Raw genomic sequence first — 56,873 nt, 5'->3', positions numbered from 1 at the left:
GATCGTCTCGGGCAGGCTGTCGGGCACTTCCAGGGTGGCGAGTCGTACCCGGGCCATGCTCAATACATGGCGGCGGGTCTCGGCATCGGCGCCCTCGGCGTGCTCGATCTCCTGGTGCAGCTCGCGAATGGCCTGTAACAGGGCAGTGATCCGGGCATCGTCTTCCATGGCCTCGTTTCCTCAACGGTCGGTAGCAAGCCGCGGCGCCAGCGCCTCGGCGACTTGGTCGGCCACTGCGTCCCAGCTCTCGCCGAGGGCGCGCACCAGGGCCGGGTAGCCATCACCGGCCAGCGGCCGCTCGGCGTGGAAGCGGCCCTGGGCGAGCGGACTCCCCTCGGCCGATGCCAGGCGCCAGGACCCCGCGGCGATCGCCATTCCATCATAGCGTCCCTCGAAGCGTTCCACCTCGAGCCGCAGCCGCGGCGCCGGGGCGTCGTCGCCCCGGGCCAGTGCCACCTGGGTCTGGGGCAAGCGCTCGGCCAGGCGATCACGCAGCCCGCGGGCCAGGTGCGGTCCCGGGGCCTCGATCCAGCGGTGCTCGCGGGCCTGGTGGCGGCTGATGTCGTCCAGCTGCAGCACGATGCCCTCCTGATCGAGGTACTCCACCAGCTGTAAGGGAGCGATCAGCAGCCGGGTCTCGGCGGCAGCGACGGTTGCCGCCTCGGGGCCGGGCAGGGCATAGCGTTGGGTCGCGCTGCCGCCGCCGGCACAGCCGGCGAGCAGGGCGAGAAGCAACAGGGGCAGGATCAGGCGCATCATGGAACCTCCGTGTCAGGGGCGCGGGGCCCGGGGTTGGGGATCGCTGCCATCGCGATCGAAGAGCAGCGCCCGGGGATCCTCGTCGAGGGTGCGCAGCACCGGTTGCATGTCGCGCATCAGGCGTTCGAAACGCTCCAGGGTGCGAATCAGCTCCTGGTAGCCCTCGCCGCCGGGCGAGGCCCCCTCCAGGGTCTGCTGCAGGCTCTCCAGGGCGCGATTGACGTTACCCGGCAGGGCCTGGGTCTCGGGGCTGTCGAGCAGGCCGCCGACCCGTTCGGTGAGCTGACGCACCTCGCCCACCAGGGCCTCGGTGCCGGCCAGGTTGGTGGCCAGGCCGTCGAGGATGGGTTCCACTTCCAGGGCATTGAGCTTGTCGAGCAGGCTCGAGACCTTCTGCTCGATCTGCGCCAGGCCGCCGGAGGTGGTGGGGAAGACCCGCCGCGACTCGAAGGTTTCGGCCACGTAGGCTTCGCCGTCGCGCTGGAAGTTGATATCCACGAAGAGCGCGCCGGTGAGCAGGTTGCCGGCCTTGAGGCTGGCACGCAGGCCGAGGCCGAAGAGTCGCTCGAAGCGCTCCCGCCACGCCTCCAGGTCGAGCTCGCCCTCGCCGCCCAGGCGCTGGGGTTCGATGCGGATCAGCACCGGGATGGCGAAGCCCTGGCGACCGTCTGGCTGGGGGGCGCTGAAGCGCCAGGGCACGGCGGCCACGGTGCCGATACGCACGCCGCGAAACTCCACCGGTGCGCCCCGGGAGAGGCCGCGCACGGTGTCATCCACCAGGAGTACGTACTCCAGGTAGCGATTGAAGGTGCCCTGGCGGGCGCCCTCCTCGTCGGGGTAGAGGCTGAAGGTGGCATCGGGGCTGACCGGGTTGCCCGGAGGCAGGTCCTCCAGCACGCCGAAGGTGACGCCGCCACCGAGCAGGGCCTCGAAGGACTCGATGCTGACCCGGAAGCCCTCGGAGTCGAGGCGCAGGTCGACGCCGCTGGCGGACCAGAAACGGGTGCTGTCGGTGACCAGGGTGTCGTAGGGGCGCTCGATGAACAGGCGGTGGCGCATGCGTCGCGCCTCCGGGTCGAACTCGGCGCTCTCCACCCGGCCCACGGTGTAGCCCTGGTAGGTGACCGGGTCACCGAGGCGCAGGGAGTTGCCCAGTTGGCTGATCAAGGTGATGCGCAGGCCCTCGGCGTCGGCGGGGGAGGCCGGCGGCAGGTCGAGCACCCGGAAGTGGCGCTGGCTGGCGTCGCTGCTGCCGGGCTGGAGCTGCAGGTAGGCACCGGAGAGCACCGTGCCGAGGCCGCTGATGCCCTCGCGGCCGATGCGGGGCTTGACCACCCAGAAGCGGGTGTCCTCGACCAGCATGGGTTCGCTACCCGGCGAGAGCCGGGCGGTGATCTCGGCGTGGCTCAGGTCCTCGGAGAGGCTGACCCGTTCGACACGGCCGACATCCACGTTGCGGGTCTTGATCAGGGTGCCGGCCTCGATGCCTTCCGCATTGGGCATCTCCAGGGTGATCTGGGGGCCGCGACTGGTGTAGTTGTCGTAGATCAGCCAGGCACCGATCATCAGCGCCACCAGGGGCACGATCCAGATCGGCGAGATCCGCGCCTGGGCACTCACCCGGGCGCGGCTGTCATCCTGACGTGGGGTGTCGGTCATCGTGAGCTTCCTTGAGACGCAGGAGGGGTGGGCCGGGGGGACGGCGGGGTGTCCCAGATCAGTCGGGGGTCGAAGGTCATGGCGGCCAGCATGGTCAGCACTACCACGCCGGCGAAGGCCAGGGCGGCGGGCCCCGGGGTGATGGACATCAGGCTGCCGGCACGAATCAGGGCCACCAGGATGGCCACCACGAAGACGTCCACCATGGACCAGCGGCCGATGAATTCGGTGACCCGGTAGAGCTTGGTGCGCACCGAGGCATGCAGCTCGTCGCTGCGCCGGACCACCAGGCAGAGCCAGGCCAGGGCAACCATCTTGCCCACGGGGACGATGATGCTGGCGACGAAGATCACCGTGGCCACCGGCCAGGAGCCCATCTGCCACAGGTCCACGACCCCGCCGATGATGGTCGAGGGCTCGCTGTGGCCGAGGCTGGTGGTGGTCATGATCGGGTAGACGTTGGCCGGCACGTACATCACGCCGGCCGCCGCCAGCAGCGCCCAGGTACGCTGCAGGCTGTGCGGCAGGCGGGCCCGCAGGCGTTCGCCGCAGCGACGGCACTGGCCGCGGCCCTCGCCATCGAGGCGATTGATCAGGCCGCAGGTGGGGCACCCGGTCACGCCCTGGGGGGCGGCACGCGAAGCGACGAGGGTGCCCTCCGGGGCGCGGGGTTCACCGGCCAGGGTGAACCACATCCAGTCGCCGTCGATGGATTGGGTGGTCATGAGCAGCAGGATGGCGAAGGCGCAGAAGGCCCAGAAGGCGGCGCCCAGCTGAATCTCCGCCATGCCGGCGATCTTTATCAGGCTGACCAGGGCGCCGATGATGAAGACGTCCGCCATCATCCAGGGGTTGAGGTGGCTCAGGGAGCGGGCCAGGGCGCGGCTAGCGGGCCAGGGGGTGCCGCGCATCAGGCCGCTCTGCAACCAGATCACGCCGACCAGGTAGACCGCCGGCAGCACCACGATGGTCAGCAGCACCACGATGGCCACCAGCGGCTGGTGGAAACCGATCAGGGTGGTGGCGGTCTGGGTCAGTTCGATGCGATTGCCGATGCCGCCGACCTGGAAACTGACGAAGGGGAAGCTCACCCCCAGCCCCAGGGCCATCAGGGCGGCGATGGCCAGCGCCAGGCTGCGCTGGGCGGCCCGGTAGTGGCGGCGCACCAGGGTGTGCCCGCAACGCGGGCAGTCGGCCTTCTGGCCAGGGCGCAGTGGCGGCAGCGCCGAAACCCAGTCGCACTCGTGACAGGCGCGCAGCCGGCGTGGCGGCGCGACACCCGCCGGTGACGCCGCCTGGGGCGGGGCGTCGATCTCCCGAGGTGCGGGGGGCGATGGCAAGGCAAGCCTCCTGATAGTGCGAAAGCGGTCTGGCTGTCATTATGCAAGGTCGCGGGGGTTCTACAACCAACGCTTGTCCCATTGATCGAGGAGAGTGCGATGTTGCTCTGGCTGGGGGCCGTGGCCCTGGGGTTGGTGATACTGGTATGGAGTGCCGAGCGTTTCGTGGCCGGGGCCGCCGCCACCTCGCGGCACCTGGGGCTGCCGCCCCTGGTGATCGGCATGCTGGTGCTGGGCTTCGGCACCTCGGCGCCGGAGCTGGCGGTGTCTGCCCTGGCGGCGGGGCAGGGGAACCCCGGCCTGGCCCTGGGCAATGCCTACGGCTCCAATATCGCCAATATCGGCCTGATCCTCGGCCTGGTGGCGCTGATCGCTCCGCTGACGGTGCACTCCCGGGTGCTGCGCCGAGAGCTGCCGATCCTCGGCGCCGTGACCCTGCTGGCCCTGTGGCAGCTGCGCGACGGGGTGGTGGGGCGCCTCGACGCCGTGGTACTGCTGGGGCTGCTGGCGCTATTTATCGGTTACAGCCTGTGGCAGGGCCGCCAGGCCGATAGCCTCGGCGACGAGACCGAGGAGCTGCTCAGCGAGACCCCCATGGCGCTGCGCCCGGCGCTGGCCTGGACCCTGATCGGCCTGGTGCTGCTGGTGGGCAGTTCGCGCCTGCTGGTATGGGGGGCGGTGGAGATCGCCGAGAGCCTGGGTGTCAGCGACCTGATCATCGGCCTGACCGTGGTGGCGGTGGGCACCTCGCTGCCGGAGCTGGCGGCCTCCCTGAGCGCCCTGCGCCGCCGCGAGCATGACCTGGTGCTGGGCAATGTGGTGGGGTCCAACCTCTTCAATACCCTGGGGGTGGTGGGCCTGGCGGGAGTGATCGCGCCCATCGATGCCGGCGGCGAGGTGATGATGCGCGACTGGCCGGTGATGGCCGCCATGACCCTGCTGATGGCGCTGTTCGCCATCGGCTGGCGGGGGCGTGACGGGCGCATCAACCGCGTCGAAGGGGGAGCACTGCTGGCGATCTACGTGGCCTATCTCGGCTACCTGGCCTGGCTGCTGGGGGCGAGTTGAGCGGGGCTGCGTCAATCCACCACGGCCGAAATGGGCTCAACTGCGGCAACCCGACACACCCGAACGGGGCGGCTGCCATTTCCCCTGAGAACGCAGCGGCATAACATATTGGAATATCGATAAGGCCTGGGGGGGGCCCCCGTGGCTCTTATTTGTCACTATGCTCAATTAGCGTTGACATCCAGGGCATCGGGCCCGATGACGACTCAGGAGCATGGCTTGCCATCAGGGAGGCAATATGGAACTCGACCCGCTGCTGCTATCGCGAATACAGTTCGCGTTCGTGGTGTCCTTTCACGCGATATTTCCGGTCTTCACCATCGGCCTGGCGTCCTATATTGCCGTGCTGCACGGGCTCTTCTACAAGACCGCCAACCCCGCCTGGGATCGCCTGGCACTGTTCTGGACCAAGGTGTTCGCGGTGGTCTTCGGCATGGGGGTGGTGTCGGGCATCGTGATGTCCTTCCAGTTCGGCACCAACTGGAGCAACTTCTCCCTGGCCTCGGCCAACTTCCTGGGCCCCATGCTCAGCTATGAGGTCGTGACGGCCTTCTTCCTGGAGGCGGGTTTCCTCGGCGTGCTGCTGTTCGGGCGCGGCAAGGTGCCCCAGGGGGTACACCTGTTTGCCGCCATCATGGTGGCGGTGGGCACCTTTATCTCTGCCTTCTGGATCCTCTCGGCGAATAGCTGGATGCAGACCCCGGCGGGGGTCGAACTGATCGACGGGCGCTTCCATGTGCTGGCCTGGGGCGAGGCGATCTTCAACCCCTCCTTCCCCTACCGTTTCGCCCACATGGTGCTGGCCTCCTTCCTGACCGGCGGCTTCGTGGTGGCTGGGGTCAGTGCCTGGTACCTGCTGCAGAAGCGCGACGTGGAGGCCAACAAGAAGGCGCTCTCCATGTGCCTGTGGCTGCTGCTCGTCCTGGCCCCGGCCCAGGCGGTGGTCGGCGACTTCCATGGCCTCAACACCCTCGAGCACCAGCCCACCAAGGTGGCGGCCATGGAGGGCAACTGGGAAACCTCGAGCCATGTGCCCCTGTTGCTGTTCGCGATTCCCGATCAGGCCAACCAGACCAACCGCTTCGAGATCGGTATCCCCAGCCTGGCGAGCCTCATCCTCAAGCACGATCCCGCCGGCGTGGTGCCCGGCTTGACCGAGGTGGCGCCGGAGGAGCAGCCCCCGGTGTGGCTGGTGTTCTGGTCCTTCCGCATCATGGTGGCGATTGGCTTCCTGATGATTGCCGTGGCGGTGGCGGGCCTCTGGCTGCGTCGCGGTGGGCGCCTCTATGAGCATCGCGGCTACCTGCAACTGCTGCGGCTGATGAGCGTGACGCCCTTTATCGCCGTGCTGGCGGGCTGGTTCGTCACCGAAATTGGCCGGGCGCCCTGGGTGGTCTACGGCATGATGAGCCACGGCGAGGCGCTGACCCCGTCGCTGACCGGCGGCATGGCGCTCTTTACCCTGATCGGCTATGTGGCGGTCTATGCGGTGGTGTTCTGGGCCGGGGTCTACTACCTGACCCGGGTAGTGCGCCATGGCATGCAGGACGGCGAGGAGATCCAGGGCGAGGTGGAACGTCCCATGCGCCCGCTGTCGGCCAGCCATACCCCTTTCGACGATGACCCCAAGTCCGCGGCCTCCGGCCCCCATCAGTAAGGAGATGACACCATGGGTGGTATCGATCTGGCATTGATCTGGGCCGTGATTATCGGCTTCGGCGTGATCATGTACGTGCTGATGGACGGTTTCGACCTGGGCCTGGGGATTCTCTTCCCCTTTGCCCCGGACGAGGATGCCCGGGACGTGATGATGAACTCGGTGGCACCGGTCTGGGACGGCAACGAGACCTGGCTGGTGCTGGGCGGGGCCGGCCTGTTGGGGGCCTTCCCGCTGGTCTATTCGGTGTTCCTGCCAGCGCTCTATATCGGCGTTTTCCTGATGCTGGCGGGGCTGATCTTCCGCGGCGTGGCCTTCGAGTTTCGCTTCAAGTCCCGGGCCAACCGCCACTGGTGGAATCGCGCCTTCTGTTGGGGCTCGGCGGTGGCCGCCTTCGCCCAGGGCGCGGTGGTGGGCGCCTATATCCAGGGCTTCGCGGTGGAGGGCTTCGTCTATGTGGGCGGTCCCTTCGACTGGCTGACCCCCTTTACCGTGCTCACCGGCCTTGGCCTGATGGCCGGCTATGCGCTGCTCGGCGCCACCTGGCTGATCATGAAGTCGGAGGGGCACATCCAGGCCTGGGCCTACCGCATCACTCCGGCCCTGCTGGCGCTGGTGCTGGCGGTGTTCCTGATCATCAGCCTCTGGACGCCCTTCGTGAACCCGGATGTCTGGGAGCGCTGGTTCGGTCATATCCAGCTGATCTGGATCTTCCCGGCCCTGGCCCTGGCCTGTGCGGTGCTGCTCTTCCAGGCGGTGCGCCAGCGTCGCGAGGGGTTGCCCTTCGTGGCCACCGTGGGCCTGTATATCTTCACCTACCTGGGGCTGGTGGTCAGCAAGTGGCCGGTGATCGTGCCCCCGGATCACACCATCTGGGACGCCTCCTCGGCGCCGGAGTCCCAGCTCTTCCTGCTGATCGGGGTGCTCTTCGTGATCCCCATCGTGCTGACCTATACCGCCTGGACCTACTGGGTCTTCCGCGGCAAGGTCAAGGTGGGTGAGGGGTATCACTGAGCCCATGTCGGAGACCCTGACACCGCGCCGCTGGCTCTCCGGGCTGGCGGCGGGGGAGCGCCGGCGCCTGGGGCTGGCCACCCTGGCCGGCCTCGGCGTGGGGCTGGCGACGCTAGCACAGATGGCGCTGTTGGCCTGGGTGATCGCCGGCCTGCTGGTCGAGCAGCGCCCCCTGGAAGCATTGATTCCGGCCTTCCTGGTCCTGGCGGGACTGTTGCTGGCTCGTGCCCTGCTGCAGTGGGGGCAGGAGGCGCTTTCCCAGGCCGCCAGCCTGGCGATTCGCCGCCGTGCCCGCGGCGAGCTCCTCGATCACCTCACCGCCCTGGGCCCGGTCGGCCTGGCGGGGCGGCATAGCGCCGGCCTGGCCTCCCAGCTGGTGGAGCAGCTGGAGGCCCTGGACGGCTACTTCGCCCGCTTCCTTCCTCAGCTGCGCCTGGCGCTGCTGCTGCCTCTGGTCATCCTGGGGGTCGTGCTATCCCTCGACTGGCTGGCGGCGCTCTTTCTGCTGCTGGCCATGCCGCTGATTCCCCTCTTCATGGCCCTGGTGGGCATGGGGGCCGAGCGCCTCAATCGCGAGCAGTTCGCTGCCGTGACACGCCTGGCCGGGCATTTCCTCGACCGGGTGCGGGGGCTCGCCACCCTGCAGCTCTTCGACCGCACCCGGGCCGCCAGCGAGGAGGTCTTCGCCGCCGCCGACGAGTATCGCCGGCGCAGCATGAAAACCCTGCGCCTGGCGTTTCTCTCCTCGGCGGTGCTGGAGTTCTTCGCCTCGGTGGCCATTGCCGTGGTGGCCATCTATGTGGGCTTCGGCTTGCTGGGCTATATCGACTATGGCCCCTCGCCGCAGCTGACCCTGTTCAGTGGCCTGCTGATCCTGCTGCTGGCGCCGGAGTTCTTCCAGCCGCTGCGCAGTCTCGCCCAGCATTATCATGACCGGGCCGCGGCCCTCGGCGCCGCCGAATCCCTGGTGGCGCTGCTCGAAACGGCGCCTCCCCAGGGGGCGACCCCGGCGCCAGTTCGCGACCCGGCGCACCTGCTGGAGCTCGATGGCGTCACCCTGGGCTATCCCGGCCGGGGAGAGGTGGTGGGGCCCCTCGATCTTGACCTGCGGCATGGCGAGATCCTGGCCCTGGCCGGCCCCTCCGGGTCGGGCAAGTCGAGCCTGTTGCGGCTGATGGCAGGCTTTATGGGGCCGGCATCGGGCGAGCTGCGCCGAGAGGTCATGCCCTTGGCCTGGATGGATCAGCGACCGCTGATCCTCCAGGTCAGCCTCGCCGATAACCTGCGCCTGGCGGCCCCCGAGGCCACTGATCAGGCGATGTCCGAGGCGATGAATCGAGCCGGCCTCGGTGAGCTGCTCGCGCAGTTGCCGGAGGGCCTGGCGACCCCGGTGGGAGAGCGCGGCAGCGGGCTCTCCGGCGGCCAGGCCCAGCGCCTGGCCCTGGCCCGGGTCTTTCTCTCCTCGGCGCCCCTGGTGTTGCTGGACGAGCCTACCGCCAGCCTGGACGCCGACAGCGAGGCGGCGGTGATCCATGGCCTTCGAGCCCTGGCCGCCGAGGGACGCACCCTGGTGGTGGCGAGCCATCAGCCGGCCCTGCTGGCCCTGGCCGATCGGGTGATTCGCCTGGACGATGGCATGACGCCGGAGGAGGGGAGCGAAGGCCTGGAGGAGGGGAGCGATGGCTGAGCCTTCGCTACGCCGGACCCTGGCCCCCTGGTTGCGCCTGCTGGGTCGGCGCCGGCGCCGCCTGCAACTGGGGGCGCTGCTGCTGCTGGCCACGGTGGCCTCGGCCATCGGCCTGCTGGCACTGTCCGGCTGGTTTATCACCGCCACGGCCCTGACCGGCATGTTGCTGGCCGCCGGGGTGGCGGCCAGCCTGGATGTCTATGTGCCCGGTGGCGGAATCCGTTTCTTCGCCGTGGCACGCACGGTGGCCCGTTACCTGGAGCGGCTCTATAACCACGATAGCGTGCTGCGGCTGCTGGCCGACCTGCGTGCCCGACTGTTTTCGGTGCTGGCCGGCCTGGATGGCCAGACCCTGGCCCGCCGCCGGGCCAGCGAGTGGCTCAATCGCCTGACCGCCGATATCGATACCCTGGATGGGCTCTACCTGCGCCTGCTGGCCCCGCCGGTGGTGGCACTGCTGGCGATTCTCGGGGTGGCGGGTTTCCTGGCGCTCTTCGCTCCCATGATCGGCGCCTGGGTGGCGCTGCCGCTGTTGCTGACCTGGTGTTGGCTGGTGGTGGGCCAGGCGCGCTGGGGCCTGGCCCCCAGCCGACGCCGGGTGGCCAGCCTCGACCGGCTGCGCGGGCAGGCGGTGGAGACCCTGCAGGGGCTCCCCGAGTGGATCGCCTATGATAGCCTGGGGAGCCAGCGCGCGCGGCTGGCCGCCGAGGAATCGGCCCTCTACGCCGATCAGTGGCGGCTGGGGGTGCGCAGCGCCTTCGGCAATGCCCTGGTAGGGCTGGTGGTGGGCGGCACCGCCGTATTGGCGTTATGGCTGGCGGCGTCGGCTTACTACACCGGCCAGCTCTCGGGGCCGGTGATGGTAATGATGCCCCTGGCGCTACTGGCCATGGGCGAGGCCCTGGCGGCCCTGCCGGCGTCCTTTACCCAGTTCGGCGCCAGCCTGGCCGCCGCCGATCGCCTCAACGCCCTGGAGGCGGCGCCAAGGGCGCCCCTGGGGGGCATGGGGACACTGCCGGCGGGCGTGCCCGAATTGGCGCTCGAGGCCGTGACGCTGCACTATCCCGGGGCCCTGACCCCGGCACTGAGCCAGGTCTCGCTGCGGCTCGCGCCCGGCGAGCGCATCGCCCTGCTGGGTGCCTCCGGCGCCGGCAAGTCGAGCCTGGCGGCGCTGGTGGCGGGGCAGCTGACGGCCACCGCCGGAGAGGTGAGTGTGGCCGGGCGGTCGTTGGCCGAACTGATGCCCGCGGCCTGGCGTGAGGCCCTGGCCTGGCAGACCCAGCGCCTGGAGCTGTTCGATGACAGCCTGGCGGCCAACCTGCGCCTGGCCGCTCCCGAGGCCGACGAGACGGCGCTATGGCGGGTGCTGGCCCTGGTGGAGCTGGACGATTGGGCCGCGGGCTTGCCTCAGGGCCTGCAGACCCGCGTGGGCGAGAGCGGTGGCCTGCTCTCCGGCGGCCAGGCGCGGCGCCTGTCGCTGGCCCGGGTGCTGTTGCGCGAGCGAGCCCGGGTGGTGATCCTCGACGAGCCCTTCGCCGGGGTGGATGCGGCCATGGCGGCACGCATCGCCGCGCGGCTGGACGCCTGGCTCGACGGGCGCAGCCTGCTCTACCTGATCCATCAATGGCAGGACGCCGCGCCGCTGCCCGGCATCGAGCGCAGCTATCGCCTGGTGGAAGGGCGGCTGGAAAGCGTTTGATCTAAGGCCATCGAAGGTGGGTCGCTCAGGGGCGCTGGGGGCAGGCTGGAGCGGGGGTTTTTTGCCAGGGATGGCAAAAGTAGCGCCCAGGGATGGGTTCACAGCGCCCCGCGACGGCCTGCCACCAGGATAGCCCCGGGCCTCGACATAGGTAGGGCGAAGTCATCTCTAGCGTTTGATGCAGAAGCTTTGCGCAACTGGTCAAGATCTAGCAGGATAGGACAAAGCCCAACGAGGAGATGGCCATGCGAGACTTCCTGACCCGTCTGCCCAAGGCCGAGCTGCACCTGCATATCGAGGGCACCCTGGAGCCCGAGCTGATGTTCGAGCTGGCCGAGCGCAACCGGGTGCGCCTGCCCTATGCCGATGTGGAGGCGGTGCGCCGCGCCTACGATTTCGACGACCTGCAATCCTTCCTCGACCTCTATTACCAGGGCATGGGCGTGCTGCAGCGCCGCGAGGACTTCCACGAACTGGCCATGAACTACTTCCGCCGTGCCCACGCCGAGGGGGTGGTGCATGTGGACCTGCATTTCGATCCCCAGGCCCACCTGGCCCGGGGCCTGCCCCTGGCGGTGCCGGTGGAGGGCCTCTACCGGGCCATGCGCGATGCCGAGCGGGAACTGGGTCTCTCCAGCGGCCTGATCCTGGCCTTCCTGCGCGACCGGCCCGCCGCGGAGGCCATGGAAGTGCTGGAGGCGGCCTCTCCCTACTGGGAACTGATCGATGCGGTGGGCCTGGACAGCGCCGAGATGGGCCATCCGCCGAGCAAGTTCGCGGAGGTGTTCCGCCGCGCCAAGGAACTGGGCCTGCCGCGGGTGGCCCATGCCGGCGAGGAGGGGCCGCCGGCCTATATCCGCGAAGCCCTGGATCTGCTCGAGGTGTGCCGTATCGATCACGGGGTGCGGGCCATCGAGGACCCCGAGCTAATGCGTCGCCTGGCCGAGGAGCGCATTCCGCTGACCGTCTGCCCGCTCTCCAACCTGCGCCTCAAGGTGGTCAAGGAGCTCGGCGAGCTGCCCCTGCCGCAACTGCTCGAAGCGGGGCTCACCCTGACCCTGAATTCCGACGATCCCGCCTACTTCGGGGGGGGCGTGCTGGACAACTACCTGGCCTGCCAGCAGGCCTTCGGCTGGGACGAGGCGACCTTCCGAGGGCTGGCACGCAATGCCCTGGAGGCGGCCTTTATGCCCGAGGCACGGCGTCGCGAATTGCTGGCACGCCTCGAGGCCCTCTAGCCCTGCCGGGCAGGGCGTCACAAGAGCTCGGCGTGGACCCGTGCCTTGCCGGCGCGCTTGGCTCGGTACATGGCCGCGTCGACCCGCTGCAGCAATCGGCTGGCCGGCTCATCGGCTTCGGCCAGGATCACCCCCATGCTGGGACTGATCCTGAGTCGCTCACCCTGCCAGGCCACCGGGGGCCTCAGGGCCTCGAAGAGCTTGTCGGCGATCTGCTGGGCGCTCTCGGCGCTGGCTCCGGGAATCACCACCAGGAACTCGTCGCCGCCCAGGCGGGCAATGGTGTCGCCGTCGCGCAGGCTGCCACGCAGGCGCTCGGCGACGGCGACCAGGAGCGCATCCCCGGCCTGATGGCCATGGGTGTCGTTGATCGCCTTGAAGTCGTCCAGGTCGATCAGGATCAAGGCCGGGGGGCGGCCGTGGCGATCGGCCAGGGCGCCTTCCATGGCCTCGGCCAGTTGACGGCGGTTGGCCAGGCCGGTGAGCGGGTCCACCTCGGCGCGCTCACGCAGCGCCTCGAACTGGTCCTGGCGCTCCATGGCGAAGGCGGCGGTCTGGGCCAGGCTGGTCAGGAAGTTATCCTCGGCGGGGCCGGGGTGCACCGGCTCCGTGACCAGTACCCACAAATCCCCCAGCACCCGTCGCCGATCCTCGCTGAGCAGCGGGTAGCGCCACCAGGCGCGGTAGGTCGCCTGAATGGCGCAGCAGCCTGGTGCGATGGTGAAGGGGGGCGTGGTCTCGTCATAGAAGGCCGGGTGGCGCTGATTGGCCTGGGGCGCGGGGCAGTCGCCCGACAGCAGTGCCGGATGGGAGGTGAATTCGATATCCAGGGCACCGTCGTGGACATGGGTGATCAGGACCCCGGCCCCGGGCCGGTGATAGCCGATGGCGCCGCCGATGGAGGAGAGGATCTCCGGCAGGGCGTTCTCCAGGGTCACCTCGCGCAGGGTATGCGCCTTGGCGTCGCGCAGGGTCTCGTCGAGGCGCTCCAGGGTCTTGTCGGCGATCACGCAGAACAGGTAGGCCTCGTCGTCCAGCAGTAGGCGCTCCACGCTCACCTCGGCGACCCTCAGGGCGCCGTCGCCGGCCAGCAGTGGCCAGTGGCCACGTACCCGTAGTCCGTGCTCCAGGCAGGCCCCGAGCAGGCGCCGAATGCGGCCCGCCTCGCTGCTCAGGGTCAGGCTGACCGGATCGATGCCGATCAACGCCTCCTGGGACAGGTCCAGGAAGCGCGCCGCCTCCTCGTTGAGATCGAGGATTTCGCCGGCCGCATTGAGCAGGCAGAAGCCGGTGGCGGAGGCGCGCTTGATCGCTTCCAGCAACTGGGTCTGACGGGTCGCGGCGCGGCGGCTGGCGGCCAGCTGCCGATGGGCGTCGAGTAGCCCGGTGGCGAGTCGCGCCAGCCGGACGAGGTGGGCCTCGCGGGGGGCGTCGAGGCGCCGCTCGTCCGCGGAGGCCAGCCAGAGGGTGGCATGATCCGTCAGGGGAAAGCTGGCGATGGTGGCGACCCCGGTGACCGGGGCCGGGCCATGCAGCATCGAGGCGAGCCGCCTGGCCGGCGCGAGGGATAGGCCGTGCCGGGCGATCAGTGCCACCGTGTCGCCCTGGCGGCGAGTCAGCAGTACCCAGGGAAAACCGCTCAGCTCGCCGGCCAGCTCGGCGAGTGCCTCGAGATCGCCGACGCGATCGATGTGGCTGGCCTCACGCCGCCGGCGCGGGGCCTCCCAGGGGGTGATGGATAGGGGCAAGAGCGCGCTCCTCCCTGCGTGGAGAGAGTGCCGGCCACCTGGGGCGATCATCGGGTGGCCACGATGGCTCGCCGGCCGGGCCGGGATATTATTGGTCTATTGCGAGTGGTGGCTATCTTCCCGATGGCGGGCGTGGCGTCAAGCCTTTTTGGTGCGTCAACGGGGAGTGAACGGGCCCGACGCAAAAAGGGGCGGTCCATGCATGGCATGGCCGCCCAATAGCGCGAGGCAACAGGAAAACTCGGGGTGTCTTAGGCGATGGCGTCCCTCCGGTGCAGGCATTCACCACCCGCCCAGGTGGCATGGACCGTGCGGTCATCGCCGAGGATCATCAGCGCGAAGAGCAGCTCCGCCAGGCCCTGGGTGCGGGCGGTGCGCCGTGCCAGCAGCGGCGTGGCGGCGGGGTCGAGGACCACGATATCGGCCTCGGCGCCGGGACGCAGGCTACCGATATGCTGGTCGAGGTGCAGCGCCCGGGCGTTGCCCAGGGTCAGGCGGTAGAAGCCCTGCCAGGCGGTCATCGGCTGGTTCAGCAACTGGCCCACCTGGTAGGCGGCCTTGAGGGTGGCCAGGCCCGAGAGGTCGGTGCCGCCGCCCACGTCGCTGGCCAGGGTGGTGTTGAGGCCGGCGTCGCGACAGGCCAGGCGGTCGAAGAGGCCGCTGCCCAGGAAGAGGTTGGAGGTGGGGCAGAAGGCGATATTGGCGCCGGCGGAGGCCAGGCGATTGCGCATCTCCTGGTCCAGGTGGATGCCGTGGGCGAAGGTGCTGCGCGGGCCCACCAGGCCGAAGCGCTCGTAGACCGCCAGGTAGTCGCGGCATTCCGGGAAGAGTTCCGCCACCCAGGCGATCTCGCCCTGGTTCTCCGAGAGGTGGGTCTGCAGGTGCAGGTCCGGGGCGTTGCGCAGGATGCCGCCGGTGGCGTCCAGCTGGGCCGGGGTGGAGGTGGGGGCGAAGCGCGGGGTCAGGCTGTAGCCGAGGCGCCCCTTGCCGTGCCAGTCGGCGATCAGCCGCTCGCTGTCGGCGATGCCGCTCTCGGCGGTATCGGTCAGCGCCTCCGGGGCGTGGCGATCCATCAGCACCTTGCCGGCCAGCATGCGCAGGCCGCGCTTCTGGGAGGCGCCGAAGAAGGCCTCCACCGAATTGGGGTGCGAGGTACAGAAGACCTGGGCGCTGGTGGTGCCGGCACGCAGCATCTCGGTGAGGAAGGCATCGGCCACCTCCTCGGCGTGGGCGCGCTCGGCGAAGCGACACTCCTCCGGGAAGGTGTAGTCGTTGAGCCAGTCGAGCAGCTGGCGGCCGTAGGAGGCCATGATATCGAGCTGGGCATAGTGCACATGGCTGTCGATAAAGCCCGGCATCATCAGCTTGCCGGAATAGTCGACCACCTCGATGCCCTCGGGCAGCTGGGGGGCCAGCTCCCGGTAGTCGCCGACGGCGCGGATGTGACCGTCCTCGAGCCAGAGGGCGCCGTCCTCCAGGTGCAGGACGCTGCCCTCGGCGGGGCGGTCGCCTTCACCGGGGTCATTGATAAAGCTCAGCAGGGGGCCGCGCAGGACCCGAGTCTGGGCGTTGCTCATGGGGGCTTTCTCCAGGGACGGGTGGCGGGGCCACCCATCGATCATGATGTCTTGGGTTGCGAGAAGGTGTCGCGTAGCGTCTCGGGGGCGATCCCGCGACGCTCCGCCGATACCTCGTCCGGCTTGAGGGTCAGGAGCTCCGTGGTCACCGCCAGGGCGATCTCGTAGGGCAGCTTGCCCTTGGCGCCGGGGACGCCGATGGGGCAGCGCACCCGAGCCAGGGCCTCGGGGCCGTGACCGGTGTCCGCCAGGCGGCGCTTGAAGCTGGCCCATTTGCTGTCGGAGCCGATCAGCCCCAGGGAGGCGCAGTCGCCCCGGGCCAGCAGGTCGTCCACCAGGGCGCGGTCCTCTCCGTGGTCATGGGTCATCACCAGGGCATGGCAGCCGGTGGGCAGGGCCGCCACCGCCTCGGTGGGGTCCGGCGCGTGGCGGCACTCCAGGCGCGGCTGGTCGGCGGCCCAGGCCGGGAAGGCGTCTTCCCGGCTGTCGTGCCACAGCACCCGCCAGGGCAGGGGGGCCAGCAGCCCCACCAGGGCCTGGCCCACATGGCCGGCGCCGAACAGCGCCACCGTCATCTCGGCGCCGCCGAAGACCTCGATCAGCACATGCACATAGCCGCCGCAGCACTGGCCGGAGCGCCCGCCCAGGGGAAAGGCCTCCAGGCGTGGACCGAACTCGTCCGCGGCCAGGGCCCGGCGGGCGGCGTCGATCACCTGGTATTCGAAGGTGCCGCCGCCCAGGGTGTCGTGGACGCCCTCAGCGGTGATCACCATCTTGGCGCCGGGCTCTCGCGGGGTGGAGCCGGCGGCGCCTACCACGCTGGCCAGGGCATGGGGCACCGCCTCCCGCTGGAGGCGATGCAGGGCCTGGTGCCAGGAGAGGGCGCCCATCTCAGGCCGCTCCCTGGGCGTCGCGCAGGGCCTGGGCCACCATCAGCACCCGCTCCGGGGTGGCCGGGGTGTCGAGCTGCGGGGCGACCTGGTAGTCGGCCAGGCTCGCCAGGGCGTCGCGCAGCGCCGACCACACCGAGATGCCGAGCATGAAGGGCGGCTCGCCGACGGCCTTGGAGCGGTAGATGCTGGCCTGGGAGTTGGGGTGCCCCTCCAGCAGCTTGACGTTCATCACCGGCGGCAGGTCGCCGAAGGCGGGGATCTTGTAGGTGGCGGGGCCGTCGGAGACCAGGCGGCCGGCGTCGTTCCACTTCAGCTCCTCGCTGGTCATCCAGCCCATGCCCTGGATAAAGGCGCCCTCGACCTGGCCGATATCGATGGCCGGGTTCAGGGAGTCGCCCACGTCGTGGAGGATATCCACCCGGGTGACCTGGTATTCGCCGCTGAGGGTATCCACTTCCACCTCGCTGACCGCGGCGCCATGGGCATAGTAGTAGAAGGGGCGGCCCTTGCCGGTATTACGGTCGTAGTGGATCAGCGGCGTGGCGTAGAAGCCCTTCTCGGAGAGCGAGACGCGCCCCAGGTAGGCCGCCTGCACCAGCTCCGCCCAGGGCAGGCGGCGTTCCGCCTCGCCTTGTCCGGCCACCAGGGCACCGGCTTCCAGGCGCATGCCGTCGCGATCCAGGCGATAGTGCTCGGCGGCGAAGTCGAAGAGCCGCTCGCGCAGCTTCGAGGCCGCGTCCTTGGCCGCCTGGCCATTGAGGTCGGCGCCGCTGGAGGCCGCGGTGGGGGAGGTGTTGGGCACCTTGTCGGTGCGGGTGGCGGTGATGCGCACCCGCTCGATATCCAGGCCCAGCTCCCGGGCCACCACCTGGCACACCTTGGTGTGCAGGCCCTGGCCCATCTCGGTACCGCCGTGGTTGATCTGTACGCTGCCGTCGGTATAGACGTGGAGCAGGGCACCGGCCTGGTTGAGGTGCTGGACGGTGAAGGAGATGCCGAACTTCACCGGGGTCAGCGCCAGGCCCTTCTTGATGATCGGGCTCTCGCGGTTGAAGTCGCTGATCGCCTGGCGGCGCGCCCAGTAGTCGCTGCTCTGCTCGAGCTCGCCGATCAGGTCATGCAGCAGCTGCAGCTGCTCGACCCGCTGGCCGTAATGGGTGACGTCGCGGCCGGGACGGTAGAGGTTGCGCTTGCGCACCGTCAGCGGGTCCTCGCCGATATGCCGGGCGATATCGTCCATCACCTGCTCGATGATCATCACCCCCTGGGGGCCGCCGAAGCCGCGGAAGGCGGTGTTGGAGGCGGTGTGGGTCTTGGCCCGGTGGCCGGTGACCCGGGCCTGGCCCAGGGAGTAGGCGTTATCGGAGTGGAACATGGCGCGATCCACCACCGCATCGGAGAGATCCGGGGAGTAGCCGCAGTCGCCGATCACGGTGATCTCGCCGCCGACCAGCACGCCCTGGTCGTCGATGCCCAGCCGGTAGCGGTTATGGAAGGGGTGGCGCTTGCCGGTGGCGCGCATGTCCTCGGCCCGGGGCAGACGCAGCTTGGCGGCGCGGCCCGTGCGGCGGGCGATCAGGGCGGCGATGCAGGCCCAGGGGGAAGCCTGGGTCTCCTTGCCACCGAAGCCGCCGCCCATGCGCCGCATCTCGGCGGTGACCGCGTGGAAGGGGATGTCCAGCACCTCGGCGACCAGCTTCTGGGTCTCGCTGGGGTGCTGGTTGGAGGTGTGGATCACCACCCCCTCGTCCTCGCTGGGGGTCACTAGGCAGGCCTGGCCCTCCAGGTAGAAGTGCTCCTGGCCGCCGACGAACTGCTCGCCTTCCAGTACGTAGGTGGCGTCACGCAGGGCCTGCTCCCAGTCACCGCTCTGATGGTGGTGGGTGGGGCGCACGAATTTGCCACGCTCGGCGGCAGCCACCGGGTCCAGGCTGGCCGGCTGCTCGTCGATCTCGATGACCGCCAGGGTCGCCGCCCGGCGGGCGGCCTGGTAGCTCTCGGCGGCCACGGCGAAGATCACCTGGCCCACGTAGCTGATCTCGTCATCGACGAACAGCGGGTCGCCGGGGAAGACCGGGCCGATATCGGTGTGGCCGGGGACGTCGACGATGGTAATGACGTCGACTACCCCGGGGGCGGCCTTGACCTTCTCCAGGTCGAGGCGGGTCAGGCGGCCATGGGCCACCGGCGACAGGCCCAGTGCCACGTGCAGGGTGTCGGCGGGGCAGGGGATATCGTCGATATAGGCGGCCCGGCCGGTGACGTGCTTGACGGCGCTCTCGTGAATGCGGGACTGGCCGGCGGCGCCGCTGCCGCTCTCGGCCCGACGGGCCGGGGCCGGTTGGGAAGCCTCGGGGGCGAGTTCAGTGAGCGTACGCATCGAGGGTCACCTTGGTGTCGTTGTGGGTGGTGTCGATCATCAGCCGCAGGCGTTCGAGGAGGTTGGCGGCGGCCAGCTTGCGGTACTCGGCGCTGCCGCGCACATCGCTCATCGGCGAGAGTTCCTGGTCGAGGGCCGCCTTGGCCGCGGCGAAGGCCTCGAGCGTGGGGGCCTGTCCCTCCAGGGCCGCCTCGGTGCGGGGCACCCGGCGGGGAATCGCCGCCATGCCGCCGAAGGCCAGGCGTACGTCGCGCATCACGCCGTCTTCCAGGCGCCAGGCGAAGGCCGCCAGCACCGCGGAGATATCGTCCTCACGACGTTTGGACAGCTTCCACACCTTGAGATTCTGCTCCGCCGCCGGGCGCGGCAGGAAGATGCCGCGGATGAATTCGTTCTCGGCCAGGGCGGTCTTCTTGTAGTCGAGGAAGAAGTCGCCCAGGGGCAGCTCCCGTTCGCCGTCGGGGCCGTCGAGGAGCAGCCGCGCCTCCAGGGCCAGCAGCACGGGGGGGCTGTCGCCGATCGGCGAGGCGTTGGCGATGTTGCCGCCCAGGGTGGCGCGGTTGCGGATCTGCTGGGAGGCGAAGCGGTGCAGCAGGTGGGCGAAGGCCGGGTAGGCCTCCTCCAGCAGCGGCTCGAGCCGCGACAGGGGCACGGCGGCGCCGATCCACCAGCCGTCGTCGGTGGCCTCGATCGCGTTGAGCTCGGTGACGCGGCGCACATCGATCAGGTCGTCGAGGGCCTTGAGCTGCTGGGTGGTCTCCAGCCACAGGTCGGTGGCCCCGGCCACCAGACGCGCCTGGGGACGCTCGGCCTTGAGGCGACGCAGCGCGGCCAGGTCGCGGGGGGCACTGAAGTGGCCCTGAGATGTCAGTTCGGCGGGGCTTTCCTGGCGCTGCTTGCCCACGTCCACGGCCAGGCCCGGATCGTCGGCCCAGCTGGGGTGGGTGTCCGGGTAGTCGCCCATGGTCAGGGCGGCGTCGCGGATCGGCCGGTAGCCGGTGCAGCGGCACAGGTTGCCGCCCAGGGCCTGCTCCAGGCGCGCCTGGGTCAGCGGCGCCGGGGCGCGGCGCTGGTTCTCGTGGAGGGTGAACAGCGACATCACGATACCCGGGGTGCAGAAGCCGCACTGGCTGGCGTGGCACTCGACCATGGCCGCCTGGGCCGGGTGCAGGGCGTCGCCCCGGGCCAGGCCCTCCACGGTGACCAGGTGACAGCCCTGGAGCTGGTGGGCCGGGGTGATGCAGGCATTGGCGGTGCGATACTCCAGCTCACCGTCGGCATTGGGCTCGCCGATGGTTACGGTGCAGGCGCCGCAGTCACCGGAGGCGCAGCCCTCCTTGGTGCCGGTCTTGCCGAGTCGGGTCCGCAGCAGTTCGAGGACGCTGGTGTCAGGGGGCACCTCGACGCCGCTCTGGCGTTGGCCATTGAGATAGAAGTCGATCATTGGCGTATCCGCTGGTTGTTATCGTCTGTCGTTGTCTTGACCGATTGGTCAACTTTCAGAAAGCGTGGCTGATCCCCGCCCAAAGTGCAAGGGGAAATTTCATCGATGATGGCTCTGGGTATGAAGGGCTGAGGGGCGCTGGGGACTGGGCGGAGCGGGGGTTTTTGCCAGGGATGGCAAAAGTAGCGCCCATGGAAGGGTTTACAGCGCCCCGCGACGCCCTGTCCCCAGGGTAGCCCCGGGCCGCTGAGCAGAAAGCGCGTGACCTGGGGTTTCCCTGGCGAGGAGGGCCCAGGCGTTGCACCGGGCCCGGCGCTGCGGCAAGCTTGTGGCTTTGCAGCCGAGCGGTGACCGATGACCTCCATGAATTCCGTCGATTCGACGCCGACCCGCGCCCGGAACGAGCAACTGATCCTCGAGGCCGCTGAGCGGGTCTTCGCCTGCCACGGCTACCGTGGCGCCAGCGTCCAGGCCATTGCCGAGGCCGCCGGGTTGCCGAAATCGAACGTGCTCTACTACGTGGGCAGCAAGCGCCGGCTCTATGTCACCCTGCTGGAGCGGATGATGGCCCGCTGGAACGCCATGCTCGATGATATCCGCGTCGAGGACGACCCCGCCGAGGTGCTGGAGGCCTTTATCCGCAGCAAGATGGCGCTGAGCCGCAGCCACCCCCAGGGCTCGCGACTCTTCGCCGCGGAGATCCTCGGTGGCGCCCCCTTCCTGCAGGAGTACCTGCACGGCGAGCTGCGCGACTGGGTCCAGGCCCGGGCCCGGGTCTTCGAGCAGTGGGCCGAGCGTGGCCTGATGGACCCGGTGGATCCGGTCTGGCTGATCTTCCTGATCTGGTCCTCCACGCAGCACTACGCCGACTTCGAGGCCCAGGTGCTGGGCATCACCGGCAAGCAGAGTCTCTCGGATGCCGACTACGAGCGGGCCACCGACTTCCTCTGCCGGGTGATCCTCAAGGGCTGCGGGGTCAAGCAGGCCGACGCCTCCTGAGTGTTCCTCTGCCAATTTTTGTATACACTATGGGCAGGCAATGATGTTCAGTGGCTGCGCCATCGGAAAGGGCAGGCTGGGATACCAACGAGACGGAGCGGAGTGGGCGCCAAACGATGAGCAATCAATGGCAGGAGACCATGCTCGCCGAGGTGAAGGCGGGCGGACGCATCAGCGATCAGCATATCGTCGACATGATTCGTCAGGCGGTGCTGAGCCAGCGGCTGCCCCCGGGCACCCGGCTGCCGGAGGTCGCCCTTGGCGAGATCTTCGGCGTCAGCCGTTCGGTGGTGCGCAAGGCCCTGACCCGGCTGGCGTCTTACCATGTGATCACCCAGCAGCCCAATCAGGTGGCGCGGGTCTGCGCCCCGGACATCGACGAGACCCACGAGATCTTCGCCGCCCGCCGCCTGGTGGAGGGCGAGGTGGTCGCCCTGCTGGCTGGCAAGCTGGAGCCGGAGCAGTGCGCGGTACTGGCCGGTCATATGGAGGCCGAGAAGGCCGCCTACGCCGAAGGCGACGAGACGGCGCGCATCGAACACTCCCTGGCCATTCACCACTACCTGGCCGATCACTCCCCCAACCGTATCCTCGGCAAGATGCTCTCCGAGCTGATCCTGCGCACCTCCATCGTGATCGCCCTCTACAAGCAGCCGAGCCTCGCCTCCTGCTACCTGGAAGGGGACCACGATACCCTGCTGGCCCGCCTGCGCGACGGTGATGCCGAGGGGGCGCGCCGAGCCATCGACAACCACCTGGCGAGCCTCGAGCGACTCCTCGACCTGCGTGCCCAGGAGAACCGCATCGATCTGGCGGCAATTTTCGGTAAACTGGGCGGCTGAGACGGCGCCCCACTCTGCTCCACGGCCCGGCGACTTCGTCGGGCCGTGGTCGTTTGTCGGCCCAGCCTTTGCGACGGACCCCGAGCCCCCATGCGCGATTCCCTGCCCATCGACCACCAACTGCCCGAGATCCAGGCCACCCTGGAGCGACACTCCCGGGCGCTGCTGATCGCCGAGCCCGGCGCCGGCAAGACCACCCGAGTGCCCCTGGCGCTGCTTCAGAGCGACTGGTGTCGCCAGGGCAGGTTATTGCTGCTGGAGCCACGGCGGGTGGCGGCACGGCTGGCGGCGGCTCAGCTGGCCGCCAACCTGGGCGAGAGCGTCGGTCAGACGGTGGGGTATCGCATGCGCGGCGAGTCCCGGGTCGGCCCGGGAACCCGCCTGGAGGTGGTCACCCAGGGCGTCTTGACCCGCCTGCTGCAGGCCGATCCGAGTCTCGAGGGGGTGGCCGGGGTCATCTTCGACGAGTTTCATGAGCGCAGCCTGGAAGCCGACCTGGGCCTGGCCCTGAGCCTGGATGCCCAGTCGGGGCTGCGCGAGGAGCTGCGCCTGCTGGTGATGTCGGCGACCCTGGACGAGGCCACCCTGCTCGGGGTGCTGGGGGAGGCGACCCCGGTGCTGCGCTGTCCCGGACGCAGCTATCCGGTGACCCGCCACCATCGCCCGCCGCCCGGCCGCGAGCGCCCCGAGCGTCATCAGGCGGCGGTGATTCGCGAGGCCCTGGGCGCGGATCGGGGCGACATGCTGGTGTTCCTGCCCGGGGTGGCGGAGATCCGCCGCCTGGCGCGGGAGCTCGGCGACCTGGACGCGCAGGTGCTCGAGCTGCATGGTCGCCTGCCGCTCGCCGAGCAGCGCCGTGCCCTGGCCAAGGACCCGCAGGGGCGGCGCCGGGTGGTGCTCTCCACCGCCCTGGCCGAGTCCAGCGTCACCGTGGACGGGGTGCGCATCGTTATCGATGCCGGTTTCGAACGGGTGCCGGAGTTCCAGTCGCGCACCGGCCTGAGCCGACTGGTCACCCGGCGGGTCAACCGGGCCAGCGCCGAACAGCGCCAGGGGCGGGCGGCGCGTCAGGGCCCCGGGGCCTGCTACCGGCTATGGGCGGCGGAGCAGGCGCTGCCGCCCCATGGCGAGCCGGAGCTGCTGCAGGCCGACCTGGCGCCCCTGGCCTTCGAGCTGGCGCGCTGGGGCATTCGCGAGGCCGGGGCGCTGGCCTGGGTGACGCCACCCCCTGCCGCGGCCCTGGCGGCGGGCCGGGCCCAACTGCGGCGCCTGGGCCTGCTCGACGCCGAACATCGCCTGACCGGATTGGGACGTGAGGCCGAACGCTGGCCCTGTCATCCGCGCCTGGCGGCGATGCTGGTGCGCGCCGGCGAGATCGACGCCCGGCCCCTAGCCTGCTGGCTGGCCGCCGCCCTGGAGACGGGCATCGAGGCGGATGATCTGGCCGAGGCCTTCCGCCGACTACCTGGCCCCCGGGCCCAGGGCGCGGAGGCCCAGTGGCATCGCGAGGCCAGGCGCCTGGCCCGGCTCGGCGGGGTGGGGCTCGAGGTGGCGGATCTCGAGCCCCTCGGCGAATTGGCCGCCCTGGCCTGGCCGGAGCGGGTCGGTGTCAACCTGGCGCCGGGCCGCTTCAAGCTGGCCGGCGGTGGCCAGGCGTGGCTACCGGAGTCCCACCCCCTGGCCCGGGACGAGACCCTGGTGGCCCTCTCCCTGGATGGCAAACCGGAGGGGGCACGGATCTTCTCGGCACTGGCCGTGACGCGCCCGCGCCTGGCGGCCTGGTATCCGGAGATCGAGACCTGGCGACCACGCATCCGCTGGGACGCCGAGGCCGGGCGTTTGGTGGGGGAGGAGGTCAAGGCCCTGGACGAAGCGATCCTGGCGCGCCGCCCTCTGGCGAAGTTACCCGCCGAGGCGGTGGAGGCGGCGCTGCTGGCGGCCCTGCGCGAGCGGGGCCACCTGGCCTTCGACGAGGAGGGCGAGCAGCTCCGGGCGCGAATGGCCCTGCTGCGCCGCGAGCTGTCCGATGAGGCCTGGCCCGACTGGTCGACGCCGGCCCTGCTGGCCGAGCTGGAGACCTGGCTGGCGCCGCACCTGGCGGGGCTGCGCAGCCTGGAGGCGGTGGATCGCCTGCCCCTGGGCAAGCTGCTGCTGGAGGGCCTGGAGTGGTCGCGACGTCAGCGTCTGGAGCAGCTGGCGCCGACGCATCTGAGGGTGCCCAGTGGCTCCCGGGTGCGTCTCGACTACCGCGGCGAGGCGCCGCTGCTGGCGGTCAAGCTCCAGGAGCTGTTCGGCCTGGCCGAGACGCCGCGCCTGGTGGAGGGGCGGGTACCCGTGCTGGTGCAGCCGCTATCGCCGGCACGACGCCCCCTGCAGACGACCCACGACCTGGCGAGCTTCTGGCGCCACGGCTACTTCGAGGTGCGCAAGGAGATGCGTGGCCGCTACCCCAAGCACCCCTGGCCGGAGGACCCCCTGAGCGCCGAGGCCACCGCCCGCACCAAGCGCCGCGGCAACTGATCAGGCGCTGGCTCCCTCGTCCTTCTACCCAGGCATGCTGATTTAGCGAAAATCCGCGTAAACCCTCGCCCACTCGGGCGGGGATACAAGCGGGCAGTGCGATAGCACTGCAGGGTTTGCGGCATTGGGCCTGGCGGCATATGCTGTACATGCATCCATACGCCGATGACTGTCCATGCTGAAGGCCACCAAGATACGCCTCTACCCCACGCCCGAGCAGGTAGCGTTTCTGAACCGCCAGTTCGGCGCGGTGCGCTTCGTCTATAACACCGGCCTTCGCATCATGTCCCACCGCTACCAGCGTCATGGCCAGTCGCTGAGCGCCAAGCACGACATCAAGAAGCTGCTGCCGGTGGCCAAGAAATCGCGCAAGTACGGGTGGCTGAAAGATGCTGACTCCATCGCCCTCCAGCAGGCGTGCCTGAACCTCGATCATGCCTTCCAGCGCTTCTTCGACCCCAAGCAGAAGGCCGGCTATCCGCGCTTCAAAAGTAAGCGAGGCAAGCAGTCCAGCTACCACTGCATCGGCGTCAAGGCCGGCGACGACTGGATCAAGGTGCCCAAGCTCGGGCCGATCAAGGCCAGGATGCATCGCCAGGTCGAAGGCAGACTGAAAAGCATCACCTTGGCCCGCACGGTCACCGGGAAGCACTACGCCTCGCTGCTCTACGACACAGAACAGGTTGCCCCGGCACCGCTGAAGGATGTAGACGCTGCCGGTGTCATCGGCCTCGACATGGGCCTCTCTCACCTCGTTATCGACTCCACCGGCCGCAAGATCGCCAATCCGCGATTCCTCAAGCAGGCGCAGCAGAACCTCAAGCGCAAGCAACAGGCGTTGTCCCGTACTAAGAAGGGCAGCGCGAATCGGGCCAAGGCACGGTCACTCGTCGCCAAGGCGCATGAGCGGGTCGCCAATACCCGCAACGACTTTCAGCACAAGCTTTCTCGACAGATCGTTGACGATAACCAAGCGGTGATCGTCGAGACGCTGAAGGTCCGCAACATGATGAAAAACGCCCGCCTTGCCAAGCACATCGGCGATGCGTCCTGGCACGCCTTGATGACCAAGCTGGACTACAAGGCCAGGGAACAGGGCAAGCATCTGGTCAAGATCGACCCGTGGTTTGCCAGCTCCAAGACCTGCCATGTCTGCCGGCACAAGATGGATGCCATGCCGTTGAGTCTCCGGTCGTGGGAATGCCCGGCCTGCCACACGCAGCACGACCGGGACATCAACGCGGCGCTGAACATCAAGCATCAAGGCATTATCCAGTTGAAGGCGGAAGGGCTGTCCGTCTCTGCCCATGGAGGCTTGCGTAAGTCCGGCACATCGTCGGCAGCTGCCTGAGAAGTGGGAAGCCCCGTCCGCTAGGGCGGGGAGCAGTCACCATCATTGGCGGCTTCCAGGCCCCCTCACTATAGTGACAGAGGTGTGGATGCCGGGCCCGGCGGGTTGGCGGGCCGAGGAGGGGCCGATGATCATCGCCTGGGTCGTGATCCTGCTGACATTGGGGTCGGTGCTCTTCTATGTCTTGAGTCCCTGGCATCTGACGCCACTCGCCTCCCACTGGGGCGCCATGGACAGCACCATCCATATCACCGCCCTGGTCACCGGGGCGGTCTTCGTTGCGGTCAACCTCTTCCTCGCCTGGGTCATCCTGCGCTATCGCCATCGGGCCGATCGGCGTGCCGCCTTCGATCCCGAGAACAAGCGGCTGGAGGGCTGGCTGACCCTGGTCACCAGCCTGGGTATCGCCGCCCTGCTGGCCCCGGGGCTGTGGGTCTGGGGGAGCTTCGTCAGCGTGCCGGAGGAGGCCCATGAGGTGGAAGTGGTGGGCCAGCAGTGGCGCTGGAGCTTCCGCCTGCCCGGCGAGGATGGCGAGCTGGGTCGGGTCGATACCCGTCTGATCGACGAGGCCAATCCCTTCGGGCTGACCGAGGATCCCGCCGGCCTCGACGATCGCCTGGTGATGGAGCCGCGGCTGCTGCTGCCGCTGGGCCAGCCGGTCAAGATGCTGCTGCGCTCCAAGGATGTGCTGCACAACTTCCAGGTGGCGAACTTCCGCGCCAAGATGGACCTGGTGCCCGGCCAGGTCTCCTACTTCTGGCTGACTCCCACCGAGCTGGGGGAGTACGAGGTGGTGTGCGCCGAGCTCTGTGGCATTGCCCATTTCGCCATGCGTGCCCGGGTCGAAGTGGTGGAGCCGGAGGTCTTCGAGGCCTGGCTGGCCGAGCTGCCCACCCAGGCGGACTGGTTGGCCCGGGCCGACCCGGACCCGGCGGCGGGGCAGGGCCACTATGCCAGCTGTGCCGCCTGTCATGGCACCAGTGGCGAGGGTAATGCCGCCATCCAGGCGCCGCCCCTGGCGGGCATGGAGCCCTGGTACCTGAGCCGTCAGCTCGAGCTGTTCCGCCGCGGCGCCCGGGGGACTCATCCCGAGGATAGCCCGGGTCAGCAGATGCGCCCCTTCGCCCTGCAGCTCACCGATGGTGTCGCCATCGCCGACCTGGCGGCCCATATCGCCAGCCTCGAGCCCATCGAGGTGTCTCCCGCCGCGCAGGGCGATCCGCGCCGGGGGGCGCGTCTCTACCGCACCTGCGCCAACTGTCACGGCGAGCGGGGCGAGGGGATCCCGGCGACCCAGGGGCCACGCCTGGCAACACTTCCCGACTGGTACCTGATCCGCCAGCTGGAGCATTTCCGCGAGGGCGTCCGCGGTCGCCATGCCGCGGATCCCTACGGCAATCAGATGGTGGACATGGCGCAGATGCTGGTCAATCGGCGGGCGGTGGAAGACGTGGTGGCCCATATCACCACCCTCGGTACGGCGCAGGAGGAGTAGGCCATGGGGCAACCATGGAGCGATCGGCGAGGGGACGAAGGCGTGGTGCATATCACCCGCTTCCGGTCCGGGACGGAGGAGGAGTAAGCCATGGCGGAATCACGGGGACCGGCGGTGGCCGAGGAGATGGAACTGGTTCATCCCAAGACCTTCCTCGGCAAGTACATCTGGAGCCAGGATGCCAAGGTGATCGCCATCCAGTATGGGCTCACCGCCACGGCCATCGGCCTGGTGGCCCTGGCGCTGTCGATCCTGATCCGCCTGCAACTGGGCTTCCCCGGCAGCTTCTCGCTGATCGACCCGAGCAGCTACCTGCAGTACGTGACCATGCACGGCATGATCATGGTGGTCTACCTGCTCACCGCCTTCCTCCTGGGGGCCTTCGGCAACTATCTGATCCCGTTGATGATCGGTGCCCGGGACATGGCCTTCCCCTTCCTCAACATGCTCAGCTACTGGTTCTACCTGGCCTCGGTACTGATCCTGGTGGCGAGTTTCTTCGTGCCCGGCGGGCCCACCGGAGGCGGCTGGACCCTCTATCCACCCCAGGTGATCAGCCCCGGCACCCCGGGGGTGGGGGGTGGCATCCTCCTGATGCTGGTGTCGCTGATCGTCTTTATCGCCGGCTTCACCATGGGCGGGCTCAACTATGTGGTGACGGTGCTCCAGGCGCGCACCCGGGGGATGACCCTGATGCGCCTGCCGTTGACCGTCTGGGGCATCTTCATGGCCACGGTGATGGCGCTGCTGGCGTTCCCGGCGCTGCTGGTGGCGGTGCTGATGCTGCTCTGCGACATGCTGCTCGGCACCAGCTTCTTCATGCCGGAGATGCTCAACCTGGGCGAGCAGGCCGGCCACGAGGGGGGCAGCCCCTTGCTCTATCAGCACCTGTTCTGGTTCTTCGGTCATCCCGAGGTCTATATCGTCGCGCTGCCCGCCTTCGGTATCGTCTCCGATGTGCTGGCCTGCCATGCCCGCAAGAACATCTTCGGCTATCGCATGATGGTCTGGGCGCTGATCCTGATCGGCGTGCTCAGCTTCGTGGTCTGGGCCCACCATATGTTCGTCAGCGGCATGAATCCCTACTTCGGCTTCCTGTTCGCCACCACCACCCTGATCATCGCCGTGCCCACCGCCATCAAGGTCTATAACTGGGTGCTGACCCTGTGGCGGGGCAATATCCGCCTCACCGTGCCCATGCTGTTCGCCATCGGTTTTCTCTTCACCTTCGTCAACGGTGGCCTGAGCGGGCTCTTCCTGGGCAATGTCACCGTGGACGTGCCGCTCTCCGACACCTATTTCGTGGTCGGCCACTTTCATATGGTGATGGCGGTGGCGCCGGTGCTGGTGATCTATGCCGGCCTCTACCACTGGTATCCCAAGGTCAGCGGGCGGATGTTCCACCAGGGGATGGCCAAGTGGCACTTCTGGCTCACCTTCCTGGGCACCTATGTGGTCTATTTCCCGATGCACTTCATGGGCTTCGCCGGGGTCCCCCGGCGCTACTACGCCTACGGCGAGACCGCCTTCATTCCCGACTCGGTGATCACCCTGAACATGGTCATCACCCTGGCCGCCATCGTCGTGGCGGCGGCCCAGCTGTTGTTCCTGTTCAACATGGCCTGGAGCCTGCGCCACGGCAAGCCGGCCGGTGCCAACCCCTGGGGCGCCACCACCCTGGAGTGGCAGACTCCGCATACCCCGCCGCGGCATGGCAACTTCGGCGACGAGTTGCCGGTGGTCTATCGCTGGGCCTACGACTATAGCGTGCCCGGTGCGGCCGAGGACTTCCTGCCCCAGAACCAGCCTCCCGAGGCGGTCCGCTCGGCGGATGATGCCGCCGCCAAGGGGCCCGACGGCGGGAGGGAGGCGCCATGATTCTCTCTCTGGCACTGCTGACCCTGTTGATGGCGATCCTCGGTGGCTGGCTGTTCCGTCACTCCTGGGGGGCGCGTCCCTGGGAGGCCCAGGTCGCCGGTCAGGCGCCGCAGCGCCAGGCGCCCCCCGGGGCAACGCCGGCTCGGGTCGGCCTGGGGGTGATCCTGGCGGTGGCCACCTCGCTGTTTGCCCTGACGGTGAGCGCCTACCTGATGCGCCTGGAGCTGGGCAGCGACTGGCGACCGCTGGCCATGCCCGGGGTGCTCTGGGTGAATACCCTGCTGCTGGTGGCGGCCAGCCTGGCCCTGCAGCGGGCCTGGCGGGCGGCCCGTGACGGCCGGGCGAGGGCGCTGCGGACCGGCCTGGCCTGGGGCGGAGGGTTGAGCCTGGCCTTCCTGGTCGGGCAGGGCCTGGCCTGGTGGCAGCTCACCTCGGCCGGGGCGACCCTGCAGGCCAATCCGGCCGGCAGTTTCTTCTACCTGCTGACCCTGCTGCATGGCCTGCACCTGCTCGGTGGCCTGGTGGCCTGGTGGCGGGCCTGGCGGCGCCTGGGGCGGGGCGGCGATATCGTCGCCGGCGTCGAGCTCTGTGCCCTCTACTGGCACTACCTGCTGGTGGTCTGGGGCGTGCTCTTCGCGCTGCTGTTGCTGACCTGAGGAGGCGACCATGAGAGATCCACACTCCCCGTCGTCGCGTGTCGCCGAGGCCGCCCGTGGCTTGGTCGACGACTGGGCGGCGGACCGCCGCGTCTTCGATGTGCCCTGGGACAAGGCGATGATGTGGCTGTTCATCCTCAGCGACGTCTTTATCTTCGCCTGTTTCCTGGTCGGCTACATGGCGCTGCGCATCGCCGCCACCGACCCCTGGCCCGATGCCAGCGAGGTGTTCGCCCTGAGCCTGGGGGGCGAGCCGATTCCGCTGCTGCTGATCGCCATCATGACCTTCGTGCTGATCAGCAGCAGCGGCACCATGGCCCTGGCGGTGAAGTTCGCCCACGAGGGCAAGCGGCGCCTGACCGCCTGGCTGTTGTGGCTGACGGCCCTGCTGGGCCTGGTGTTTTTGGGCATGCAGGTCTTCGAGTGGGCCAAGCTGATCGAGGATGGCGTGCGCCCCTGGGGCAACCCCTGGGGGGCGGCCCAGTTCGGGGCCAGTTTCTTCCTGATCACCGGCTTCCATGGCACCCATGTCACCTTCGGTGTGCTGTTTATCGTGATCATGGCGGTCAAGGTGATGCGTGGCTCCCTGGCCGATCGGCGACCGGGCTTTCTCACCGGTCGCCGGGGGCGTTATGCCATGGTGGAGTCGCTGGGGCTCTACTGGCACTTCGTCGATCTGGTCTGGGTCTTCATCTTCGCGTTCTTCTATCTCTGGTAGCGGGAGGTCGTCATGAGCGAGCCGGGGCAGGGGGCCCATCCTCCACTGCGAGCCTATCTCTGGGTGTGGCTGGCGCTGTTTATCCTCAGCGTCTTCTCCTATTGGGTGGACTATGCCGGCCTGGAGGGGTACCTGAAGTGGTTTTTGATCACCGCCTTCATGTTGCTCAAGGCGGGGCTGATCATGGCGGTGTTCATGCACTTGGCCTGGGAGCGTCCTTCCATCGTGGTGGCGGTGCTGCTGCCCCCGGGGGCGCTGCTCTTCCTGGCGGCCCTGATGGCCCTGGAATCCCACTACACCCTGCTCAGCCGGCTGCGTTTCTTCTTTTCCTGAGCCCCGAGCCCAAGCTTTTGAAAAAAATCGCAAATTAGGGGTTTTCATTTCCCGGCAAGCTGGGTAATATACGCCTCGTTCTCGGGGCACACGAAGCGCCGAAAACGAGTCGGAGCGTGGCGCAGCTTGGTAGCGCGCTGCAATGGGGTTGCAGAGGTCGCAGGTTCGAATCCTGTCGCTCCGACCATGAATATCGCAAAAACGCCCGCTGATCCTAAGAGGTCGGCGGGCGTTTTTCGTATGGCCGGCTTTTCTTTCGTTGCCACGATCTGCTTGGCTGTCAGGGTAAAGCCCGGCGCCGTGCCGCCGATATACCGTTAATCAAGCGTGTTATATCGAGGCAATGGCATGGATGTATCTCCCCCGCCCGAGACAGAGGCGGCTCGACTCACGGCACTCGCCGCCCTCGATGTGCTGGACTGGCCCTCCGATCCTGCCCTGGAACGACTGACGACCCTGGCCAGCGAGCTCTTCGAGGTGCCGACCGCGCTGGTCTCTCTGGTGGACCGTCAGCGCCTCTGGTTTTCGGCCAGTCGAGGGGCAAGTTGCCAGGAGCTTTCTTGGGAGGGCTCCTTCTGTAGCCACGTCATCGCCGGTGGCAAGACGCTGGTGGTCGAGGATGCCCTGGAAGACCCGCGCTTTGTCGGCGGCCCCTCGGTATCGACCCCTTCGGAGACGCGTTTCTACGCCGGGGTGCCACTCCGGCCCGATGGGGCCAGTGCGGTTGGCACCCTATGTGTGCTCGATTCACGGCCTCGGCAATTCTCTTCCCGAGAACGACACCTGCTCGAACAGCTGGCCGCCCAAGCCGAGGTGCTGCTTTCGCAGCAAGCCCTGCAACGACGTGAACGTCAGCAGCAGCGAGAGCTGGTGCTGAGCACTCGGCGCATGACGGCGCTGCTCGAGGAGTCCGCGGCAGGCATCGTGCGGATTGATCGCTGCGGCACCATGCGTGATATCAACCCCTTCGCCTTGCGCCTGTTGGGCTATCAGCGCCATGAGCTGGTAGGAAAGAACGTCAAGGTGTTGATGCATGCCGGGGAGGCGAGTCAGCACGAGGGTTTCCTGAGTCGCTACCTGGCCGGCGAGACGCCACGAATCATCGGCCAGGGGCGCGAAGTGGTTGCGCGCCATCGCGATGGTCAGCGGGTACCGGTGCATCTGGCTGTCAGTGCCATTCGCGGTGATGACGGTGAGGTAGACGAATTCATCGGCATTCTCACCGATCTGAGTGAGATCCACGAGGCTCGCCGTGCTGCCTTGCGGGAGAGAACGCTCCTGGGGGCCATTATCGATGGCAGTCGCGAGCCTATCTATGCGCGCAGCAGTAGCGGGCGCTACCTGGCGGCGAATCATGCCTGTCTGGACCTCCTCGACTTGGCGCGGGAGCAGGAGCTGCCGCCGCTCTCCACCCTGTTGCCCGAGGCGCTGGCGGAGCGCATCGAGGCGGCAGAGCGCGAGGTGATGCGTTTGGGTCATCCTCGCCGGCTGTTGCTGGGTGAGGTCAAGGGGCGCCATCTCGAATTGAGCCTTTCGCCCCTGGGTAGCCCCGAGGAGGGTGTGCGTGGGGTAGTTGGGGTGGTACATGACACCACCGAGGCGCGTCGGCAATCGAATCTGCTGCGCGTGTTGCACCAGGGAATCACCGACTATCAGGCGTTGATGTCCGGCCAGCAGCTCTGGGAGTTCCTGATGGAGGCGCTTCGCGAGCTCACGGACAGTGACTATGCGTTGATCGGCGAGGTGGTCGAGGCCAACGGTGAGCCTGCCTTGAAGGTTCATGCCATCACCGACCTCTCCTGGAGCGAGGAGTCGCGCCAGCTGATGGAGCGACTGCGCAGCGGTGACATGATGCTGACCAATCCGGATGGCCTCTTGGGGCGGGTCTTCGCCCATGGACAGGTGGTGATGACCGATGACCTGGCCAGCCACCCGGGACGAAGCGGCTTTCCGCCCGGCCACCCGAGTATTCGCAATTACCTCGGGGTGCCGATTCATGATGGCCAGACGATCATCGGCATGTTCGCCATTGCCAATGGGCGGCGCCACTATGATCAGGCGCTGCTGGAGTGGCTGAGCCCCTTTACCTCGACCTGTGCCTTGTTGATCAATCTGCACCGCGGGCTGGCGGAGCGGGCCCGTGCCACCGAGGCGCTGGCGGAAGCGCGGGATCAGGCCGAGTCGGCCAGCCGCGCCAAGAGCGAGTTTCTCTCTTCCATGAGCCATGAGTTGCGTACCCCGTTGAATGCGGTGCTGGGGTATGCACAGCTCCTGGCCAATAGCCGGCAACAACCGCTCAATGAGCGTCAGGCACGGCAGGTCGCACAGATCGAGCGTAGCGGTCAGCACCTTCTGGCCCTGATCAACGACATCCTCGACCTGGCCCGGATCGAAGCCGGAAAACTGTCCCTTTCTCTGGAGGCAGTGCGCCTGGAGGCGCTGATCGGCGACGCCCTGATGAGCGTGGAAACCAGTGCCGCCGATGCCGGCATTACCCTGGTGGCTCCGGAGGCCGTCGATCTCCCGCCCGTGAGGGCGGACTACACCCGCTTGAAGCAGGTGCTGCTCAACCTGCTCTCCAATGCCATCAAGTACAACCGTCGCGGAGGGCGCGTGGAGGTTGGCGTGACCCGTGAAAGGGCGCATGTGTGTATCAGCGTGCGCGATACGGGGTATGGCATCGCGGTGGAGCATGAGGGGGCGATCTTTGACCCCTTCCAGCGATTGGGGGCCGAGCATGGCACGGTCGAGGGCACGGGGATCGGTCTGTCGATCACCCGTCAGCTGGTGGAAGCCATGGATGGCGAGATCCGGGTGGATAGCCAGCTCGGTGTCGGTAGTGACTTCCAGGTTGTCTTGCCCCGGGTCCGTGACCCCCAGGCCTGGGAGCCAGAGAAGGGTGAGGAGGGTGAGGCGCCATCGGCAACGCCGCCGGTGTCTGCCAACCGCGTGCTCTATGTGGAGGATAACCCGGCGAATCGCCAGTTGATGAGTGACTTTTTCGAGGAACTGGGGGGTGTGGAACTGCGCAGCGTCGACTCGGCGGAAGCCGCCCTGGATGCCTTGAGGCGCCGGGTGCCGGATCTGTTGTTGCTCGATATTCACCTTCCGGGGATGGACGGCCATGCCCTGCTCAAGTGCCTGCGCAAGGATCCCCAGCTGAGTGCTCTGCCGGTCGTGGCCGTGACCGCCAGTGCCATGCCAAATGACCTTCGCCGTGGTGCCTTGTCCGGCTTCGATGACTACCTGACCAAGCCTCTCGACCTGGAACGCTTGCGCCAGGTGCTCGATAAATGGCTGGTGACTCAAGGGGGCTGTCATGCCTGAACGCTTGACCGAGGCCATGCGGCAATTGCCGATCCTGGTGGTGGATGATCACCCCATCAATGTGGAGCTGCTGATCGACCTGCTGGAAGACCAGGGCTTCTCCCGGGTCGATGGCCTGATGGAGTCGAGGGAGGTCGTGGCGCGATGCCGCCGGGACATGCCGGCGCTGATTCTCCTCGATATTCGTATGCCGCACCTGGATGGTCATGGGGTGATGCGCGCCCTGGCTGAGGCCTTCGGTAACCGCAAGCCCGCGGTGATCGTCTTGACCGCTCAGGCGGACGAGGAGACCCGGCATCAGGCATTGGGTCTGGGGGCCCGTGACGTGATCACCAAGCCGTTCGATCATCGAGAAGTGCTGCAGCGGGTGTGTAACGCCCTGGAGGTGGAACAGCGTTATGCCCGTCGCCATCAGGAGGCGGTGGTGCTGGAGCACCTCGTCGCCGAACGCACCCGAGAGCTGGAGCGGCTTTCACATACGGACCCGGTGACCGGATTACCGAACCGCCGTGCCTTGATGGAGGCGCTGGATCGACTGACCCCGGAAGCCACCGGTGCGGCGGTGCTCTATATCGTGCTGGATGCCGTGCATGATGTGGCGCGCCTGCATGGTCATGACGCCGCCGAGCGCCTGGTTGCCCAGTTGGGGGTTGCCATCGCGCAGTGGCTGCCCGATGGTCTCCGGCTGGGGCTCTGGGGCGGCAGTGAGCTGCTGATCGTACTGCCCGACCCCGGCCACGGAAAGTTGCTGGAACTGGCCGGCGAACTGCACCGCTGGCTCGCGGGTGAGCACGCCTTCGACGAGATGTCACTGACCATGGCGTCGCGGGTGGGCGTGGCGGCCGGCGTCGGGGTGTCGCCGCAGCGGCTGGTCCAGATGGCGGCGCTGGCCCTGCCGGCGTCCAGCGACACACCGATTCGCTTGCACAATGACGCCCTGGAAAGGGCCCAGCGGGATGATCTGGAGCTCAATCAGGCGTTGCATGGTGTGGCTCAGCGCAGGGAGCTTTCGCTGGTCTACCAGCCCAAGTTGCATATGCAGAGCGGCCGGGTCGTCGGGGCCGAGGCGCTGCTGCGCTGGCAGCATCCTCGGCGTGGCTTCGTCTCCCCGGGGCGCTTTATCCCCATGGCCGAGGCCAGCGGTGAGATTCTGTCGATTGGCGACTGGGTGCTGGAGGCGTCGATGCGGAGCCTGACGCGGTGGTGTGATCAGAAGCGCCTCGCCAGGGATTTCTGCCTGGCCGTCAATGTGGCGGCTCGCCAGCTCTGTCGAGAGGGTTTCGCGGCGGACCTGCTGGCCCGGCTGGAACGCCATGCGTTGCCCGTCGAGCGCTTCTCCATCGAAGTGACCGAATCCGGCCTGATGGCGGATCTGGCTCAGGCGCGCCGGCAATTGGCGCTGCTCTCCGAGTCGGGGGTGCGGGTCGCCATCGATGATTTTGGCACCGGTCACTCCTCCCTGGCTTATCTGAAGAGCCTGCCGATCTCCACCCTGAAAATTGACCGTGCCTTCGTGACCGGCATCGCTGAACGCCGGGGGGATCGCCAGCTGGCGGCCACCATAACGGCGCTGGCCCATGGCATGGAGTGCGATGTGGTGGCCGAGGGGGTCGAGACCCGGGCCCAGGCCGAGTGCCTGGTCGAGATGGGCTGCGATATTGGCCAGGGGTATCTCTTCGCACGCCCCTTGCCGGAGGAGGCCTTCCTCGACTGGTACCCGGTGACGTCTGCGGCGTTGGCCTGACCCCGGGCTTCCCGTGGCTGCGGCGTCGCCGGGGCGTCTGGTACCCTGTGGGCTGGCATTCTCGCAAGGAGGCAGACGCATGTATCGCCAGGCCGAATCGGGGCCCCTCAAGGGCATGAACCCTCGCGTGACCCTGATCGCCATGGCGGTGGTGATGGGCGCCCTGATCTATGGGGCCTTCTTCACCGAGCGCCTGGCCGCCGGCCTGGCGGCGGCCCGGGCCTTCACCGGCCCCTTCCTCGAGTGGTACTACGTGCTGCTGGTGGCCTTTCTCCTGCTGTTCATGATCTGGCTGGGGACCGGGCGTTACAAGAACGTGCGCCTGGGCGGCGACTTCGAGCAGCCGGAATTCACCTTCTTCTCCTGGGTCTCGATGCTCTTCGCCGCCGGCACCGGGGTGGGGATCCTCTTCTGGGCGGTGGCGCAGCCGATCCTGCAGTTCCAGGGCAACCCCTTCATCAGCGAGGGCATGGGGCCGGACGCGGCGCGGGTCGCCATGCGCCTGACCTATTTTCATTGGGGATTGAACGGCTGGGCGATCTTCTCCTTCGTGGCCCTGGTGCTGGCCTACTTTGCCTACCGCTGGCATCTGCCCCTGACCATCCGCTCGGCCCTGCAACCGCTGTTGGGCGAACGCTACCTGGGCAGGTGGGGGGACCTGGTGGATAGCCTGGCGGTATTCGGCACCGTCTTCGGCATCGCCACCACCCTGGGGCTCGGGGTGCAGCAGATGAATGCCGGCCTGCAGAGCCTCTTCGGCCTGGCGCCCTCGCTGATGATGCAGCTGTTGGTGACCTTCGCCATCATGTCGATCGCCACCGTCTCGGTGGTCTCCGGGGTCAAGCGCGGGGTGCGCCTGCTCTCCGAGGCCAACTTCTGGCTGAGCCTGGCGGTGGTGGCCTGCCTGCTGCTGGTGGGGCCGACCCAGTACCTGATCGCCATTACCATCGAGTCCGCCGGTGACTATATCCAGCACCTGATGTCGATGACCTTCCATACCAATGCCACCCGGGACGATGGGTGGCAGGCGGAGTGGACCGTCTTCTTCTGGGGCTGGTGGTTGGCCTGGTCACCCTTCGTCGGGATGTTTATCGCCCGGGTTTCCCGGGGGCGCACCTTCCGCGAGTTCGTGATGGGCGTGCTGCTGGTGCCCACGGTGATCACCATCGTCTGGATCGGCCTGTTCGGTGGCACGGCCCTCTATCACGAGCTCTTCGGCCAGGGCGGGATCATTGCCGCGGTGGAGGAAGACACCGCCATGGCACTGTTCGCCACCATCGAGGCGATGGGGCTCGGGGTCATCGGCCAGGGCCTGTCGCTGGCCCTGGTGGTGCTGATCGCCACCTACCTGATCACCTCGGCCAACGCCGGCACCCTGGTGATCAATACCATCCTCGCCGGGGGCGATCCGGAGCCGCCCACCGCCCATCGAATTCTCTGGGGGGCCGTACTGGGGCTGCTGACCGCGGTGCTGCTGGTGGCCGGTGGCCTCGAGACCCTGCAGGCAGCGGTGATCATGGCGGCCATTCCGTTTTCCGTGGTGGTCATGTTGATGGTCTGGGGGCTGCTGCGTGCCCTGCATCGCGAGCGTTTCGCGGCGCGTACCGGTGAGCGCGCCGAGGCGCCCCGGGAGCCTTGGGCCGATCTGGACGATGCGGGTAGCACTCCCTCGCCGGTCTCCGATGATGAATTGCACAAGGGGTAACGATGCCAATCGTTTTGGGAATGAGCGTACTGCTGGGCTGCCAGCTGGTCGGTGAGCTGCTGGCCCGGGGGGTGGGGCTGCCGGTCCCCGGGCCGGTGATCGGCATGACGCTGCTGCTGGCGGGCCTGCTGGTGCTGGGGCGGGTGCCCGAGGGGCTGCGCCGCACCGGGGAGGGGCTGTTGCGCCACCTGACCCTGCTCTTCGTGCCGGCGGGGGTCGGCATGATGGTGCACTTCGAATTGATCCGCGCCGACCTCTGGCCGCTGCTGATCACCCTGGTGCTCTCCACCGCCATCACCCTGGCGGTGACCGCCAGGGTGATGAGCTGGCTGAGCCGCCGCGAAAGGGAGGGGCGCTGATGCTGACCGACCTCGACCGGCTCTGGGTCTATCTGGCCAGCCAGCCCTTGCTGGCGTTACTGGCGACCCTGCTGGCCTTCCTGCTGGCCACGCGCATCAATCGCTGGCTGGGGGGCACGCCCCTGGTGCATCCGGTGATCCTGGCCATCGCACTGCTGATCGGCTTCCTGCTGCTGGCGGATATTGATTACGCCACCTACTTCGAGGGGGCCCAGTTCATTCACTTCCTGCTGGGGCCGGCCACCGTGGCCCTGGCGATTCCCCTCTATGACCATCGCGAGCGTATCCGGCGGCGCCTGGTGCCCATCCTGGTGGGGTGTCTGACGGGCATCGTCACCGCCGTGGGGTCTACCCTGGGCATCGCCATGCTGCTGGGGGCCGGTCGCGACTCCCTGCTGAGCCTGGCGCCGCGCTCGGTGACCTCGCCGATCGCCATGGGGGTGGCCGAGCAGTTGGGGGGGATTCCCGCCCTGGCCGCGGGCCTGGTGCTGCTGACCGGCTCCATCGGCTGCGCCCTGGCGCCCTGGATCTTCCGCGCCCTGCGCATCGAGGAGCCGGAGGTTCGTGGCTTCGCCATGGGCTTGGCGGCCCATGGCTTCGGCACCGCCCATAGTTTCGCCCAGTACGGCGCCCTGGCCGGGGCCTTCTCGGGACTCGCCATGGGCCTGACCGGGCTCTTGACCGCCTTTATCCTGCCCTTGGTGGCCCGACTGCTGGGACTTTGACGCTGCGCGGCAGGGCTCGCTTCAACGCAACGGGGCGCCTCATGGGCGCCCCGTCCTGTGGCTGAGGGGGGCTACAGTTCTTCCCAGACCTGCTGGCGAAAATCATTGGGTAACTGGCTGACCCGGTGCAGGCGCTTGAACTGAGCATCGGCCATCTCCTGGACCAGGCCCTGGTAGCACTCGCCCAGGGCCTTGGCGTCGGAGTCGCCGCTCAGACAGTGAGCCCAGCGCTGTTGCATGTCGGCACAGGCGCCGAGGAATTCCAGCTCGGCATGCACGGCCTCACCGGCGCTGGCCAGCCAGGCCATCTGCAGGCGCGCCATGGGCAGGGAGCCATCCAGGCAGTGCTGTAGCCACCACTGCATCAGCGGTTGGCCGGGGTCGAGGCTAGGGGTGGGGCGGACGGCTTGGGGCATGGGGCGGACCTCCGTTAGCGGCTCGTTGGCAAACTCCTTCAGTATAGCCAGCTCCCGCGGCGTTGAATCGTCTGCCGGCAGCTTTCCTTGTTCTGGGTCAAGGTATAGGCAGCGGCAGGGGAGGAACCCGGATGTGGCAAGTGATCAAGTCGGTGTTGGCGGCCTTCTTCGGCGTTCAGAAGGAGCGCCAGCGACGGCGCGACTTCGAAGAGGGTCGGCCCGGCCATTTCATCCTGGTCGGCCTGGGCGCCGCCGCCGTCTTGGTGGGGCTGGTCGTTCTGGTGGCGGTGCTGGTCGCCCGCTGAGCCGTCGGGCACTCAGCGGGGGCTGCGTTGATGGCTGCGTTTAGGGAGTCGGACGTGGCCGAGCGGAGGGCCGGGGAATCTTTCCTATACTCCTTCCAGACTTGCCTAATATTGAGTTCGACGATAGTGCGTCAGGAACCCATAACAATGAAGGAGGCGCCGATGTCCAGGAGGCTCGCTTGGCTATCGGGGAGTGGCGTAATGGGGCTGAGCGCTCAGGCGCAGGCCAGTGGTTGGAACATGCCGGTGGGCGTTACCGATATCAGTGCCGAGATCTACTCCCTGCATATGACCATCTTCTGGATCTGTGTGGTCATCGGCCTGGTGGTCTTCGGCGTGATGTTCTATTCGCTGTTCCGCTATCGCCGCTCACGGCACCCCGAGGCGGCCAATTTCCACGAGAACACCACCGTGGAGGTGATCTGGACCACCCTGCCGTTGTTGATCCTGGTGGGCATGGCGGTGCCCGCCACCGCCACCCTCAAGAAGATGTACGACACCTCCGATGCGGAACTGGATGTCATGGTGACCGGCCAGCAGTGGCGCTGGCGCTATGAATACCTGGGCGAGGAGGTGGCCTTTACCTCCAACATGAGTACGCCCCGGGCACAGATCCGAGGCGAAGAGCCGTTCGGCGAGCACTATCTGCTCGAGGTGGATCGTCCCCTGGTCTTGCCGATCAACCGCAAGGTGCGCTTCCTGTTCACCGCCGACGACGTCATTCACTCCTGGTGGGTGCCGGACTTTGCGGTCAAGCAGGACACCATTCCCGGCTTCGTCAACGAGAACTGGGTGCGCATCAACGAGCCGGGGATCTATCGCGGCCAGTGTGCCGAGCTGTGCGGCATGGATCACGGCTTCATGCCCATCGTCGTTCATGCCCTGGAAGAGGACGAGTTCGACGCCTGGCTCGCCGAGCGTCGTGACGAGGCCGCCGAGGAAGCCCTCGGCGTCGATCGCGACTGGGCCCTGGAGGAGCTGATGGCCCGTGGCGAGGAGGTCTATGGCGCCATCTGTGCCTCCTGCCATCAGGTCGAAGGGCAGGGCATGCTCCCCACTTTCCCGGCCCTGGCCGGTAATGAGCGGCTGATCGATGACCTGGCCTGGCACAGCGATACCGTGATCAACGGGGTCTCCGGCACGGCCATGCCGGCCTTCCGCAGCACCCTCAATCCGGTGGAGCTGGCGGCGGTGCTGACCTATACCCGCAACGCCTGGGGCAATGACACCGGTGATACGGTGCAGCCGGCGCAGATTGCCGAGCAACTGGCCCGCTGAGCGAGGCACCTGCCTCGCCGGACGACGACAAGAACCAGGGAGAATTCCGATGGCATCGAAGCTGCCCAAGCCCCCCCTCGAGCATAGCGCCAGCGGTGCCGGCGCCGCCGCCTCCGAGGCACATGCCGCCCCGCCGAAGGGAATCCTGCGCTGGCTGCTGACCACCAATCACAAGGAGATCGGCAGTCTTTACCTGATCTTCTCGCTGATCATGTTCTTTATCGGTGGCATCTTCGCCCTGGTGGTGCGCCTGGAGCTGTTCCAGCCGGGCCTGCAGTTCGTCGATCCCGAATTCTTCAATCAGATGACCACGATGCATGGCCTGATCATGGTCTTCGCCGCGGTGATGCCGGCCTTCACCGGCCTGGCCAACTGGATGATCCCGCTGCAGATCGGGGCCCCGGACATGGCCCTGCCGCGGCTCAACAACTTCAGCTTCTGGCTGCTGCCGGTGGCCTTTATCCTGCTGCTCTCGACCCTGCTGATGCCCGGCGGCGGGCCCAACTTCGGCTGGACCTTCTATGCGCCCCTTTCCACCACCTATGCGCCGCCGTCCACCACCTTCTTTATCCTGGCCATGCATATCGCCGGGATCAGCTCGATCCTCGGGGCGATCAATATCATCGCCACCATCCTCAATATGCGCGCCCCGGGCATGCGCATGATGGACATGCCGCTGTTCGTCTGGACCTGGCTGATCACCGCCTTCCTGCTGATCGCGGTGATGCCGGTGCTGGCCGGGGTGATCACCATGATGCTGCTGGATATCAACTTCGGCACCAGCTTCTTCGATGCCGCCGGCGGCGGCGACCCGGTGCTCTTCCAGCACCTGTTCTGGTTCTTCGGGCACCCCGAGGTCTATATCATGATCCTGCCGGCCTTCGGCATCGTCTCGGCGATCATCCCCACCTTCGCCCGCAAGCCGCTGTTCGGCTACGCCTCCATGGTCTATGCCACCGCCTCCATCGCCATCCTCTCCTTCCTGGTCTGGGCCCACCATATGTTCGTGGTGGGGCTGCCGCTGGTGGCGGAACTCTTCTTCATGTACACCACCATGCTGATCGCGGTGCCCACCGGGGTGAAGGTATTCAACTGGATCACCACCTTGTTCCAGGGCTCCATCACCTTCGAGACCCCCATGCTCTTCGCCCTGGCCTTCGTGGTGCTCTTCACCATCGGCGGCTTCTCGGGACTGATGCTGGCCATCGCCCCGGCGGATTTCCAGTACCACGACACCTACTTCGTGGTGGCCCATTTCCACTATGTGCTGGTGCCCGGGGCCATCTTCTCGATCATGGCCGGTGTCTACTACTGGCTGCCCAAGTGGACCGGCCACTATCCCAGCGAGACCCTCGGTCGCTGGCACTTCTGGCTGTCGGTGATCGGCGTCAACCTGACCTTCTTCCCCATGCACTTCTCTGGGCTGGCCGGGATGCCAAGGCGCATTCCCGACTATGCCCTGCAGTTCGCCGACTTCAACCTGGTATCGAGCCTGGGGGCCTTCCTGTTCGGTCTCTCCCAGCTGCTCTTCGTGGTGGTGATCGTCAAATGCGTGAGGGGGGGCGAGAAGGCCCCGGCCAAGGCCTGGGAAGGGGCCGAAGACCTGGAGTGGAGCGTGCCCAGTCCGGCGCCGCTGCACACCTTCGAGACGCCGCCCCATGTGACGCCACAACCCCATCCTTGAGCCGATAGCGGCGGGGTGTCCGCCGGGAGGTCGTGATGAGTCCGGTACAGCGCACGGTCAGCCGCACCTTGGTGGTCCTGGTGGCGATGTTCGCTTTCGCCTTCGCCCTGGTGCCCCTCTATGACGTCTTCTGTCGCATTACCGGGCTCAACGGCAAGGTGGACACCACCGCCCAAGCCCTGGTGCACGAGGAGGTGGACGCTTCCCGCTACGTCACCGTGCAACTGGTGACCCGCAGTGGCTCCGGGCTGCCCTGGCGGCTCGAGGTGGAGCAGCGCCAGTTGCGGGTGCACCCCGGGCAGGCGGTGGAGGTGGGCTTCACCTTCGTCAACCAGAGCGAGGCGCCCCAGTGGGGGCGGGCGGTGCCCAGCGTCTCGCCCTCCAACGCCAATCGCCATCTGCGCAAGGTCAGCTGCTTCTGCTTCGAGGAGCAGCGCCTGGAGGCGGGGGAGCGCCTGGAGCTGCCTCTGGTCTTCCAATTGGCCCGAGATCTGCCTCCCGAGGTCAATACCGTGACCCTGGTCTATACCCTGTATCCGGTGGAGCGGGGGGCCTTGGCCCTGACGCCCCGCGATCCTGGCTCTTCGTCCGATGGAGGTGATGCATGAGCGGTGGTAGCTACTATGTGCCGGCAACCAGCAAGTGGCCGATCCTCGGTTCCCTGGCGTTGGCGAAGGAGGTGATGCATGAGCGGTGGTAGCTATTATGTACCGGCGACCAGCAAGTGGCCGATCCTCGGCTCCCTGGCGCTGGGGGTGATGATGATCGGCGCCGGCCTGCTGATGGTGCATGGCCGGGGCGCCCCGGTGCTGGCGCTCGGCCTGCTGGCGGTGATCGCGGTGATGGCCCTGTGGTTCCGGGACGTGGTGCGGGAATCCCGCCAGGGGCTCTATGACGCCCAGATGGATCGCTCCTTCCGCTGGGGCATGGGCTGGTTCATCTTCTCCGAGGTGATGTTCTTCGCCGCCTTCTTCGGGGCGCTCTTCTATGTGCGCACCTTCGCCTTGCCCTGGCTCGATGGCGAGGGGGCCAAGGGAGTGGCGGCGCTGCTGTGGCCCGACTTTACCGCCAGCTGGCCGCTGCTCAATCCACCGGACCCGGCGGTATCCGGGCCCGATGCCGTGCTTAGCCCCTGGCAGCTGCCACTGGTCAATACCCTGATCCTGGTCACCTCCAGTATTACCCTGACCGTGGCCCATGAGGCCCTCAAGGAGGGCTACCGGCGTACCTGCCGCAACTGGCTGGCGGGCACCGTCTTCCTTGGCTTCTGCTTTATCTGCGTGCAGGCGTTCGAGTACTACGAGGCCTATGCGCACTATGGTCTGACCCTGGATGCCGGTATCTACGGCAGCCTCTTCTTCCTGCTCACCGGCTTCCACGGGGTGCATGTCACCGTGGGGGCCATCGTGCTGGCGGTGATCCTGTGGCGTATCCAGCAGGGCCACTTCAGCGGCGACGATCACTTCGGTTTCGAGGCCGCCGCCTGGTACTGGCACTTCGTCGATGTGGTCTGGGTGGGGCTCTTCCTGTTCGTCTATGTCTTCTGAACCGCGGCCGCTGAGCCGATTCAGCCGGCCAGGCCACCGTAGTAGAAACCGTAGAAGAGCAGGGCCAGCAGCACCACGGCGCAGGCGACGCGTAGCTTGAGCGAGACCAGCAGCCGCCGGGAGGCGCCATCATCGCGCAGCAGGAAGCCGGCGCCGGTGGCGAGGCTGGTGAGCATGATCAGGAAAACCAGGGCGATGGCAAATTTCAGCATGGGGCACTCCGTGGGGTCGAGTCATCACAGTTCAAGGAAGCCGCGGGGCGCTGTCAAGCGCCGTCTCTGGTGGGCCTTCTGGCTCCCCTTGGTGGGGCTGGGCGTCGTTCTGGGCGCCTGGCAGTGGCAGCGGGCGGAAGCCAAGACGGCCTATCTGGCCGAGCTGGCGGCAGCGCCGGCACTCGTCGAGCCGAGCCAATCCCCCGCCGACGGGGCCCGTGTGGCCCTAAGCGGTGAATTTCGCGCCGAGGAGACCCTGTTCCTCGATAACCGGGTGCGGCAGGGGCAGGTGGGCGTCGCGGTGCTGACGCCCCTGGTGGATGGGCAGGGGCGCCGCTGGCTGATCCAGCGGGGCTTTATGGCAACCGGCCCCTATCGACTCGACCCCGAGGTCGCCACTCCCGAGGGCCCGGTGACCCTCTCCGGGACCTGGCAGGCGGCAGGGGCGGGTGGCCTCCTGTTCGGTCCCAACCGCGAGGGCCGGCGCCTGCAGCAGATTGATCTTGCCGCCTGGGCGGAGGGTTTCGCCTTTGCGGGCTGGCTCCACCAGGAGGCTGGTGAGGGCGCCCTGGCTCCCTGGTGGAGCGCCAATGTGATGCCACCCCACCGCCACCTCAGCTACGCCGTGCAGTGGTGGGGGCTGGCGCTGGCCGCCCTGATCATCATGCTGCTGGGTGGGCGGCGCCTGAGTGCCCCCGCCATTTCGCCATCCGAAAAGGAGACGCCATGAGTTCCCTGGGTCGCTCGCGTATCAAGTTGCTGCTGCTGATGGCGCTGTTCGCCGCCCCCATGCTCAGCGCCTGGGCCATGGTGACCTGGCGCGTCGGCATCCCCGAGGCGCGCACCGCCCATGGGCAGCTGGCCCCCGAGGTGCCGGCCCTCGGCGCCTGGCCCCTGGCGGGGGCCGTCAGCGCGTCGGAGCGCTGGGTGCTGGCCTTCGATTGCCGCGGCGACTGCGCCGACCAGGCGGATCGCTGGTGGCGATTGCATCGGGCGCTGGGCCGGGAGGCGCCGCGAGTCGAGCGGCTGCGAGTCATCGATGGCGGGGTGGTGCCGGAGCCGACGGCCTTGCCCGGCGAGCGGCTGGCCCGTTGGCGCTCGGCGCCGTCCTGGGGCGAGCCGGGGGCGCTGTGGCTGCTCTCCCCGGAGGGCGAGGTGGTGCTCGGCTACGCCGCCGGCGTGGCGATGCGCGATGTCATGGATGACCTCCAGCACCTGCTCAAGGTCAATCCGGAGCGGGGGGCGGCGTCGAATTGAGCGGCTGCTTTCAACGCGGGTGGCGACGTAAGCTGGATGCATAACAACGAGAAGCTCGAGGGCGCGCCATGACCGAACGCCGACTCCACCTGCTCAAGTGGCTTAGCCTGCTGGGGACCCTGGCGACCCTGGGAGTGATCCTGATCGGGGCCTGGACCCGACTGGTGGATGCCGGTCTGGGATGCCCCGACTGGCCGGGCTGCTATGGGCGCCTGGTGGTACCGGATGCCGCCACCGCCGCGGCGCATACCCCGGAGGCTCCCCTGGAGGCCTTCAAGGCCTGGGTGGAGATGGTGCACCGTTATGTGGCCTCGGCACTGGGACTGCTGGTACTGACCCTGGTGGGGCTGGGTTGGCGGTATCGTCGCCGGCTCGATTATCCCTGGCGTCTCTCCCTGGCCCTGCTCGGGCTGATCCTGCTGCAGGGCGCCTTCGGTGCCTTTACCGTGACCCTCAAGCTCTGGCCCCAGGTGGTCACCCTGCACCTGCTCGGTGGCATCGGGGTGCTGTCGCTCTTCCTGTGGCTGCATCTGCGCCTGCGCGAGCTCGTCGCCACGGGTCGACGCCTGCCTCGCCAGCGGCTCTCGCCGCTGTGGGGCCTGGCGGCGGCGTTGCTGGTGGGGCAGTTGGCCCTCGGCGGCTGGGTCTCCAGCAACTATGCGGGCATCGCCTGCCAGGGCTTTCCTACCTGCAATGGCCAGTGGTGGCCCGCCACGGACTGGAGCGAGGGGTTTCACCTGACCCAGACGGTCGGCCCTAACTACCTGCACGGCCAGCTGCATGCGGACGCCCGCACCGCCATTCACCTGGGCCACCGTCTCGGTGCCCTGGCGCTGGGGCTGGGGCTCTTGCTGCTGGCCTGGCGGGAGTGGCAGCGCCCAGGCCTGCGCCCTTACCTGGCGGGGCTCCTGGGGGTCTATGCCGGCCAGTTCGTGCTCGGGGTTGCCAATGTGCTCTGGTGGTTGCCCCTGGGGCTGGCCCTGGCGCATACCGCCGGGGCGGTCCTGCTGGCCCTGGCCCTGATCCTGGGGGGCTGGCAGGCGAGCCGTGTCGGGATCTTACGGCAAGCGAGTCACGAGGAGGTGGTTCATGCGTAATGCGCTGATGGTGACCGGGGCGTTGGGGCATGCCGGCGCGCCGTGGCGGGACCTGTTGACCCTGTGCAAGCCGCGGGTCGTGCTGGTGATGCTGGTCTGCGCCCTGGTGGGCATGGCCCTGGCCACGCCCTCGCTGCCGTCGCTCTCGGCGGTGGTCAATGGCCTGGTGGGCATCGGCCTGGCGGCGGGTGGGGCGGCCGCCTATAACCATGTGCTGGATCGCAAGCTGGACGCCCTGATGGCACGTACCGCACGGCGCCCCCTGGCGACCCAGCGCTTGTCGACGCCCCTGGCCCTGGCCTGGGCGACCCTGCTGTCGGCGTCGGGCATTGGCCTGCTGCTGTGGCAGGTCAATGCCCTGACCGCCTGGCTGACCCTGGCCTCGCTGATCGGTTATGCGCTCATCTACACCGCCTTCCTCAAGCGTGCCACGCCGCAGAATATCGTCATCGGCGGGGTGGCGGGGGCGGCGCCGCCGCTGCTCGGGTGGACGGCGATCACCGGCAGCCTGGGGCCCGAGCCGCTGCTGCTGATGTTGATCATCTTCGCCTGGACTCCGCCGCACTTCTGGGCCCTGGCCATCCACAAGCGCGACGAGTATGCCCGGGCCGGGGTCCCCATGCTGCCGGTGACCCATGGCGAGGCGTTCACGGGCTTGCAGATCTGGCTCTATGGCTGGTTGACGGTGGTGGTGACCCTGTTGCCCTTCGTGATCGGCATGAGTGGGGCCGTCTACCTGGTGGGGGTGATGGCGCTGAATCTGCGCTTCATGATGTGGAACTTCCGGGTCTGGCGTGGCGAGGACCCGCGGGCGCCCCTGGCCGCCTTCTGGTTCTCGATTCGCTACATCCTCGGCGTCTTCGGGGTGCTGTTGCTGGATCATTACGCCAGCGCACTGCCCTGGTAGGCCGGTGCCGGCCCTGCAATGCCAGACGCCGCCCGCGGGCGGCGTCTGGCGTTATGGCCGTGGCGACAGGGTCACCAGAACCAGCTCACCAGCAGATAGGCCATCAGGGTCACCACCAGGGTGCTCATGACGTTGAGCATAAAGCCGGCGCGGATCATCGACTGGATCTTCATATGGCCGGTGGCGAAGACGATGGCGTTGGGCGGCGTGGCCACCGGCATCATGAAGGCGCAGCTGGCGGCGATGGCGGCGGGCACCGTGATCAGCAGGGGAGAGATATCCAGCGACAGTGCCAGGGCGCCGAGCAGGGGCAGGAAGGCCGCGGCGGTGGCAGTATTCGAGGTCACCTCGGTGAGGAAGATGATCACCAGCACCACGATGCCGACCAGGGCCAGCAGCGGCAGTACCCCGAACAGCGAGAGCTGCTCGGCGATCCACTCGGCGAGGCCCGACTGGCTGATGGCCCCGGCCAGGGCCAGGCCGCCGCCGAACAGCAGCAGGATGCCCCAGGGCAGGGTCTTGGCGGCGTCCCAGTCCAGCAGGCGCTCCCCCACGCCACGGCCGCTGGGAATCAGGAACAGCAGCAGGCCGGCGGCGATGGCGATACCGGTATCGCTGAGCCAGTCGAGGCCCAGGTCATTGAGCAGGGGGCGTGCCACCCAGGCCAGGGCGGCCAGCAGGAAGACGATGCCGACCCGTCGCTCCGCCGGCGTCAGGGCGCCCAGCTGGGTCAGCTCGTCGCGGATCATCTGGCCGCCATCGTCACCGTGCTTCAGGGCGAAGCCGCCACGGCCGAGCCACCACCAGGCCAGGAACATCATCACCATGCTGATCGGCAGGCCGATCACCATCCACTGGGCGAAGCCCACGTCGATGCCACGGGATTCGGCGAGGTAGCCGGCCAGCAGGGCATTGGGCGGGGTGCCGATCAGGGTGGCCACGCCACCGATGCTGGCGGAGTAGGCGATGGCCAGCAGCAGGGCGGTGGCATAGCGGGCCAGCTCCTTGGGGTCGTTGTCCTGCCCCAGCAGGCTCACCACCGACATGCCGATGGGCAACATCATGATGGCGGTAGCGGTATTCGAGACCCACATGCTGAGGAAGCCGGTAGCGATCATGAAACCGGCGATCTGGCGGCGTGGCTGGTGGCCCACCACCCGCAGCACATGCAGGGCGATGCGCCGGTGCAGCTCCCAGCGCTGCATGGCGATCCCCAGCAGGAAGCCCCCCAGGAAGAGGTAGATGATGGGGTTGGCATAACTGCTGCTGACCTGCCCCATGGGGGCGATGCCCAGTGCCGGTACCAGCAGCAGGGGGAGCAAGGAGGTAGCGGGGATCGGAATCGCCTCGGTGGACCACCAGGTAGCCATCAGCAGTCCCAGGCCGGCACATAGCCAGGCGCTATCGCTCATGCCGGCGGGGGCCGGAAAGATCAGGGCCACGAGCAACCAGGCCGGCCCCAGCCAGAGGCCGATGCGGGCGGCTGGCCCCGGTGGCTGAGAAGGCTCGGTGACGGTGGGGTGAGGCGTCTGCACAGACTTGGCCATGACATATCCTTATATGAGCTGGCGATTTGCGGCGCATTGTACGAGTCGGCCCCGAGGCCTGCCAGCCCTGTCGACGCTATCGAACCGGCCTGGGCCGGGCTCTGATGGCGATTCGCCAGGGGCTTGCCGCTGCGGGGCTCTGCCGTTAGGGTAGCGGCTCGACAAGGGAGGAGTGCCCATGACATCCAGCGAATGGCTCCCGCGACCCCGGCTTCGTGCGCTCTGCGCCCAGGCCGGCGAGACGATCCTGGCGGTTCGTGCCCGCGGCGACTGGGAGCAGCGGCAGAAGGCCGATGCCAGTCCGGTCACCGCCGCCGATCGGGCCGCCCACGACTGCCTGGTGGCGGGGCTGGCATCCCTGACCCCGGAGGTGCCGGTGCTCTCCGAGGAGGCGGTGGTGCCCTGGGAGGCGCGCCGCCGCTGGACGCGCTACTGGCTGGTGGACCCGCTGGACGGGACCCGGGAGTTCATCGAGGGCTTCGATGACTTCACCGTCAACCTGGCCCTGGTGGAGGCGGGCCGGGTGCGTTATGGGGTGGTGCATGCCCCGGTGACCGGAACGACCTGGGAGGGTGGTCTCGGCCTGGGGGCCTGGCGCTGGCAGGCCGGCCATGGCGAGGCGATCAGGGTGGCCCCCCAGTGGCCGCCGCGAGTGGTGGCCAGTCGTGCCCACCTGGATGCGCACACCGAGGCCTGGCTGCGGCGCTTTCCCGAGGCTCGACTGTTGCGCTATGGCAGTTCGGTAAAGTTCTGCCGCATCGCCGAGGGGGCGGCGGATCTCTACCCGCGCTTCGCGCCCACCAGCGAGTGGGACACAGCTGCCGCTCAAGGGGTGCTGGAGGGGGCAGGGGGGGCCGTGCTGGAGGCCCGGACGTTGGTCCCCCTGGGGTACAACCGAGGGGAATCGCTGCGTAACCCCGACTTTATCGCCAGTGGTGACCCCCAGGGCCGTTGGCGCGAGATGGCGGAATAGTCGATCTTGCTTGATATCTTGTATAAGTCTTGTATCGTTAAGAGGTGGTCCAGCGTGACGCTCGACACCGATTAGAGAGGTCTTTCCATGAGTACACCCCTGGCCCTCGCACTGGCCGCGCTGGCATTGATCATCATCGCCGGCCTGTCGGGTTATGCCTGGAGCCTGTGGCGTGAGGTCAAGCGCCGGGAGGCATTCCGCGCCGAAGAGATTCGCCGCGCCCACGAGCAGTGCCTCGAGGGGCTGGGTGCCGTGGCGCAGGCCATGCTGAGCGAACAGGTGGATATCACCGAGGGCTCGCTGCGTTGCAAGGTGATGCTGGAGATCATCGACCCCCGGCTGATCGAACGCGACGATTTCCGGGTCTTCGGCGAGGTGCATGCGCGAACCGCGCACCTGCATACCCATTCGGCACGCCAGGCGCTCTCTCCCCGGGAGCGATTCAAGGAAGACAAGGAGCGCCTGGCGGTAGAGGATGAGCTAAAGCCCTCTGCCCTGGTTGCCGCCCAGGCGGTGCTGGAGTTCAAGCAGCGTTGGCCTCAAAGCTTGCATTGAATGTGCATCGCCACTTGGCAGTCAAGGGGCGCCATGAGATGATAAATCATGCGTATAAGCACTGGCCGATCTAGTGCCGATGTGTTTACTTTGCAAAGGAATGCTGCGCGGTTGCGGCTTCCCTTTTCGGGTTCTCGTCACTGCTTTCGGGAATTCGTCTTGTGCGTCACGTGACGACTAGCACTGCGTCAAAGAAGGAGTCTTAATATGAAAAAAGCAACGACTGGTCTGCTGCTCGGTTCCGCCCTGGCCCTCGGCCTCTCCGGCTGTGCCACCCCCAACACGACCCCCTCCTCCGATCGTCCCTGGTACCAGCAGCCCGTGGTCTGCGGTATCGCCGGCGGCCTGATCGGTGGCAGCATCGGTTACGCCACCAGCGGTAGCTCCGATGAGGAGCGTGGCGCCGCCATCGGTGCCGGTACCGGCGCCGCCATCGGCGGCCTGCTGTGTGCCGATCGCACCCCCGAGCCGGTGGCCGAGCCCGCCCCGATGCCCGAGCCCGCCCCGGAACCCGAAGTGCCGGAATTCGAGCCGGTGGTGCTGTCCAGCGAAGTCAACTTCGCCTTCGACTCCGCCGAGCTGACCCCGGCCGCCCGCCACACTCTGGACGACGTGGCTCTGCGTCTGACGCGCAGCAGCCCGGACGTGCGCGTGCATATCGCCGGCCACACCGACTCCACGGGTTCCGCCCAGTACAACCAGGGCCTGTCCCAGCGTCGTGCCGACTCCGTGCGTGATTACCTGATCTCCCGTGGTGTCGAGGGCAGCCGCCTGGTGGCCCGCGGCTTCGGTGAGGAGCGCCCGGTGGCCAGCAATGCCACCGACGCCGGCCGCGCCGAGAACCGTCGTGTCGAGCTGGATGTGCTGAACTAAGCACGTCGCTTTCGCCGCGATCTCAGGGGTGCCTTCGGGCACCCCTGTTTCGTTGGGGCCATGGCGCGAGCCTATCCAGATCTGCTAAAGTCTCTGCTCTTCGAGTCCTCGGTGCTACCGGTAGCTTCGGTCGGCCGTCGCCCTTGGTTGGGGCGCCCCGGTGGCTCGAATGCCCCCTTCATTTTCTGACCTGCGACACGTGAGCCCTGGTATGGCCCACCACTGCGCGTTAAGGATAAGCAATGCCCATCGTTACTCTGCCCGACGGCACCCAGAAATCCTTCGATGCCCCCCTCACGGTGATGGAACTCGCCGAGTCCATCGGCCCCGGCCTGGCCAAGGCCTGCGTGGCCGGCAAGATCGACGGCGTGGCCGTGGATGCCGCCGATGTGATCGACCATGACGCCGAGGTGGCGATCCTGACCGCCCGCGATGCCGAAGGGCTGGAAGTGATTCGTCACTCCTGTGCCCACCTGATCGGGCATGCCGTCAAGCAGCTCTACCCCGAGGCCAAGATGGCCATCGGCCCGGTGATCGACGACGGCTTCTACTATGACGTGGATTTCGGCCGCTCGGTGACACCGGAGGACCTCGAGGCCATCGAGCAGCGCATGAAGGCGCTGATCGATACCGGCTACGATGTGGTGCGCGAGTACGTGGATCGCGACAAGGCGATGCTCACCTTCCTGCATCGCGACGAGCCCTACAAACAGGAGATCGTCCGCGAGATTCCCGAAGGCGAGACCATCCGCCTCTATCACCACGAAGAGTACACCGACATGTGTCGGGGGCCCCATGTGCCCAACACCCGGCACCTCAAGTCGTTCAAGCTGACCAAGCTGGCCGGCGCCTACTGGCGGGGCGATGCCTCCAAGCCGATGCTGACGCGCATCTACGGCACCGCCTGGGGCGACAAGAAGGCGCTCAAGGCCTACCTCAAGCGCCTCGAGGAGGCGGAGAAGCGCGATCACCGCAAGCTGGCCAAGAAGCTCGACCTCTTCCACCTCCAGGAAGAGGCACCGGGGATGGTCTTCTGGCACCCCAATGGCTGGACCATGTACCAGGCGCTGGAGCAGTACATGCGCCGGGTGCAGATCGCCAACGGTTACCAGGAGATCAAGACCCCCCAGGTGGTGGACCTCTCCCTGTGGAAGAAGTCGGGACACTGGGGGCACTACAGCGAGCTGATGTTCACCACCGAGTCGGAGAAGCGCGACTATGCGGTGAAGCCGATGAACTGCCCCTGCCACGTCCAGGTGTTCAACCAGGGCCTGAAGAGCTACCGGGACCTGCCGCTGCGCCTGGCGGAGTTCGGCAGCTGTCACCGCAACGAGCCCTCCGGGGCCCTGCACGGCCTGATGCGGGTGCGTGGCTTCACCCAGGACGATGCGCATATCTTCTGTACCGAGGGGCAGATCCAGGCCGAGGCCGAGGCCTTCATCGCCCTGACTCTCGAGGTCTACCGGGAGCTCGGCTTCGAGGACGTGGAGCTCAAGCTCTCCACGCGGCCCGACGACTTCCTGGGTGAGCCGGAAATGTGGGATCGCGCCGAGGCGGGCCTCGAGGCCGCCCTCGACAGCACCGGCCTCGCCTGGGAGCTGCAGCCGGGGGAAGGGGCCTTCTACGGGCCCAAGATCGAATTCTCCCTGCGTGACTGCCTCAATCGGGTCTGGCAGTGCGGCACCCTGCAGCTCGACTTCAACCTGCCGGGGCGCCTCGGTGCCCAGTACGTGGACGAGGAGGGGGCGCGCCAGACGCCGGTCATGCTGCACCGGGCCATCCTCGGTTCCTTCGAGCGCTTCCTGGGCATCCTGATCGAACACTACGCCGGCGCCATGCCGCTGTGGCTGGCGCCCCAGCAGGTGGCGATCCTCAATATCACCGATGCCCAGCGTGATTATGTGCTCGATCTCGAGCGGCGGCTGCAGAAAATCGGCGCCCGGGCCAAGGCGGACTTGAGGAACGAGAAGATCGGCTTTAAAATCCGGGAGCATACGTTGCAGAAGGTCCCCTACCTCTTGGTGGTGGGGGATAAGGAAGTCGAATCCGGCGCTGTTGCCGTGCGTACCCGCAGTGGCGAGGATCTCGGCAGCATAAAGGTCGATGACCTGCTCGCTCGGCTGACCGCCGAGGGGTTATAATGACAACGTCACTCAGAACGGAGATTTAGCGATCAAGCGTAATAATCAGCGAGGGCGCGTCCAGGACAAGCGTCCGCCAATGAACGAGCGTATCACCGAAGACCAGGTTCGCCTCATCGATGCCGATGGCGAACAGCTGGGCATCGTCTCTACCCAGGAAGCCCTGGAGAAGGCCGAAGCCGCGGGTCTCGACCTCGTACAGATCTCCAATGCCGACCCCATCGTCTGCAAGATCATGGACTACGGCAAGTTCGTCTTCGAGCAGAAGAAGCAGAAGGCGGCGCAGAAGAAGAAGACCAAGCAGATCCAGGTCAAGGAGGTCAAGTTCCGACCCGGGACCGACGAGGGCGACTATCAGGTGAAGCTGAAGAACCTGACTCGCTTCCTCGAAGGGGGCGACAAGGGGAAAGTCACCCTGCGCTTCCGGGGACGTGAAATGGCCCACCAGGACATCGGCCGCAAGCTGATGGAGCGGATCGCCGCCGATCTCGAGGAGATCGGTAGCGTGGAGTCCTTCCCCAAGATGGAAGGGCGCCAGATGATCATGATTCTTGCTCCCAAGAAGAAGTGATCGTCGACAAGAAGTGATCCATGGGCAAGTCAACGGGCCCTCGCTTTCCCCGGAAGGCGAGGGCAGGCCTTGGGTTTTCTGAAAAATTTCGAGCGGAGTTGTCCCTCATGCCGAAGATCAAGAGCAACAGCGGCGCTGCCAAGCGCTTCAAGAAGACCGCCAATGGCTTCAAGCACAAGCAGTCGTTCCGTAGCCACATCCTGACCAAGAAGTCCACCAAGCGTAAGCGTCAGCTGCGTGGGATGAAGCAGATCCACGACGCCGATAAGGCCCTGATTCAGCGCATGCTGCCGAATCTGTAAGCCCTTTTGGTCGACCATTTCTAACGTCAGGAGAAAGCCATGACTCGTGTCAAGCGTGGTGTCGTCGCACGTCGCCGTCACAAGAAGATTCTGAAGCAGGCCAAGGGTTACTACGGTGCCCGTTCGCGGGTCTTCCGCGTCGCCAAGCAGGCCGTCATCAAGGCCGGTCAGTACGCCTACCGCGACCGTCGTCAGCGCAAGCGTCAGTTCCGTGCCCTGTGGATCGCGCGTATCAACGCCGCATCCCGTCAGAACGGCCTGTCCTACAGCCGCTTCATCGCCGGCCTGAAGAAGGCGGGCATCGAGATCGACCGTAAGGTCCTGGCCGATCTCGCGGTTCACGAAAAAGCCGCCTTTGCCGCCATCGTCGAGAAGGCCAAGGCTGCCCAGTAAGTGTGACCGACCCACAGGAGCGCCTCGCCAGACCGGCGGGGTGCCTCCTGCGAAGGTTCCAGGGGAAGAGCAGCCGCTCTTCCCCTGTTTTTTTATCTGACCGCCATGGGGTCGATGCCGTGGCGGCACATTCGGAGCGCAACGGATGGATCATCTTCCCACTCTGGTCGCCGAGGCCCGCCGCGCCATCGAGCAGGCCGATACTGTCCAGGCCCTGGATGAGGTGCGGGTGCACTACCTGGGCAAGAAGGGTGAGATCACCGCCCTGCTCAAGGGCCTCGGCAAGCTCTCCGCCGAGGAGCGCCCGGCGGCGGGCGAGCGCATCAACCAGGCCAAGCAGACGCTGGCCGGCGAGCTGGAGTCACGCAAGGCGAGCCTGGAGAAGGCCGCCCTCGACGCGCGGCTGGCGGCGGAGCGCCTGGACGTGACCCTGCCCGGGCGGGGGCAGCCCCAGGGCAGCCTGCACCCGGTGACTCGCACCCTGGAGCGCATCGAGGGGCTCTTTACCCGCATCGGCTACGACGTGGCCGTGGGGCCGGAGATCGAAGACGATTACCATAACTTCGAGGCCCTCAATATTCCCGCCCATCACCCGGCGCGGGGCATGGCGGACACCTTCTATTTCGATGCCACCCGACTGCTGCGGACCCATACCTCGCCGGTCCAGGTGCGCACCATGAAGGAGGGCAAGCTGCCGATCCGCATCGTCTGCCCGGGGCGGGTCTATCGCAGCGACTCGGACCTGACCCACACGCCCATGTTCCATCAGGTGGAAGGCCTGCTGGTGGACGAGGACGTCAGCTTCGCCGACCTCAAGGGCACCATCGAGGATTTCCTCCACGCCTTCTTCGAGCGCGACGATCTCTCGGTGCGCTTCCGTCCCTCCTATTTCCCCTTCACCGAGCCCTCCGCCGAGGTGGATATCCAGTGCGTGATGTGCAGCGGCGAGGGTTGCCGGGTCTGCGGTCACAGCGGCTGGCTGGAAGTGATGGGCTGCGGCATGGTGCATCCGGAGGTGTTCCGTCACTCCGGCATCGATGCCGAGCGCTACACCGGCTTCGCCTTCGGCATGGGCGCCGAGCGCCTGGCCATGCTGCGCTACGGGGTCAATGACCTGCGGCTGTTCTTCGACAACGACCTGCGCTTCCTGCGCCAGTTCGCCTGATAACCCGGACCGCTCAACACAGGATTCGTCATGAAATTTTCCGAACAGTGGCTGCGCGAGTGGGTCTCTCCCAGCGTGGCGACCCAGGCACTGGCCGATCAGATCACCATGGCCGGCCTGGAGGTGGATGCCGTGGAGCCGGTGGCGCCGGCCTTCTCCGGCGTGGTGGTGGCCGAGGTCATCGAGAAGAGCCAGCATCCGGATGCCGACAAGCTCAATGTCTGTCAGGTCAATGACGGTGGCGAGGCCCCGGTGCAGGTGGTGTGTGGGGCCCCCAATGTGGCCGCCGGCCAGAAGATCGCCTTCGCCCGGGTCGGTGCGCTGCTGCCCGGCGACTTCAAGATCAAGAAGGCCAAGCTACGCGGCCAGGCCTCACACGGCATGATCTGCTCCGCCTCCGAGCTGGGCCTGGCCGAGGAGACTTCCGCGGGGATTCTGGTGCTGCCCGCGGATGCCCCGGTGGGCGAGGACTTTCGCGCCTACATGGGCCTCGACGATCACGCCATCGAGGTGGACCTGACGCCCAACCGGGGCGACTGCCTGAGCCTCCAGGGCCTGGCCCGGGAGGTCGGCGTCCTCAACCGCCTGCCGGTGGTGGGACCCGCCGAGGCGCCGGTGGCCGCGACCCACGAGGCGACCTTTCCGGTCGCGGTGAGCGACCCCGAGCGCTGCCCCCGCTACCTGGGCCGGCTGATCCAGGGCGTCGACGTCGGCGCGCCGACCCCGCTATGGATGGTCGAACGACTGCGGCGTAGCGGCCTGCGCAGCATCGATGCGGTGGTGGATATCACCAACTACGTGATGCTCGAGCTGGGCCAGCCCCTGCACGCCTTCG

At 67.5% G+C, this 56,873-nt stretch carries 50 protein-coding genes and 1 tRNA gene (2 of these 51 only partly in view); 39 read left to right on the top strand and 12 right to left on the bottom strand.

The window, feature by feature from the left end; translation table 11 throughout:
* The 4 genes in view from IHD13_RS05685 to IHD13_RS05670 are tightly spaced (at most 12 nt apart) and all read right to left on the bottom strand, a layout consistent with a single transcriptional unit that may run on beyond the window.
* A protein-coding gene (locus IHD13_RS05685; protein ID WP_195860063.1) for a helix-hairpin-helix domain-containing protein crosses the window boundary here: on the bottom strand, positions 1-168 show its beginning. It extends 303 nt beyond the left edge of the window; the window shows 168 of its 471 coding nt (coding positions 1-168); the start codon lies at positions 166-168; its stop codon lies off the left edge, out of view.
* A gap of 12 nt (positions 169-180) precedes the next feature.
* Positions 181-759, bottom strand: a complete 579-nt coding sequence (locus tag IHD13_RS05680; protein WP_195860062.1) for a PqiC family protein — start codon at positions 757-759, stop codon at positions 181-183.
* 12 nt (positions 760-771) lie between these two features.
* Complete coding sequence (pqiB, locus tag IHD13_RS05675) at positions 772-2,418, bottom strand: intermembrane transport protein PqiB (RefSeq protein ID WP_195860061.1); 1,647 nt, start codon at positions 2,416-2,418, stop codon at positions 772-774.
* Complete coding sequence (locus IHD13_RS05670) at positions 2,415-3,731, bottom strand: PqiA/YebS family transporter subunit (RefSeq protein ID WP_195860083.1); 1,317 nt, start codon at positions 3,729-3,731, stop codon at positions 2,415-2,417. The genes pqiB and IHD13_RS05670 overlap by 4 nt, the downstream gene beginning before the upstream one ends.
* A 126-nt stretch (positions 3,732-3,857) precedes the next feature.
* Between IHD13_RS05670 and IHD13_RS05665 the strand changes: the two genes are divergently transcribed.
* The 6 genes from IHD13_RS05665 (at position 3,858) to IHD13_RS05640 (ending at position 12,121) form a co-directional block, all read left to right on the top strand.
* Positions 3,858-4,826, top strand: coding sequence for a calcium/sodium antiporter (locus IHD13_RS05665; RefSeq protein WP_195860060.1), 969 nt, complete (start codon positions 3,858-3,860; stop codon positions 4,824-4,826).
* Positions 4,827-5,064: 238 nt separating this feature from the next.
* The gene (locus tag IHD13_RS05660; RefSeq protein ID WP_195860059.1) at positions 5,065-6,483 is read left to right on the top strand and encodes a cytochrome ubiquinol oxidase subunit I; all 1,419 of its coding nucleotides are present in this window, start codon (positions 5,065-5,067) and stop codon (positions 6,481-6,483) included.
* A 12-nt stretch (positions 6,484-6,495) separates the two neighbouring features.
* A complete protein-coding gene (gene cydB, locus IHD13_RS05655; protein WP_195860058.1) occupies positions 6,496-7,497 on the top strand; it encodes a cytochrome d ubiquinol oxidase subunit II in 1,002 nt (333 codons plus the stop codon).
* Positions 7,498-7,501: 4 nt separating this feature from the next.
* A complete protein-coding gene (cydD, locus tag IHD13_RS05650; protein WP_195860057.1) occupies positions 7,502-9,184 on the top strand; it encodes a thiol reductant ABC exporter subunit CydD in 1,683 nt (560 codons plus the stop codon).
* A complete protein-coding gene (cydC, locus tag IHD13_RS05645; protein WP_195860056.1) occupies positions 9,177-10,883 on the top strand; it encodes a thiol reductant ABC exporter subunit CydC in 1,707 nt (568 codons plus the stop codon). The genes cydD and cydC overlap by 8 nt, the downstream gene beginning before the upstream one ends.
* 245 nt (positions 10,884-11,128) lie before the next feature.
* Entirely contained in the window at positions 11,129-12,121 is a 993-nt protein-coding gene (locus IHD13_RS05640; protein ID WP_195860055.1) for an adenosine deaminase, read from the top strand.
* Positions 12,122-12,138: 17 nt separating this feature from the next.
* Here IHD13_RS05640 and IHD13_RS05635 read toward each other — a convergent pair whose 3' ends face one another.
* The 5 genes from IHD13_RS05635 to xdhA form a co-directional block, all read right to left on the bottom strand.
* Positions 12,139-13,869 carry a GGDEF domain-containing protein gene (locus tag IHD13_RS05635; protein ID WP_195860054.1) on the bottom strand — a complete coding sequence of 577 codons (1,731 nt, stop codon included), beginning with the start codon at positions 13,867-13,869 and terminating at the stop codon, positions 12,139-12,141.
* Positions 13,870-14,120: 251 nt separating this feature from the next.
* Positions 14,121-15,446 carry a guanine deaminase gene (gene guaD / locus IHD13_RS05630; RefSeq protein WP_195860053.1) on the bottom strand — a complete coding sequence of 442 codons (1,326 nt, stop codon included), beginning with the start codon at positions 15,444-15,446 and terminating at the stop codon, positions 14,121-14,123.
* A 41-nt stretch (positions 15,447-15,487) separates the two neighbouring features.
* Positions 15,488-16,336 (bottom strand): xanthine dehydrogenase accessory protein XdhC, encoded by an 849-nt coding sequence (gene xdhC, locus IHD13_RS05625; protein WP_195860052.1) that lies wholly within the window; start codon positions 16,334-16,336, stop codon positions 15,488-15,490.
* A 1-nt stretch (position 16,337) separates the two neighbouring features.
* On the bottom strand, positions 16,338-18,719 hold the full coding sequence (xdhB, locus tag IHD13_RS05620; protein ID WP_195860051.1) for a xanthine dehydrogenase molybdopterin binding subunit: 2,382 nt from the start codon (positions 18,717-18,719) through the stop codon (positions 16,338-16,340).
* Positions 18,703-20,163, bottom strand: coding sequence for a xanthine dehydrogenase small subunit (xdhA, locus tag IHD13_RS05615; protein ID WP_195860050.1), 1,461 nt, complete (start codon positions 20,161-20,163; stop codon positions 18,703-18,705). Before xdhA ends, xdhB begins: the two co-directional genes overlap by 17 nt.
* 354 nt (positions 20,164-20,517) lie before the next feature.
* Between xdhA and IHD13_RS05610 the strand changes: the two genes are divergently transcribed.
* The 15 genes from IHD13_RS05610 (at position 20,518) to IHD13_RS05540 (ending at position 38,815) form a co-directional block, all read left to right on the top strand.
* Positions 20,518-21,162 (top strand): TetR/AcrR family transcriptional regulator, encoded by a 645-nt coding sequence (locus IHD13_RS05610; protein WP_195860049.1) that lies wholly within the window; start codon positions 20,518-20,520, stop codon positions 21,160-21,162.
* 116 nt (positions 21,163-21,278) lie between these two features.
* Positions 21,279-22,004: a GntR family transcriptional regulator gene (locus IHD13_RS05605; protein WP_195860048.1), complete on the top strand. Its 726-nt coding sequence runs from the start codon at positions 21,279-21,281 to the stop codon at positions 22,002-22,004.
* A 90-nt stretch (positions 22,005-22,094) separates the two neighbouring features.
* Positions 22,095-24,524: an ATP-dependent helicase HrpB gene (gene hrpB / locus IHD13_RS05600; RefSeq protein WP_195860047.1), complete on the top strand. Its 2,430-nt coding sequence runs from the start codon at positions 22,095-22,097 to the stop codon at positions 24,522-24,524.
* 175 nt (positions 24,525-24,699) lie between these two features.
* Positions 24,700-25,875, top strand: coding sequence for an RNA-guided endonuclease InsQ/TnpB family protein (locus IHD13_RS05595; protein WP_195860046.1), 1,176 nt, complete (start codon positions 24,700-24,702; stop codon positions 25,873-25,875).
* A gap of 127 nt (positions 25,876-26,002) precedes the next feature.
* A complete protein-coding gene (locus tag IHD13_RS05590) occupies positions 26,003-27,370 on the top strand; it encodes a c-type cytochrome (RefSeq protein WP_195860045.1) in 1,368 nt (455 codons plus the stop codon).
* A gap of 90 nt (positions 27,371-27,460) precedes the next feature.
* On the top strand, positions 27,461-29,248 hold the full coding sequence (locus tag IHD13_RS05585; RefSeq protein ID WP_195860044.1) for a cytochrome c oxidase subunit I: 1,788 nt from the start codon (positions 27,461-27,463) through the stop codon (positions 29,246-29,248).
* The gene (locus tag IHD13_RS05580) at positions 29,245-29,904 is read left to right on the top strand and encodes a cytochrome c oxidase subunit 3 (protein ID WP_195860043.1); all 660 of its coding nucleotides are present in this window, start codon (positions 29,245-29,247) and stop codon (positions 29,902-29,904) included. Before IHD13_RS05585 ends, IHD13_RS05580 begins: the two co-directional genes overlap by 4 nt.
* Positions 29,905-29,914: 10 nt before the next feature.
* Positions 29,915-30,622, top strand: a complete 708-nt coding sequence (locus tag IHD13_RS05575; RefSeq protein WP_195860042.1) for a cytochrome c oxidase subunit 3 — start codon at positions 29,915-29,917, stop codon at positions 30,620-30,622.
* Between the two features lie 12 nt (positions 30,623-30,634).
* Positions 30,635-30,955 carry a cytochrome C oxidase subunit IV family protein gene (locus tag IHD13_RS05570; RefSeq protein ID WP_195860041.1) on the top strand — a complete coding sequence of 107 codons (321 nt, stop codon included), beginning with the start codon at positions 30,635-30,637 and terminating at the stop codon, positions 30,953-30,955.
* 110 nt (positions 30,956-31,065) lie between these two features.
* Positions 31,066-31,142 (top strand) — tRNA-Pro (locus IHD13_RS05565).
* 161 nt (positions 31,143-31,303) lie between these two features.
* Positions 31,304-34,282, top strand: a complete 2,979-nt coding sequence (locus IHD13_RS05560; protein WP_195860040.1) for a GAF domain-containing protein — start codon at positions 31,304-31,306, stop codon at positions 34,280-34,282.
* Positions 34,275-36,026, top strand: coding sequence for a putative bifunctional diguanylate cyclase/phosphodiesterase (locus tag IHD13_RS05555; RefSeq protein WP_230086153.1), 1,752 nt, complete (start codon positions 34,275-34,277; stop codon positions 36,024-36,026). Before IHD13_RS05560 ends, IHD13_RS05555 begins: the two co-directional genes overlap by 8 nt.
* Positions 36,027-36,105: 79 nt before the next feature.
* On the top strand, positions 36,106-37,731 hold the full coding sequence (locus IHD13_RS05550) for a BCCT family transporter (RefSeq protein WP_195860039.1): 1,626 nt from the start codon (positions 36,106-36,108) through the stop codon (positions 37,729-37,731).
* 2 nt (positions 37,732-37,733) lie between these two features.
* Positions 37,734-38,090: a CidA/LrgA family protein gene (locus IHD13_RS05545; RefSeq protein WP_195860038.1), complete on the top strand. Its 357-nt coding sequence runs from the start codon at positions 37,734-37,736 to the stop codon at positions 38,088-38,090.
* Positions 38,090-38,815, top strand: a complete 726-nt coding sequence (locus IHD13_RS05540; protein ID WP_442786560.1) for an LrgB family protein — start codon at positions 38,090-38,092, stop codon at positions 38,813-38,815. The genes IHD13_RS05545 and IHD13_RS05540 overlap by 1 nt, the downstream gene beginning before the upstream one ends.
* Positions 38,816-38,886: 71 nt before the next feature.
* On the opposite strand, the gene IHD13_RS05535 is transcribed toward IHD13_RS05540, so the two are convergent.
* A complete protein-coding gene (locus tag IHD13_RS05535; RefSeq protein ID WP_195860037.1) occupies positions 38,887-39,231 on the bottom strand; it encodes a hypothetical protein in 345 nt (114 codons plus the stop codon).
* Between the two features lie 131 nt (positions 39,232-39,362).
* Between IHD13_RS05535 and IHD13_RS05530 the strand changes: the two genes are divergently transcribed.
* The 5 genes from IHD13_RS05530 (at position 39,363) to IHD13_RS05510 (ending at position 44,045) form a co-directional block, all read left to right on the top strand.
* On the top strand, positions 39,363-39,536 hold the full coding sequence (locus tag IHD13_RS05530) for a DUF2970 domain-containing protein (protein WP_195860036.1): 174 nt from the start codon (positions 39,363-39,365) through the stop codon (positions 39,534-39,536).
* A 201-nt stretch (positions 39,537-39,737) separates the two neighbouring features.
* Positions 39,738-40,814 carry a cytochrome c oxidase subunit II gene (gene coxB / locus IHD13_RS05525; protein ID WP_230086152.1) on the top strand — a complete coding sequence of 359 codons (1,077 nt, stop codon included), beginning with the start codon at positions 39,738-39,740 and terminating at the stop codon, positions 40,812-40,814.
* A gap of 49 nt (positions 40,815-40,863) precedes the next feature.
* Positions 40,864-42,498: a cytochrome c oxidase subunit I gene (gene ctaD, locus IHD13_RS05520; RefSeq protein ID WP_195860034.1), complete on the top strand. Its 1,635-nt coding sequence runs from the start codon at positions 40,864-40,866 to the stop codon at positions 42,496-42,498.
* A 35-nt stretch (positions 42,499-42,533) separates the two neighbouring features.
* Positions 42,534-43,106: a cytochrome c oxidase assembly protein gene (locus tag IHD13_RS05515; RefSeq protein WP_195860033.1), complete on the top strand. Its 573-nt coding sequence runs from the start codon at positions 42,534-42,536 to the stop codon at positions 43,104-43,106.
* Between the two features lie 78 nt (positions 43,107-43,184).
* Positions 43,185-44,045 carry a cytochrome c oxidase subunit 3 gene (locus IHD13_RS05510; protein WP_195860032.1) on the top strand — a complete coding sequence of 287 codons (861 nt, stop codon included), beginning with the start codon at positions 43,185-43,187 and terminating at the stop codon, positions 44,043-44,045.
* A gap of 20 nt (positions 44,046-44,065) precedes the next feature.
* Here IHD13_RS05510 and IHD13_RS05505 read toward each other — a convergent pair whose 3' ends face one another.
* Positions 44,066-44,257 (bottom strand): DUF2909 family protein, encoded by a 192-nt coding sequence (locus IHD13_RS05505; RefSeq protein ID WP_195860031.1) that lies wholly within the window; start codon positions 44,255-44,257, stop codon positions 44,066-44,068.
* A 91-nt stretch (positions 44,258-44,348) separates the two neighbouring features.
* On the opposite strand from IHD13_RS05505, the gene IHD13_RS05500 reads away from it, so the two are divergent.
* The 4 genes from IHD13_RS05500 to cyoE all read left to right on the top strand — a co-directional run bounded on the left by IHD13_RS05500 (position 44,349) and on the right by cyoE (position 47,518).
* Positions 44,349-44,987 (top strand): SURF1 family protein, encoded by a 639-nt coding sequence (locus tag IHD13_RS05500; RefSeq protein ID WP_326838317.1) that lies wholly within the window; start codon positions 44,349-44,351, stop codon positions 44,985-44,987.
* Positions 44,984-45,514, top strand: coding sequence for a hypothetical protein (locus IHD13_RS05495; RefSeq protein WP_195860030.1), 531 nt, complete (start codon positions 44,984-44,986; stop codon positions 45,512-45,514). The genes IHD13_RS05500 and IHD13_RS05495 overlap by 4 nt, the downstream gene beginning before the upstream one ends.
* A 68-nt stretch (positions 45,515-45,582) precedes the next feature.
* Entirely contained in the window at positions 45,583-46,611 is a 1,029-nt protein-coding gene (locus IHD13_RS05490) for a COX15/CtaA family protein (RefSeq protein WP_195860029.1), read from the top strand.
* Positions 46,604-47,518: a heme o synthase gene (gene cyoE, locus IHD13_RS05485; protein WP_230086151.1), complete on the top strand. Its 915-nt coding sequence runs from the start codon at positions 46,604-46,606 to the stop codon at positions 47,516-47,518. The genes IHD13_RS05490 and cyoE overlap by 8 nt, the downstream gene beginning before the upstream one ends.
* Before the next feature lie 71 nt (positions 47,519-47,589).
* Here cyoE and IHD13_RS05480 read toward each other — a convergent pair whose 3' ends face one another.
* Positions 47,590-49,065, bottom strand: coding sequence for an SLC13 family permease (locus IHD13_RS05480; RefSeq protein ID WP_195860028.1), 1,476 nt, complete (start codon positions 49,063-49,065; stop codon positions 47,590-47,592).
* 178 nt (positions 49,066-49,243) lie between these two features.
* Here IHD13_RS05480 and cysQ point away from each other — a divergent pair, with 178 nt between their 5' ends.
* The 9 genes from cysQ to pheT form a co-directional block, all read left to right on the top strand.
* Positions 49,244-50,038, top strand: a complete 795-nt coding sequence (cysQ, locus tag IHD13_RS05475; protein WP_195860027.1) for a 3'(2'),5'-bisphosphate nucleotidase CysQ — start codon at positions 49,244-49,246, stop codon at positions 50,036-50,038.
* An 87-nt stretch (positions 50,039-50,125) separates the two neighbouring features.
* Positions 50,126-50,593: a DUF2489 domain-containing protein gene (locus tag IHD13_RS05470; RefSeq protein WP_195860026.1), complete on the top strand. Its 468-nt coding sequence runs from the start codon at positions 50,126-50,128 to the stop codon at positions 50,591-50,593.
* A gap of 207 nt (positions 50,594-50,800) precedes the next feature.
* Positions 50,801-51,466 (top strand): OmpA family protein, encoded by a 666-nt coding sequence (locus tag IHD13_RS18540; protein WP_195860025.1) that lies wholly within the window; start codon positions 50,801-50,803, stop codon positions 51,464-51,466.
* Between the two features lie 242 nt (positions 51,467-51,708).
* A complete protein-coding gene (thrS, locus tag IHD13_RS05460; RefSeq protein WP_195860024.1) occupies positions 51,709-53,607 on the top strand; it encodes a threonine--tRNA ligase in 1,899 nt (632 codons plus the stop codon).
* A gap of 31 nt (positions 53,608-53,638) precedes the next feature.
* Entirely contained in the window at positions 53,639-54,178 is a 540-nt protein-coding gene (gene infC / locus IHD13_RS05455) for a translation initiation factor IF-3 (RefSeq protein WP_273668236.1), read from the top strand.
* A 107-nt stretch (positions 54,179-54,285) separates the two neighbouring features.
* Entirely contained in the window at positions 54,286-54,480 is a 195-nt protein-coding gene (gene rpmI / locus IHD13_RS05450) for a 50S ribosomal protein L35 (RefSeq protein ID WP_089725334.1), read from the top strand.
* Positions 54,481-54,519: 39 nt separating this feature from the next.
* Entirely contained in the window at positions 54,520-54,873 is a 354-nt protein-coding gene (rplT, locus tag IHD13_RS05445; protein ID WP_146801078.1) for a 50S ribosomal protein L20, read from the top strand.
* A gap of 145 nt (positions 54,874-55,018) precedes the next feature.
* Positions 55,019-56,038, top strand: coding sequence for a phenylalanine--tRNA ligase subunit alpha (pheS, locus tag IHD13_RS05440; RefSeq protein WP_195860023.1), 1,020 nt, complete (start codon positions 55,019-55,021; stop codon positions 56,036-56,038).
* A 30-nt stretch (positions 56,039-56,068) separates the two neighbouring features.
* A protein-coding gene (gene pheT / locus IHD13_RS05435; RefSeq protein ID WP_195860022.1) for a phenylalanine--tRNA ligase subunit beta crosses the window boundary here: on the top strand, positions 56,069-56,873 show its 5' end (the start). Its footprint extends 1,577 nt past the window's final position; the window shows 805 of its 2,382 coding nt (coding positions 1-805); it begins with the start codon at positions 56,069-56,071; its stop codon lies off the right edge, out of view.

This window comes from Halomonas sp. 328, assembly GCF_015645095.1.
Classification (GTDB): Bacteria; Pseudomonadota; Gammaproteobacteria; order Pseudomonadales; family Halomonadaceae; genus Bisbaumannia.
This window is presented reverse-complemented; position numbering and strand designations above follow the sequence as displayed.

Bases quoted from the DNA above. Each gene is read 5' to 3' on its own strand.
- IHD13_RS05680 (WP_195860062.1), bottom strand. From the start codon at position 759: ATGATGCGCCTGATCCTGCCCCTGTTGCTTCTCGCCCTGCTCGCCGGC.
- pqiB (WP_195860061.1), bottom strand. From the start codon at position 2,418: ATGACCGACACCCCACGTCAGGATGACAGCCGCGCCCGGGTGAGTGCC.
- IHD13_RS05665 (WP_195860060.1), top strand. From the start codon at position 3,858: ATGTTGCTCTGGCTGGGGGCCGTGGCCCTGGGGTTGGTGATACTGGTA.
- IHD13_RS05660 (WP_195860059.1), top strand. From the start codon at position 5,065: ATGGAACTCGACCCGCTGCTGCTATCGCGAATACAGTTCGCGTTCGTG.
- cydB (WP_195860058.1), top strand. From the start codon at position 6,496: ATGGGTGGTATCGATCTGGCATTGATCTGGGCCGTGATTATCGGCTTC.
- cydD (WP_195860057.1), top strand. From the start codon at position 7,502: ATGTCGGAGACCCTGACACCGCGCCGCTGGCTCTCCGGGCTGGCGGCG.
- cydC (WP_195860056.1), top strand. From the start codon at position 9,177: ATGGCTGAGCCTTCGCTACGCCGGACCCTGGCCCCCTGGTTGCGCCTG.
- IHD13_RS05640 (WP_195860055.1), top strand. From the start codon at position 11,129: ATGCGAGACTTCCTGACCCGTCTGCCCAAGGCCGAGCTGCACCTGCAT.
- guaD (WP_195860053.1), bottom strand. From the start codon at position 15,446: ATGAGCAACGCCCAGACTCGGGTCCTGCGCGGCCCCCTGCTGAGCTTT.
- xdhC (WP_195860052.1), bottom strand. From the start codon at position 16,336: ATGGGCGCCCTCTCCTGGCACCAGGCCCTGCATCGCCTCCAGCGGGAG.
- xdhB (WP_195860051.1), bottom strand. From the start codon at position 18,719: ATGCGTACGCTCACTGAACTCGCCCCCGAGGCTTCCCAACCGGCCCCG.
- xdhA (WP_195860050.1), bottom strand. From the start codon at position 20,163: ATGATCGACTTCTATCTCAATGGCCAACGCCAGAGCGGCGTCGAGGTG.
- IHD13_RS05610 (WP_195860049.1), top strand. From the start codon at position 20,518: ATGACCTCCATGAATTCCGTCGATTCGACGCCGACCCGCGCCCGGAAC.
- IHD13_RS05605 (WP_195860048.1), top strand. From the start codon at position 21,279: ATGAGCAATCAATGGCAGGAGACCATGCTCGCCGAGGTGAAGGCGGGC.
- hrpB (WP_195860047.1), top strand. From the start codon at position 22,095: ATGCGCGATTCCCTGCCCATCGACCACCAACTGCCCGAGATCCAGGCC.
- IHD13_RS05595 (WP_195860046.1), top strand. From the start codon at position 24,700: ATGCTGAAGGCCACCAAGATACGCCTCTACCCCACGCCCGAGCAGGTA.
- IHD13_RS05590 (WP_195860045.1), top strand. From the start codon at position 26,003: ATGATCATCGCCTGGGTCGTGATCCTGCTGACATTGGGGTCGGTGCTC.
- IHD13_RS05585 (WP_195860044.1), top strand. From the start codon at position 27,461: ATGGCGGAATCACGGGGACCGGCGGTGGCCGAGGAGATGGAACTGGTT.
- IHD13_RS05580 (WP_195860043.1), top strand. From the start codon at position 29,245: ATGATTCTCTCTCTGGCACTGCTGACCCTGTTGATGGCGATCCTCGGT.
- IHD13_RS05575 (WP_195860042.1), top strand. From the start codon at position 29,915: ATGAGAGATCCACACTCCCCGTCGTCGCGTGTCGCCGAGGCCGCCCGT.
- IHD13_RS05570 (WP_195860041.1), top strand. From the start codon at position 30,635: ATGAGCGAGCCGGGGCAGGGGGCCCATCCTCCACTGCGAGCCTATCTC.
- IHD13_RS05560 (WP_195860040.1), top strand. From the start codon at position 31,304: ATGGATGTATCTCCCCCGCCCGAGACAGAGGCGGCTCGACTCACGGCA.
- IHD13_RS05555 (WP_230086153.1), top strand. From the start codon at position 34,275: ATGCCTGAACGCTTGACCGAGGCCATGCGGCAATTGCCGATCCTGGTG.
- IHD13_RS05550 (WP_195860039.1), top strand. From the start codon at position 36,106: ATGTATCGCCAGGCCGAATCGGGGCCCCTCAAGGGCATGAACCCTCGC.
- IHD13_RS05545 (WP_195860038.1), top strand. From the start codon at position 37,734: ATGCCAATCGTTTTGGGAATGAGCGTACTGCTGGGCTGCCAGCTGGTC.
- IHD13_RS05540 (WP_442786560.1), top strand. From the start codon at position 38,090: ATGCTGACCGACCTCGACCGGCTCTGGGTCTATCTGGCCAGCCAGCCC.
- IHD13_RS05535 (WP_195860037.1), bottom strand. From the start codon at position 39,231: ATGCCCCAAGCCGTCCGCCCCACCCCTAGCCTCGACCCCGGCCAACCG.
- IHD13_RS05530 (WP_195860036.1), top strand. From the start codon at position 39,363: ATGTGGCAAGTGATCAAGTCGGTGTTGGCGGCCTTCTTCGGCGTTCAG.
- coxB (WP_230086152.1), top strand. From the start codon at position 39,738: ATGGGGCTGAGCGCTCAGGCGCAGGCCAGTGGTTGGAACATGCCGGTG.
- ctaD (WP_195860034.1), top strand. From the start codon at position 40,864: ATGGCATCGAAGCTGCCCAAGCCCCCCCTCGAGCATAGCGCCAGCGGT.
- IHD13_RS05515 (WP_195860033.1), top strand. From the start codon at position 42,534: ATGAGTCCGGTACAGCGCACGGTCAGCCGCACCTTGGTGGTCCTGGTG.
- IHD13_RS05510 (WP_195860032.1), top strand. From the start codon at position 43,185: ATGAGCGGTGGTAGCTATTATGTACCGGCGACCAGCAAGTGGCCGATC.
- IHD13_RS05505 (WP_195860031.1), bottom strand. From the start codon at position 44,257: ATGCTGAAATTTGCCATCGCCCTGGTTTTCCTGATCATGCTCACCAGC.
- IHD13_RS05495 (WP_195860030.1), top strand. From the start codon at position 44,984: ATGAGTTCCCTGGGTCGCTCGCGTATCAAGTTGCTGCTGCTGATGGCG.
- IHD13_RS05490 (WP_195860029.1), top strand. From the start codon at position 45,583: ATGACCGAACGCCGACTCCACCTGCTCAAGTGGCTTAGCCTGCTGGGG.
- cyoE (WP_230086151.1), top strand. From the start codon at position 46,604: ATGCGTAATGCGCTGATGGTGACCGGGGCGTTGGGGCATGCCGGCGCG.
- IHD13_RS05480 (WP_195860028.1), bottom strand. From the start codon at position 49,065: ATGGCCAAGTCTGTGCAGACGCCTCACCCCACCGTCACCGAGCCTTCT.
- cysQ (WP_195860027.1), top strand. From the start codon at position 49,244: ATGACATCCAGCGAATGGCTCCCGCGACCCCGGCTTCGTGCGCTCTGC.
- IHD13_RS05470 (WP_195860026.1), top strand. From the start codon at position 50,126: ATGAGTACACCCCTGGCCCTCGCACTGGCCGCGCTGGCATTGATCATC.
- IHD13_RS18540 (WP_195860025.1), top strand. From the start codon at position 50,801: ATGAAAAAAGCAACGACTGGTCTGCTGCTCGGTTCCGCCCTGGCCCTC.
- thrS (WP_195860024.1), top strand. From the start codon at position 51,709: ATGCCCATCGTTACTCTGCCCGACGGCACCCAGAAATCCTTCGATGCC.
- rpmI (WP_089725334.1), top strand. From the start codon at position 54,286: ATGCCGAAGATCAAGAGCAACAGCGGCGCTGCCAAGCGCTTCAAGAAG.
- rplT (WP_146801078.1), top strand. From the start codon at position 54,520: ATGACTCGTGTCAAGCGTGGTGTCGTCGCACGTCGCCGTCACAAGAAG.
- pheS (WP_195860023.1), top strand. From the start codon at position 55,019: ATGGATCATCTTCCCACTCTGGTCGCCGAGGCCCGCCGCGCCATCGAG.